General features: G+C 71.5%; 44 protein-coding genes (1 of these 44 only partly in view). 32 read left to right on the top strand and 12 right to left on the bottom strand.

Annotated elements, in window-relative coordinates:
• Window positions 1-130: 130 nt before the first annotated feature.
• On the bottom strand, window positions 131-385 hold the full coding sequence (locus ACFRAL_RS07430; RefSeq protein WP_336396921.1) for a hypothetical protein: 255 nt from the start codon (window positions 383-385) through the stop codon (window positions 131-133).
• Between the two features lie 488 nt (window positions 386-873).
• Here ACFRAL_RS07430 and smc point away from each other — a divergent pair, with 488 nt between their 5' ends.
• The 3 genes from smc to ACFRAL_RS07415 all read left to right on the top strand — a co-directional run bounded on the left by smc (window position 874) and on the right by ACFRAL_RS07415 (window position 5,915).
• Window positions 874-4,422 (top strand): chromosome segregation protein SMC, encoded by a 3,549-nt coding sequence (gene smc / locus ACFRAL_RS07425; protein ID WP_378881272.1) that lies wholly within the window; start codon window positions 874-876, stop codon window positions 4,420-4,422.
• Between the two features lie 15 nt (window positions 4,423-4,437).
• Entirely contained in the window at window positions 4,438-5,310 is an 873-nt protein-coding gene (gene ftsY / locus ACFRAL_RS07420; protein ID WP_336396923.1) for a signal recognition particle-docking protein FtsY, read from the top strand.
• Between the two features lie 104 nt (window positions 5,311-5,414).
• Entirely contained in the window at window positions 5,415-5,915 is a 501-nt protein-coding gene (locus ACFRAL_RS07415) for a DUF2004 domain-containing protein (RefSeq protein WP_336396924.1), read from the top strand.
• Between the two features lie 17 nt (window positions 5,916-5,932).
• Here ACFRAL_RS07415 and lipA read toward each other — a convergent pair whose 3' ends face one another.
• Both lipA and lipB read right to left on the bottom strand, forming a co-directional pair.
• Window positions 5,933-6,985 (bottom strand): lipoyl synthase, encoded by a 1,053-nt coding sequence (gene lipA, locus ACFRAL_RS07410; RefSeq protein ID WP_378881267.1) that lies wholly within the window; start codon window positions 6,983-6,985, stop codon window positions 5,933-5,935.
• A complete protein-coding gene (lipB, locus tag ACFRAL_RS07405) occupies window positions 6,982-7,620 on the bottom strand; it encodes a lipoyl(octanoyl) transferase LipB (protein WP_378881264.1) in 639 nt (212 codons plus the stop codon). Before lipB ends, lipA begins: the two co-directional genes overlap by 4 nt.
• A gap of 93 nt (window positions 7,621-7,713) precedes the next feature.
• Here lipB and ACFRAL_RS07400 point away from each other — a divergent pair, with 93 nt between their 5' ends.
• Both ACFRAL_RS07400 and ffh read left to right on the top strand, forming a co-directional pair.
• The gene (locus tag ACFRAL_RS07400) at window positions 7,714-8,709 is read left to right on the top strand and encodes a TetR family transcriptional regulator (RefSeq protein ID WP_378881261.1); all 996 of its coding nucleotides are present in this window, start codon (window positions 7,714-7,716) and stop codon (window positions 8,707-8,709) included.
• A gap of 70 nt (window positions 8,710-8,779) precedes the next feature.
• Complete coding sequence (ffh, locus tag ACFRAL_RS07395; protein WP_378881258.1) at window positions 8,780-10,342, top strand: signal recognition particle protein; 1,563 nt, start codon at window positions 8,780-8,782, stop codon at window positions 10,340-10,342.
• A gap of 40 nt (window positions 10,343-10,382) precedes the next feature.
• Here ffh and ACFRAL_RS07390 read toward each other — a convergent pair whose 3' ends face one another.
• The gene (locus tag ACFRAL_RS07390; protein ID WP_378881243.1) at window positions 10,383-11,546 is read right to left on the bottom strand and encodes a glutamate--cysteine ligase; all 1,164 of its coding nucleotides are present in this window, start codon (window positions 11,544-11,546) and stop codon (window positions 10,383-10,385) included.
• A 300-nt stretch (window positions 11,547-11,846) separates the two neighbouring features.
• Between ACFRAL_RS07390 and rpsP the strand changes: the two genes are divergently transcribed.
• From rpsP to ACFRAL_RS07370, 4 genes are all read left to right on the top strand, one after another.
• Window positions 11,847-12,278, top strand: a complete 432-nt coding sequence (gene rpsP, locus ACFRAL_RS07385) for a 30S ribosomal protein S16 (protein WP_336396929.1) — start codon at window positions 11,847-11,849, stop codon at window positions 12,276-12,278.
• A 4-nt stretch (window positions 12,279-12,282) separates the two neighbouring features.
• On the top strand, window positions 12,283-12,513 hold the full coding sequence (locus ACFRAL_RS07380; RefSeq protein WP_018171095.1) for an RNA-binding protein: 231 nt from the start codon (window positions 12,283-12,285) through the stop codon (window positions 12,511-12,513).
• Between the two features lie 49 nt (window positions 12,514-12,562).
• Window positions 12,563-13,189, top strand: a complete 627-nt coding sequence (gene rimM / locus ACFRAL_RS07375) for a ribosome maturation factor RimM (RefSeq protein ID WP_378881241.1) — start codon at window positions 12,563-12,565, stop codon at window positions 13,187-13,189.
• Between the two features lie 101 nt (window positions 13,190-13,290).
• Window positions 13,291-17,352, top strand: a complete 4,062-nt coding sequence (locus ACFRAL_RS07370) for a molybdopterin-dependent oxidoreductase (protein WP_378881238.1) — start codon at window positions 13,291-13,293, stop codon at window positions 17,350-17,352.
• A gap of 87 nt (window positions 17,353-17,439) precedes the next feature.
• Here ACFRAL_RS07370 and ACFRAL_RS07365 read toward each other — a convergent pair whose 3' ends face one another.
• Entirely contained in the window at window positions 17,440-18,873 is a 1,434-nt protein-coding gene (locus ACFRAL_RS07365) for an MFS transporter (protein WP_336396932.1), read from the bottom strand.
• 181 nt (window positions 18,874-19,054) lie between these two features.
• Here ACFRAL_RS07365 and trmD point away from each other — a divergent pair, with 181 nt between their 5' ends.
• The gene (gene trmD, locus ACFRAL_RS07360; RefSeq protein ID WP_336396933.1) at window positions 19,055-19,750 is read left to right on the top strand and encodes a tRNA (guanosine(37)-N1)-methyltransferase TrmD; all 696 of its coding nucleotides are present in this window, start codon (window positions 19,055-19,057) and stop codon (window positions 19,748-19,750) included.
• A 28-nt stretch (window positions 19,751-19,778) separates the two neighbouring features.
• Here the strand turns inward: trmD and ACFRAL_RS07355 are convergent, their stop codons facing one another.
• From ACFRAL_RS07355 to nirB, 4 genes are read right to left on the bottom strand one after another with little or no spacing between them, the layout of a single operon-like run.
• A complete protein-coding gene (locus tag ACFRAL_RS07355) occupies window positions 19,779-20,915 on the bottom strand; it encodes a uroporphyrinogen-III synthase (protein WP_378881236.1) in 1,137 nt (378 codons plus the stop codon).
• On the bottom strand, window positions 20,912-21,667 hold the full coding sequence (gene cobA, locus ACFRAL_RS07350) for a uroporphyrinogen-III C-methyltransferase (protein WP_194398191.1): 756 nt from the start codon (window positions 21,665-21,667) through the stop codon (window positions 20,912-20,914). Before cobA ends, ACFRAL_RS07355 begins: the two co-directional genes overlap by 4 nt.
• Window positions 21,664-22,062, bottom strand: coding sequence for a nitrite reductase small subunit NirD (nirD, locus tag ACFRAL_RS07345; RefSeq protein WP_194398192.1), 399 nt, complete (start codon window positions 22,060-22,062; stop codon window positions 21,664-21,666). Before nirD ends, cobA begins: the two co-directional genes overlap by 4 nt.
• On the bottom strand, window positions 22,059-24,638 hold the full coding sequence (nirB, locus tag ACFRAL_RS07340; RefSeq protein ID WP_336396935.1) for a nitrite reductase large subunit NirB: 2,580 nt from the start codon (window positions 24,636-24,638) through the stop codon (window positions 22,059-22,061). Before nirB ends, nirD begins: the two co-directional genes overlap by 4 nt.
• 309 nt (window positions 24,639-24,947) lie before the next feature.
• On the opposite strand from nirB, the gene glgX reads away from it, so the two are divergent.
• The 3 genes from glgX to treZ are packed head-to-tail and all read left to right on the top strand — an operon-like array spanning window position 24,948 to window position 31,245.
• On the top strand, window positions 24,948-27,161 hold the full coding sequence (gene glgX / locus ACFRAL_RS07335) for a glycogen debranching protein GlgX (protein WP_336396936.1): 2,214 nt from the start codon (window positions 24,948-24,950) through the stop codon (window positions 27,159-27,161).
• The gene (gene treY / locus ACFRAL_RS07330; protein WP_378881231.1) at window positions 27,158-29,515 is read left to right on the top strand and encodes a malto-oligosyltrehalose synthase; all 2,358 of its coding nucleotides are present in this window, start codon (window positions 27,158-27,160) and stop codon (window positions 29,513-29,515) included. The genes glgX and treY overlap by 4 nt, the downstream gene beginning before the upstream one ends.
• Window positions 29,512-31,245 carry a malto-oligosyltrehalose trehalohydrolase gene (gene treZ, locus ACFRAL_RS07325; protein WP_378881228.1) on the top strand — a complete coding sequence of 578 codons (1,734 nt, stop codon included), beginning with the start codon at window positions 29,512-29,514 and terminating at the stop codon, window positions 31,243-31,245. The genes treY and treZ overlap by 4 nt, the downstream gene beginning before the upstream one ends.
• A gap of 1 nt (window position 31,246) precedes the next feature.
• Here treZ and map read toward each other — a convergent pair whose 3' ends face one another.
• Complete coding sequence (map, locus tag ACFRAL_RS07320; protein WP_378881225.1) at window positions 31,247-32,029, bottom strand: type I methionyl aminopeptidase; 783 nt, start codon at window positions 32,027-32,029, stop codon at window positions 31,247-31,249.
• Window positions 32,030-32,148: 119 nt separating this feature from the next.
• On the opposite strand from map, the gene ACFRAL_RS07315 reads away from it, so the two are divergent.
• From ACFRAL_RS07315 to ACFRAL_RS07275, 9 genes are all read left to right on the top strand, one after another.
• Window positions 32,149-32,643, top strand: coding sequence for an MFS transporter permease (locus ACFRAL_RS07315; protein ID WP_336396939.1), 495 nt, complete (start codon window positions 32,149-32,151; stop codon window positions 32,641-32,643).
• A gap of 167 nt (window positions 32,644-32,810) precedes the next feature.
• Window positions 32,811-33,158 carry a 50S ribosomal protein L19 gene (gene rplS / locus ACFRAL_RS07310; protein WP_172989725.1) on the top strand — a complete coding sequence of 116 codons (348 nt, stop codon included), beginning with the start codon at window positions 32,811-32,813 and terminating at the stop codon, window positions 33,156-33,158.
• 134 nt (window positions 33,159-33,292) lie between these two features.
• Window positions 33,293-34,069, top strand: a complete 777-nt coding sequence (gene lepB, locus ACFRAL_RS07305) for a signal peptidase I (protein WP_378881222.1) — start codon at window positions 33,293-33,295, stop codon at window positions 34,067-34,069.
• Window positions 34,066-34,725 (top strand): ribonuclease HII, encoded by a 660-nt coding sequence (locus ACFRAL_RS07300; protein WP_336396941.1) that lies wholly within the window; start codon window positions 34,066-34,068, stop codon window positions 34,723-34,725. Before lepB ends, ACFRAL_RS07300 begins: the two co-directional genes overlap by 4 nt.
• Window positions 34,726-34,788: 63 nt before the next feature.
• Complete coding sequence (locus ACFRAL_RS07295) at window positions 34,789-35,112, top strand: DUF2469 family protein (protein ID WP_159843786.1); 324 nt, start codon at window positions 34,789-34,791, stop codon at window positions 35,110-35,112.
• Window positions 35,113-35,223: 111 nt separating this feature from the next.
• The gene (locus ACFRAL_RS07290; protein ID WP_336396942.1) at window positions 35,224-35,592 is read left to right on the top strand and encodes a YraN family protein; all 369 of its coding nucleotides are present in this window, start codon (window positions 35,224-35,226) and stop codon (window positions 35,590-35,592) included.
• Window positions 35,589-37,112, top strand: coding sequence for a YifB family Mg chelatase-like AAA ATPase (locus ACFRAL_RS07285; RefSeq protein ID WP_378881218.1), 1,524 nt, complete (start codon window positions 35,589-35,591; stop codon window positions 37,110-37,112). The genes ACFRAL_RS07290 and ACFRAL_RS07285 overlap by 4 nt, the downstream gene beginning before the upstream one ends.
• A complete protein-coding gene (gene dprA / locus ACFRAL_RS07280; RefSeq protein ID WP_378881215.1) occupies window positions 37,109-38,299 on the top strand; it encodes a DNA-processing protein DprA in 1,191 nt (396 codons plus the stop codon). Before ACFRAL_RS07285 ends, dprA begins: the two co-directional genes overlap by 4 nt.
• Before the next feature lie 117 nt (window positions 38,300-38,416).
• Window positions 38,417-39,322, top strand: coding sequence for a tyrosine recombinase XerC (locus ACFRAL_RS07275; RefSeq protein ID WP_336396945.1), 906 nt, complete (start codon window positions 38,417-38,419; stop codon window positions 39,320-39,322).
• 33 nt (window positions 39,323-39,355) lie between these two features.
• Here the strand turns inward: ACFRAL_RS07275 and ACFRAL_RS07270 are convergent, their stop codons facing one another.
• A complete protein-coding gene (locus ACFRAL_RS07270) occupies window positions 39,356-39,895 on the bottom strand; it encodes a murein hydrolase activator EnvC family protein (protein ID WP_378881212.1) in 540 nt (179 codons plus the stop codon).
• A 351-nt stretch (window positions 39,896-40,246) separates the two neighbouring features.
• On the opposite strand from ACFRAL_RS07270, the gene rpsB reads away from it, so the two are divergent.
• The 9 genes from rpsB (at window position 40,247) to ACFRAL_RS07225 (ending at window position 46,990) form a co-directional block, all read left to right on the top strand.
• A complete protein-coding gene (gene rpsB, locus ACFRAL_RS07265; RefSeq protein WP_378881210.1) occupies window positions 40,247-41,161 on the top strand; it encodes a 30S ribosomal protein S2 in 915 nt (304 codons plus the stop codon).
• A 105-nt stretch (window positions 41,162-41,266) separates the two neighbouring features.
• Window positions 41,267-42,094 (top strand): translation elongation factor Ts, encoded by an 828-nt coding sequence (gene tsf / locus ACFRAL_RS07260; RefSeq protein WP_336396948.1) that lies wholly within the window; start codon window positions 41,267-41,269, stop codon window positions 42,092-42,094.
• An 84-nt stretch (window positions 42,095-42,178) separates the two neighbouring features.
• The gene (gene pyrH / locus ACFRAL_RS07255) at window positions 42,179-42,898 is read left to right on the top strand and encodes a UMP kinase (RefSeq protein WP_336396949.1); all 720 of its coding nucleotides are present in this window, start codon (window positions 42,179-42,181) and stop codon (window positions 42,896-42,898) included.
• Between the two features lie 48 nt (window positions 42,899-42,946).
• Window positions 42,947-43,501: a ribosome recycling factor gene (frr, locus tag ACFRAL_RS07250; RefSeq protein ID WP_336396950.1), complete on the top strand. Its 555-nt coding sequence runs from the start codon at window positions 42,947-42,949 to the stop codon at window positions 43,499-43,501.
• Window positions 43,502-43,510: 9 nt separating this feature from the next.
• Window positions 43,511-44,617: a phosphatidate cytidylyltransferase gene (locus tag ACFRAL_RS07245; RefSeq protein ID WP_378881206.1), complete on the top strand. Its 1,107-nt coding sequence runs from the start codon at window positions 43,511-43,513 to the stop codon at window positions 44,615-44,617.
• The gene (locus tag ACFRAL_RS07240) at window positions 44,614-45,177 is read left to right on the top strand and encodes a DivIVA domain-containing protein (RefSeq protein ID WP_336396952.1); all 564 of its coding nucleotides are present in this window, start codon (window positions 44,614-44,616) and stop codon (window positions 45,175-45,177) included. The genes ACFRAL_RS07245 and ACFRAL_RS07240 overlap by 4 nt, the downstream gene beginning before the upstream one ends.
• A 58-nt stretch (window positions 45,178-45,235) precedes the next feature.
• Window positions 45,236-45,973, top strand: a complete 738-nt coding sequence (locus ACFRAL_RS07235) for a lytic transglycosylase domain-containing protein (protein ID WP_336396953.1) — start codon at window positions 45,236-45,238, stop codon at window positions 45,971-45,973.
• Between the two features lie 3 nt (window positions 45,974-45,976).
• Window positions 45,977-46,261, top strand: coding sequence for a hypothetical protein (locus ACFRAL_RS07230; RefSeq protein ID WP_336396954.1), 285 nt, complete (start codon window positions 45,977-45,979; stop codon window positions 46,259-46,261).
• The gene (locus tag ACFRAL_RS07225) at window positions 46,262-46,990 is read left to right on the top strand and encodes an alpha/beta hydrolase (protein ID WP_336396955.1); all 729 of its coding nucleotides are present in this window, start codon (window positions 46,262-46,264) and stop codon (window positions 46,988-46,990) included. It abuts the gene before it with no gap.
• Window positions 46,991-47,012: 22 nt separating this feature from the next.
• On the opposite strand, the gene ACFRAL_RS07220 is transcribed toward ACFRAL_RS07225, so the two are convergent.
• Window positions 47,013-48,080 (bottom strand): AI-2E family transporter, encoded by a 1,068-nt coding sequence (locus tag ACFRAL_RS07220; protein WP_378881201.1) that lies wholly within the window; start codon window positions 48,078-48,080, stop codon window positions 47,013-47,015.
• Window positions 48,081-48,254: 174 nt separating this feature from the next.
• Here ACFRAL_RS07220 and ACFRAL_RS07215 point away from each other — a divergent pair, with 174 nt between their 5' ends.
• Window positions 48,255-49,130, top strand: the 5' end (the start) of a protein-coding gene (locus ACFRAL_RS07215) for a glycosyl transferase (protein ID WP_378881199.1). Its footprint extends 1,029 nt past the window's final position; 876 of the gene's 1,905 nt are visible here — the first part of the coding sequence; it begins with the start codon at window positions 48,255-48,257; its stop codon lies off the right edge, out of view.

The following is a 49,130-nucleotide window of genomic DNA, read 5'->3' as shown; positions in this document are numbered from 1 at the left end:
GGGGTCACCACCCGCGGCCGGCGCTCCTGCCCGTTGTTGGGGCCAATTTCGTCGCGACCTTGGGTGGGGGGTGCGGTCGTCTGTGGTGTGGGGCCCGCCGCCCGGGTGCGGGCGGCGGACCCGGTGGCCGTCACGGCCGTGGCGCGAGGGAGGCCTCGCGGAAGTAGAGGCGCTCTCGGAGCGCCGCGTCCTCCTGCCGCCGGTACGCCTCGGCGTGTCGGCGGCGATCGTCGGTGAGCCGCGGTGTGCGGGTGCTCCACAGCAGGAGACGCAAGCCCGCGTGCAGGGCGAGACGGTCCAGGAGCGAGATGCGGGTGTCGCGGCTCGGGAGCCGCAGCGTATCGGGCCGGCCCGAGGGGCGCTGCGGCGCGAGAAGGGTGTTCATGATGGTTCTCTTTCCGATCTGGAAGGGATGCCTCCGGCGGGCGCCGGAGGCGGAGATGCCGTGCCGCAGCACGACGGGACGATGCAGGGGGAGCGCGCTAAGCACCGCGTTGCGGATGCGGCGCAGCAGACGGGTGTCGCCCGGAAGCGGGCAGACTCGTCCCCTGCGGGGATCAGATGGCGGCGGGGAAGCGGCCGCTCAGCACCGCGCCGAAGGAGAGGGTCCCCGACGCGCGCAGACGAATCGCACCGCCGAATCCGGCGGTGATTCCTGTGGTGTTCATGTGCATCATCGGTGACCTCCTTTCTCGACTTCAGACGCGGTGAGTGACGTTACAGGGTGCGGGAGACCCGCGTCAAGCGTTTTCGCAGATTCGGTGATCCCATGGCGTGTCGCGGCATCCGCCCGGCGCTCCGCTCGCCTGCCGGGCTCACGCGGCCGGCTCGGGTAGCGTAGGCGGGTAATCGAGGCGGGGTGGAGGGCGATCCATGCACCTGAAGAGCGTGACGCTCAAAGGGTTCAAGTCGTTCGCCCAGCCGACGACCTTCGCCCTCGAGCCGGGCGTCACCTGCATCGTGGGACCGAACGGATCCGGCAAGTCGAACGTCGTCGACGCCCTCGCCTGGGTCATGGGTGAGCAGGGGGCGAAGACCCTCCGCGGCGGCAAGATGGAGGACGTCATCTTCGCCGGCACCGCGACCCGTGGGCCGCTGGGCCGCGCCGAGGTGCAGCTCACGATCGACAACAGCGACGGGGCGCTGCCGATCGACTACTCCGAGGTGACGATCAGCCGCACGCTGTTCCGCAACGGCACGAGCGAGTACGCGATCAACGGCGAGTCCTGCCGGCTCCTGGACGTCCAGGAGCTGCTGAGCGACTCCGGGCTCGGCCGCGAGATGCACGTGATCGTCGGCCAGGGCCGGCTCGACAGCGTCCTGCAGGCCACGCCCGAGGACCGCCGCGGATTCATCGAGGAGGCGGCGGGCATCCTCAAGCACCGCCGGCGCAAGGAGAAGACCCTGCGCAAGCTCGACGCGATGGAGGCCAACCTCACGAGACTGAGCGACCTGGCCGGTGAGCTGCGGCGCCAGCTCAAGCCGCTGGGCCGCCAGGCGGAGATCGCCCGCGAGGCCGCGACGATCGCTGCGGTGGTGCGGGACGCCAAGGCGCGGCTGTTCGCAGACGAGATCGCGGGCCTGCGGGGCGAGCTGGCCTCGCACGCCCGGAGCGAGCAGGAGCGTCATGGAGAGCGCATGGTGCTGCAGGAGCGCCTCGACAACGCCCGGGTGCGCATCGAGCAGCTCGAGAACGATCAGCGCTCGGAGAGCGTCGACCGCGCCCGCCACGTCGCGCACGGCCTCGAGCGCGTCCAGGAGCGGCTGCGGAGCCTGTACGCCCTGGCCGGCCAGCGGCTCGCCCTGCTGGGTGACGCCGAGGACGAGGAGCGCATCGAGCTGACGACCGTGTCGCAGGCGATGATCGACGAGGCGCGCGCCGAGATCGACGACGTGTCCGACGGGCTGGGAGCGGCCCAGGATGCCGCCGCCGAGGCGGCACGCGAGGTCGTGCGCGCCCGCGCCGAGCTGGACGCGCTCGACGTCGACATCGCGGAGCAGAGCGCCCTCGTGTCGGAGCACGACATGCGCATCACGGCGCTCCGCGGCACCGCCGAGGCCGCGGCATCCGCTCTCGCGGCCGTCCGCGGCGCCGTCGAGCGTCAGCAGCGGGCGCTGGATGCGGCACTGACACGCCGCGCGGAGGCCGAGGAGATCCTCGACGGCGTCGACCCCGATCTCGTGCCGGAATCCTCGTCCGCCGACCAGGCCGCCGCCTACGAGCGCGCGCAGCGGGAGGCGGCCGACGCGGAGGCGGCGGTCGCGGCCCTCCGCGACCGTCTGCACGCCGCCGAACGCGAGCGAGACGCCCTGACGGCTCAGACCATGGCGCTCAGCCGCGCCCTCGACGTCAAGAACGGCGCGTCCGCGCTGATCGCCCAGGGGCGCGAAGGCGTCCGTGGGCTCGTCGGAGACGCGGTGCAGGTCAAGCCGGGGTTCGAGGCGGCCATCGCGGCCGTCTTGGGTCCCGTCGCGGAGGGCGTGCTCGTCGACGACCGCGACAGCGCGTTCGCCGTCGCGGACGACGCGCGCGACTCCGAGGCCGGGATGGTCGACATCGTGATCGCCTCGGCCGGGACGACGCGTCCGGCGTTCCCGCCGCAGGACGGCGTGGTGCCGGCGCGCGAGGTGGTCACGGCGCCCGACGGCGTGCTCGGGCTGCTCGCGTACGTCGTGGTCGCCGACGACCTTCCGACCGCGCGTGCGGCCGGTCCGGCGCTGGCCGCCGCAGAGCTCGGCGGGCCGATCACGCTCGTCACCCGTCGTGGCGAGGTGTACACCGAGCACTCGCTGCGCGCGGGCGCGGGCGCGTCGCGTTCGCGCCTGGAGCTTGCTGCCGAGCGGGATGCCGCAGCCGACCGCCGCGACGAGATCGCCGTCGTCGCCGACTCGCTGCGGGAGGCGCTGGCGGACGCGACGCGCGAGCTGGAGTCGGCGCGGCAGCGCACCAAGACGGCGCTGGCGACACTGCGCGAGCACGACGCGGCCCTCGCCGCCCACGCCGAGCAGGTCAACCGGGCCACGGTGCGTCATGAAGCCGCCGTCGCCGAATGCGAGCGCCTGGCCGCCGGACTCGCGCAGGCTGCAGCAGCCGTAGACGAGGCCGAGGGCGCCGCGCGCTCGGCGGAGGAGCAGCTGACCGCGGCACTGGAGGCCCCGCGCCCGATCCTCGACGCCTCGGCGCGCGAGGGCATGCTCGCGGCGCTCGAAGAGGCGCGGGACGGCGAGATGCGCGCGCGGCTCGACGTCGAGACGCTGCGGGAGCGCATCCGGGCCGGCGAGGCGCGCGTGATCGCGCTCGAGCGTCAGCGCGAGCGGGAGCGCGAGGCGGCGGCCGAGGCCGCACGCCGCGCGGTCGTCCGCCGCGCGCAGCGCGAGATCGCCGCAGGCGTGGCGGGGCAGCTTCCGGCCGTCATCGACTCGGTCGACCGGTCGCTCGCGCAGGCGCGCGCGGAGCTCTCGGCGGCCGAAGCCGAACGCACCGCCGTCACGACGGAGCTCGCGACGCTGCGCGGCCAGGAGGCGTCGGTGCGCGAGCGCCTCGCGGGGCTCACCGAGAGCGTGCACAGCCTGGAGCTGCAGATCCACGAGAAGAGGCTGCACGTCACCGGCATCCTCGAGCGGGTGCAGTCCGAGCTCGGCCTCGACGAGGACATTCTGATTTCGGAATATGGCCCGGATCAGCCGGTTCCGCTGGATCCCGTGGCGGATGCGACCGAGACGCTGCGCGACGACGACGGTGCGGCATCCACCCCGTTCGACCGTGCGCAGCAGCGACGACGCCTGCAGGACGCTGAGCGGAAGCTCAGCCAGCTGGGCCGGGTGAACCCGCTGGCGCTGGAGGAGTTCGAGGCGCTCGAGCAGCGCCACAAGTTCATGACCGAGCAGCTGGCCGACCTGACGCAGACGCGCAAGGACCTGCTGACGATCATCGAGGAGCTCGACGAGCGGATGCAGACCATCTTCCTCGCCGCGTTCGAAGACACGAGGACCGCGTTCGGCGAGGTGTTCCCCATCCTGTTCCCCGGTGGCACGGGATCGATCAGCCTCACCGACCCCGACTCGCCGCTCACCACCGGCATCGAGGTCGCGGTGAGGCCAGTGGGCAAGAAGATCGAACGCCTCTCGCTGCTGTCGGGCGGCGAGAGGTCGCTCGCCGCCGTCGCGCTGCTGACGGCGATCTTCAAGGCGCGCCCGAGTCCGTTCTACATCCTCGACGAGGTTGAGGCGGCGCTCGACGACGCGAATCTGGGTCGCCTCCTGGGCGTCTTCGAGCAGCTGCGGGAGTCCAGCCAGCTCATCGTGATCACGCATCAGAAGCGCACGATGGAGATCGCCGACGCCCTCTACGGGGTGTCGATGCGGCAGGACGGCGTGTCCGCCGTGGTGGGGCAGCGCATCGCCGAGCGCGTCGCGTCCTGACCCTAGGCTGGGGGTATGGCAGAGAGCTCCTGGTCGCTCGGTCGCGCGCTGCGCGGCATGTTCGTCAAGCCCACCATCGACGACAGCACGTGGGAAGACCTCGAGACGGCGCTGCTGACCGCGGACTTCGGCCCCGACATCACCGAGCGGATCGTGGACGAGCTGCGCGAGAAGGTCGAGCGCTATCGGACGACCGACCCGCGGGACCTGCAGCGGATGCTGAAGGAGACGCTCGAGGAGCACTTCGCGAAGTTCGACACGACACTCCGGCTCACCGAGCGCCCGGCCGTCGTGCTCGTGGTCGGGGTCAACGGCGTGGGCAAGACGACGACGATCGGCAAGTTCGCGAAGTTCCTGCAGCGCTACGGCCGCTCGGTGGTCGTCGGCGCCGCCGACACCTTCCGCGCCGCCGCGGTCGACCAGCTCGCGACGTGGGCCGAGCGCGGCGGGGCGGCGATCGTCCGGCCGCAGCAGGAGGGTCAGGATCCGGCATCCGTCGCCTTCCAGACCATCGCGTACGCGAAGCAGACCGGCACCGAGATCGTGCTGGTCGACACCGCGGGTCGGCTTCACACCAAGGGCGGGCTGATGGACGAGCTCGGCAAGATCCGCCGCGTCGTCGAGAAGCAGGCGCCGATCAGCGAGGTCCTGCTCGTGCTCGATGCGACCACCGGCCAGAACGGCGTCATGCAGGCGCAGGCGTTCCTCGAGCACGCCGGCGTGACCGGGCTGGTGATCACGAAGCTCGACGGCTCCGCGAAGGGCGGATTCGTCCTCGCCGTCCAGGAGCGCACCGGGATCCCGGTCAAGCTCCTCGGCCAGGGCGAGGGCATCGGCGACCTCACCGGCTTCACGCCGCACGTGTTCGCGGCCTCGCTCGTGGACTGATCCGGGGCCCCGAGCCCGGCCGCGCGACGCGGGTGCGGCGGCCGATTCCGCTCCATGCCGGGTTCGGGGTATCGCCTGGGCGCGGGTTGCGGTTTCATGGGGACATGGCGATCGAGCACGACTATTTCGGACTCCTCGAATCCGGGCCGGACGGATCGATCTTCTGGTCCGAGAACGTCGAGCTCGGCGACCAGTCCGTGACCGTCGATCTGACCGCGCCCGATCAGGACGACGTCTCCGAGGCGGCCCTCGACGTCGCGGCGGCGCTGATCTCCGCGCTCGAGGACATCGACCGCAGCGCCCGCAACGCGATGGTCAACGAGCTCAGCGATCGCACCAGCGAGGTGACCGAGTACATCCTGCAGCAGCAGGAGACGCTGGGGGAGTCGCTGGAGGACACCCTCGTCGACATCTCCGGCGATGTCCACATCGACGTCATCCGCTCGCTGCAGCTGATGAGCATGACGATCCTCGCGGACGAGCACGGCGGAGCCGACCCGTTCGCCGTCCTCGAGTACGCGCTGGACCCGGATGCCACCGACGACGTGCTGCTGGTCAACCTCGGCTCCGACGGCGCGGTGCTGTCGGTGACGAGCGCCGACTGACCCCGCCCAGAGGCGGGTCACACCGCCTGGGCGAATCCCCGCTCGACGTGGACGTCCTCGGCGATGTGCGCGAGGTGCGCGGGGATCGGGCGGCCCTTCGACAGCATCGACTGCGCCCACAGCCGCCCCGCCCGGTACGAGGAGCGCACGAGGGGGCCGGCGAGCACCCCGAGGAAGCCGATGCGCTCGGCCTGCTCCTTGAACTCCACGAACTCCTGGGGCTTCACCCATCGGGCGACCGGCAGGTGGCGGGGCGACGGCCTGAGGTACTGCGTGATCGTGATGATGTCGGTGCCCGCGGCGTGCAGATCCTCGAGGGCCTGAACCACCTCGTCGGGCTCCTCGCCCATCCCGAGGATCAGGTTGGACTTGGTGATGAGCCCCGCATCCCGGGCCCGCGTCAGCACGTCGAGCGAGCGCACGTACCGGAACGCAGGGCGGATGCGCTTGAAGATGCGCGGGACCGTCTCGACGTTGTGCGCGAACACCTCCGGGCGACTGTCGAACACCTCGGCGAGCAGCGCGGGATCGCCGTTGAAGTCCGTCGCGAGGATCTCGACTCCCGTGTTCGGGTTCATCTCGTGGATCTGCCGGACGGTCTCGGCGTGGAGCCACGCGCCGCCGTCGGGCAGGTCGTCGCGCGCGACGCCGGTGACGGTGGCGTACCGCAGGTTCATGCGCACGACGCTCTCGGCGACGCGGCGCGGCTCGTCGGTGTCGTAGTCGGCGGGCTTGCCGGTGTCGATCTGGCAGAAGTCGCACCGGCGCGTGCACTGCGAGCCGCCGATGAGGAACGTCGCCTCGCGGTCCTCCCAGCACTCGTAGATGTTGGGGCAGCCGGCCTCCTGGCACACGGTGTGCAGCTCCTCGGTCTTCACGAGGGAGTGCAGCGCCTGGTACTCGGGGCCCATCTTCGCGCGGGTCTTGATCCACTCCGGCTTGCGCTCGATCGGCGTCTGCGCATTGCGGACCTCGAGGCGCAGCAGCTTGCGCCCCTCGGGGGCGGACGGCGCGGATGCCGCACCCGGGACGGCCGCGGTCGCCCCGTGGGAGCCGCCGCACGCGCTCATGCCGGCACCCCCGCGAAGTCCGCGGCGAACACGCGGCTCACCGTGTCGATGACGTCGGCCGGGCCGATGTCGGCGCCGGCGATCTCGCTGAGGGTCGTGACCCCGGCATCCGTGATCCCGCACGGGATGATCCCGCGGAAGCCCGCCAGCGTGTTGTCGCAGTTGAGCGCGAAGCCGTGCATCGTCACGCCGCGCTGCACGCGGACGCCGATGGCCGCGACCTTGTCCTCGCCGAGCGGGCGGCGCACCCACACGCCGCTGCGCCCCTCGACCCGGTAGCCCTCGACGTCGAACTCGCGGAGCACGTCGATCAGCAGCTGCTCGAGGCGCCGCACATGCGCGACCACGTCGACCGGCTCGGCGAGCCGGACGATCGGGTAGCCGACGAGCTGGCCGGGCCCGTGCCAGGTGATCTTGCCGCCGCGGTCGACGTCGACGACCGGCGTGCCGTCGGCCGGGCGCTCATGGCGTGCGGTGCGGGCACCGGCGGTGTACACCGGCTCGTGCTCGAGGAGCAGCAGCGTGTCGGGACGCACCTGCGCCACGACGTCGGCGTGGACGCTGCGCTGCAGTGCCCAGCCCTCCAGGTACGGCACGTAGTCGGGGGAGAGGCCGACCGTCCTGATGTCGAGCATCGTGCTCCTTCGCGCTGAGTCTGCAGCCATTCATGGATCGCGTCCAACAATACATCGGGGCGCGCGGGATGGAGCCCGCCGTAGGGTGGCTTCATGTGCAGCGAGCACCGGGCGGGCCGGCCGAAGGCGTCGTCGCGCGAGACGATCGCCGAGGCGGCCTGCGAACTGTTCCTCGAGCAGGGGTACGAGCAGACCTCGATCGTCGACATCTCCCGGCGGGCGGGCGTCAGCCGCTCCAGCTTCTTCAACTACTTCTCCTCGAAGTCCGACGTGCTGTGGGCAGGCCTGGACGAGAGGCTCGCGGAGTTCGAGCGGCGCATCGCGACGGACGGGAGCACGGATGCCGCGGCCGCCGTGCGCGCAGCGACGCTCGCCATCGCCGACGGCTTCGCGCCCGACAGCCTGGCGCTCGGCATCGTCAACGCCGCGGCGATGGGTCTCGAGGTCGAGTACGAGCGCGACGCCGCGCTCCGACGAGCCCGCGTCGCACGCGCGGTGTCGGCCCGCCTCGCCCACGGCGGCGCCGATCGGGTGCGTGCCGAGGTCGCGGGCGCGGCATGGGGCGGCGCGGTGATCGCCGCGATCGAGGCCTGGGCGCACGACGGCGCCGGCCGCACGTCGCTGGCGCGGTTCCTCGCCCGGGCGAGCGACGCGGCAGGGTCGACCTCGTGGACGGATCCGGTGGGCGAGGTCGCGCAGCTGCGGGTGGTGGTGCAGGCCGCCGCCTTCGAGCAGACCCTCGCGTTCTATCGCGACGTCGTGGGGATGCCGCAGGCCGAGGCGTACGAGGCCGACGGAGGTGCGCGCGTGGCGATCCTCGCGGCGGGGCGCGCCACTCTCGAGATCGCCAATCCTGCGCAGGTCGAGTTCATCGACCGCGTCGAGACCGACGGCGACGCCCCGAGCGACCGCATCCGTCTGGCCCTGGAGGTCGCCGACACCGACGCCGCGGTCGCCCGGCTCGACGAGGGCGGCGCCGTGATCGAGGCATCCGCCCGCGTCACGCCGTGGCGATCCCGCAACGCGCGCCTGCGCGGGCCGGCGGGACTGCAGCTCACCCTCTTCCAGGAGCTCGGGCCCGAGAGCTGAGTCGCCGCCCGGGCCCGGCAGGGGGCGAGCGCGAGGCGATGGCATCCGTCGCCGTTAGAATCGGGGGATCATGGCGACTTTCGGCACTCTCTCCGACCGGCTCACCGAGACCTTCCGCAACCTCCGCACCAAGGGCAAGCTCACGCCCGCGGACGTCGACGGCACGGTCCGCGAGATCCGTCGCGCGCTCCTCGACGCCGACGTGGCGCTTCCCGTCGTCAAGGACTTCACCGCCAAGGTGCGCGAGCGCGCCCTCGGCGACGAGGTCAACCGGGCGCTCAACCCGGCGCAGCAGGTCGTGCAGATCGTCAACGAGGAGCTCGTCGCCATCCTCGGCGGCGAGCAGCGGCGGCTGCAGTTCGCCAAGAACCCGCCGACGGTGATCATGCTCGCCGGCCTCCAGGGCTCCGGCAAGACGACGTTCGCCGGCAAGCTCGCGCGTCAGCTCGAGAAGGACGGGCACACCCCGCTCCTCATCGCCGCCGACCTCCAGCGCCCGAACGCCGTCAACCAGCTGCAGGTCGTCGCGGAGCGTGCCGGCGCCGCCATCTACGCACCGGAGCCCGGCAACGGCGTCGGCGACCCGGTGAAGGTCGCGCGCGACGGCGTGGAGGTCGCGCGCCGTCAGCAGCACGACGTCGTCATCATCGACACCGCCGGTCGCCTCGGCGTCGACGCCGAGCTCATGAAGCAGGCCGCCGACATCCGCAAGGCCACCGATCCCGACGAGGTGCTGTTCGTCATCGACGCGATGATCGGTCAGGACGCCGTCAACACGGCCAAGGCCTTCCAGGAGGGCGTCGACTTCACCGGCGTCGTCCTGTCCAAGCTCGACGGCGACGCGCGCGGTGGCGCCGCGTTGTCGGTGGCCTCCGTCACCGGCCGCCCGATCATCTTCGCGTCCACCGGCGAGGGCCTCGAGGACCTCGAGGCCTTCCACCCCGACCGCATGGCGTCGCGCATCCTCGACCTCGGCGACATCCTCACCCTCATCGAGCAGGCCCAGCAGGCCTTCGACGAGGAGGAGGCGCTCAAGGTCGCCGCGAAGCTTGCGACCGAGCAGTTCACGCTCGAGGACTTCCTCGAGCAGATGCAGCAGATGCGCAAGATGGGCTCGATGAAGAAGATGCTCGGGATGCTCCCGGGCATGGGCTCGATGAAGCAGCAGCTCGAGGACTTCGACGAGCGCGAGATCGACCGCACCGAGGCGATCATCCGCTCGATGACGCCGGCCGAGCGGCGCAACACCAAGCTCCTCAACGGCTCCCGCCGCCTGCGCATCGCGCGGGGCTCGGGCATGACGGTCACCGACGTCAATCAGCTCGTGCAGCGCTTCGAGCAGGCGGCCAAGATGATGAAGACGGTCGCGCGTGGCGGCGTGCCCAACATCCCGGGCATGGGCCCGGTTCCGGGGGCGGGTCGTCCCGGCGCCTCGTCCAAGCGCGGCAAGCAGCAGAAGGCGAAGGGCTCGCGGTCGGGCAACCCGGCCAAGCGCGCCGCCGAGAACGCGGGCATCGCCGCACAGGCCTCCGAGGCGCCGACGGGGTCGGGCTTCGGCCTGGGCGCGGGCGCCAAGGGCGTGCCGAGCGAGGCCGAGCTGGCCGAGCTGCAGAAGATGCTCGGACGCGGCTGACGACGGCGGGATCAGGCGCGGTCGGCGCGCATCGGCCGTGTCAGTGGCCGAGCGTGGCCAGATGCTCGCGCAGCGTCGGGCCGGAGCGGAACTCGCCGACGAGGTGGCGCACGACCTCGCGCAGATCGCCGTCCGCGGCATCGGCGACCGCGAGCTGCCGCGCGTAGCTCGCGCCCTGCGTGAGGATCGTGTCGATGCCCGCGAGCTCGCGCGCGCACTTCAGATCGACCGCGATGTCGCGGACCTGCTCGAGGGTCTCGCGCAGGTGGTCGACGACCGGGCGCTGCGTGCCCGCGCGATCGACGATCACCCGGGCGTCCAGGCCGTAGCGGGCGGCGCGCCACTTGTTCTCGCGGACGAACCAGGGCTGGATGGTCTCGAGTTCGAGCCCCTCGTCCAGCCGGCGGGAGAAATGCTCGACGAGTACCTGCACGAGGGCGGCGACCGCCGCGAGCTCGGGCAGCGTCGACATCCCGTCGCACGCGCGCACCTCGATCGTTCCCCAGCGCGGTGCCGGGCGGATGTCCCAGCGCACCTCGGTGGCGTCCTCCATCACGCCCGTGCCCACCATGTCGTCGAGGTAGCCCTCGAACTCACGCCAGTCCTGCAGGGGCCACGGGAGCCCCGCGGTCGGCAGCTGCTGGAAGACCAGCGCCCGGTTCGAGGCGTAGCCCGTGCGCTCGCCCGCCCAGTACGGGCTCGACGCCGAGAGCGCCTGCAGGTGCGGCAGGTACACGGCCAGGGCGTTGATGATGGGGAACACCTTGTTGACGTCCTCGACGCCGACATGGATGTGGATGCCCCAGATCATCATGTTGCGTCCCCACCACTGGGTGCGCTCGATGAGCTTGTGGTACCGCGTCTTGTCGGTGACCGCCTGGTGGTACCACTGCGCGAACGGATGACTGCCGGCGCACAGCAGGTCGATGCCGTGGGGATCGGTGAACGTGCGCACCGCCGCGATCGCGTCGCCGATGTCGTCGACGGCGGCCGCGACCGTGTCGCCGATGCCGCTGGTGAGCTCGATGGTGTTCGTGAGCAGCTCGCCGGTGACGGTGTAGCGCTCCAGCGCGGAGTCGTCTTCGAGCGCGTCGAGCACGTCCGGAGCGCGGGGGATGAGGTCTCCGGTCGCGGTGTCGGCGAGCATCAGCTCCCATTCGAGGCCCACCGAGGAACGGGCTGATGTCGCGAAGGGCACCGTCATGCGCACAGTCTGGCACGGTGTTCCGCCGGTCCCGTCCGCTTGACGGCACGGTGCGTCACGTGGTGGGCGGGGTGTTCGCGGGGGCTCCTGCGGTCTGGTGGGCGGGGTGTTCGCGGGGGCTCCTGCGGTCTGGTGGGCGGGGTGTTCGCGGGGGCTCCTGCGGTCTGGCAGAATAGAGGGCTGGATCACCCGCTCGACCCTCTATCCAGCGCGGAGATCCTCCCTTCAGAGCTTCCGCCGGGTGTGCACCCCACGCTCCAGGCGATCGGTTCGATCACTTTCCACACATTCAGGAGAATCGTGGCTGTCAAGATCCGTCTCAAGCGTCTCGGCAAGATCCGTGCGCCGTACTACCGCATCGTCGTGGCCGACTCGCGCACCAAGCGCGACGGTCGTGTCATCGAGGAGATCGGCAAGTACCACCCCACCGAGGAGCCCTCGTTCATCGAGGTCGACTCCGACCGCGCGCAGTACTGGCTGTCGGTCGGCGCGCAGCCGACCGAGCAGGTGCTCGCCATCCTCAAGCTGACCGGCGACTGGGGTCGTTTCAAGGGCGACAAGGACGCCGTCTCGACCGTGAAGACGCGCGACGAGAAGGCCGCGTTCGAGGTCGACTCCTCCAAGAAGTCGGTCGTCAAGCCCAAGGCCGAGAAGAAGGCCGAGGAGCCCGCCGAGGCTCCCGCCGCCGAGGCGACCGACGCGGCCGACGAGGCCGCCGACTCCGCCGAGTAATCCGTTGCTCGCCGCCGCGCTCGAACACGTCGTCAAGGGGATCGTCGATCACCCGGACGACGTCCGCATCGACTCGTCCACGTCGCCTCGCGGCGACGTGCTCGAGGTGCACGTCCACCCCGATGACCGGGGTCGCGTGATCGGGCGCGGCGGCCGCACGGCCAAAGCCCTGCGCACCCTCATCACCGCCCTCGCCGACGGACGCCGCGTGCGCGTCGACGTGGCGGACGACTGAGGTGGCAGGCGAAGACACCACGGGAGCGGGTCCTGAGGCCCGCCGCCCCGTGAACGCGGTTCCCCCCGCCGGCAGGACGCAGCTCCGGGTCGGACGCCTGGTGAAGGCCCACGGCCTCAAGGGCGCCATCAAGATCGAGCTGTACACCGACGATCCCGACGGACGCTTCGTCCCGGGCGCGACGTTCACGCTCCAGGTGCCGGAGTCGTCGCCGTGGCACGGCAAGCCGCTGACGGTGCGCGAGTTCCGGTGGATGAACAGCCACCCCGTCGCGTTCTTCGAGGGCGTCGACGACCGGTCCGCCGCAGAGGAGCTCATCCGCGCGATCCTCTGGGTCGACGAGGACTCCCAGTCCTCGCCCGCCGAGGACGACGCGTGGTTCGACCACCAGCTCGTCGGCCTCGACGTGGTGCGCGACGGTGAGACCGTCGGCCGTGTCGTGCGTGTGGACCACCTCCCGGCGCAGGACCTCCTCATCGTGAAGGTCCGCGAGGACGAGGTGCTCGTGCCGTTCGTCAAGGCGATCGTCCCGGAGGTCGATGTCGCCGGCGGCCGCGTGATCGTCACGCCGCCGGACGGCCTCTTCGAGGAGCTCCCCGACGACGAGGGCGATGAGACGCCGTCGCGGTCGGACGGCGACGACGCCGAGGACGCGGAGGACGGCACCGCCGGCTGACGCCGCCCTCACGCCGCTCTCCCGGCGGGGGTGCGGCAGATGTGATCTGCGGGAAACACGGCGGGAAAGGTCCCGGAACCTCTCTGCCCGACCATGGTCACATGGCCGAAGTCCGCTCCCCGGTGCGCACCGTGTGCTCCTACTGCGGCGTCGGCTGCGGCATCTCGGTGACCACCGCGGACGGCGGAGCGGGGCATCCGCTCACCATCGCGAAAGTCGTGGGCGACCGCGAGCATCCGACGAACGCCGGACGCCTCTGCACCAAGGGAGCCACGCACGCCGAGCTCATGCAGGCCCCCGGCCGCATGACGTCGGCGCATATCCGACCGGCCCGGGGCGAGCCCGCCGAGCCCGTCCTGCTGACCGATGCGGTCACGGATGCCGCCGCCCGCCTGCGGGCCATCCTCGACGAGCACGGCCCCGATGCCATCGGGCTGTATGTCTCGGGCCAGATGAGCATGGAGGCGCAGTACCTCTCCAACAAGCTCGTGAAGGGGTACCTGCGCGGCATCCACATCGAGTCGAACTCACGACTGTGCATGGCATCGGCCGGCACCGGCTACAAGCAGTCGCTCGGCGCCGACGGCCCGCCCGGGTCGTACGAGGACTTCGACAGGGCGGACCTCTTCTTCGTCATCGGGTCCAACACCGCGGACTGCCATCCGATCCTCTTCCTGCGGATGTCGGATCGGCTGAAGCAGGGCGCGCGGCTCATCGTGGTCGACCCGCGCCGGACTGCGACGGCGGACCGGGCCGACCTCTTCCTGCAGATCCGCTCGGGGACGGATCTCGCGCTCCTGAACGGGCTGCTGCATCTGCTCGTGGCCGCCGGCGACATCGACGAGGAGTTCATCGAGGCGCACACCGAGGGCTGGGAGCACATGCCCGCGCTCCTGGCCGACTACCCGCCCGATCGCGTCGCCGACATCACCGGCCTCGCCGAGGAGGACATCCGCACCGCCGCGCGCTGGATCGGCGAGGCCGGCGAGTGGATGACCCTGTGGACCATGGGACTCAACCAGTCCACGCACGGCACCTGGTCGACCAACGCCATCTGCAACCTGCACCTGGCGACCGGGGCGATCTGCCGCCCGGGCAGCGGCCCGTTCTCGCTCACCGGTCAGCCCAACGCGATGGGCGGCAGGGAGATGGGGTACATGGGGCCCGGCCTGCCCGGCCAGCGCGCGGTGTTCAGCGCGACGGACCGCGCCTTCGTCGAGGATGTGTGGGGCCTGGAGCCGGGGACGATCCGCGCGGACTCGGGCTCCGGGACCATCGACATGTTCCGTCGCGCCGCCGAGGGCGAGATCAAGGCGCTGTGGATCGTCTGCAGCAACCCGGTCGCTTCCGTCGCCAACCGCAGGACCGTGATCGAGGCGCTCGAGAGCGCGGAGCTCGTCATCGCGCAGGACGTCTACACCGAGACGGCCACCACGGCATACGCCGACATCCTGCTCCCCGCGACCCTCTGGGTGGAGGCGGACGGCGTCACGGTCAACAGCGACCGCACCCTCACCCTGGTGCGGGACGTCGTGCCCGCTCCGGGCGACGCGCAGCCGGACTGGCTGCTGATCTGCCGCATCGCGCAGGCGATGGGATTCGACGGCTTCGACTTCGCCTCCAGCGCCGAGGTCTTCGACGAGATCCGCCGGTTCTGGAACCCGCAGACCGGCTGGGACCTGCGCGGGGTCACCTACGAGCGCCTCCGCGAGACGCCGGTGCAGTGGCCCGCCCCGCCCGGCGACCCCGCGACGCGTCATCCGATCCGGTATGTGAACGACGGCGTCAGCCAGTCCCTCCACGTCGAGGACGACGGCACGGTGCCGCGGCTGGCCTTCGCGACGCCGTCGCGGCGCGCGCAGTTCCTCGCCCGTCCGCACCTCGATCCGGCGGAGCTGCCCGACGACGACTACCCGTGGGTGCTCAACACCGGACGCCTGCCGCATCACTGGCACACCCTGACCAAGACGGGCCGGGTGGCCAAGCTCGCCAAGCTGCACCCTGGACCGTTCGTCGAGGTGCACCCGTTCGACGCCGAGCGTCACGGCATCTCGGACGGCGACCAGGTCGAGGTCGCATCGCGCCGCGGCCGGTTCGTCGTGCCGGCGGTGCTCACCGATCGCGTCCAGCCCGGCAGTCTGTTCGCCCCGTTCCACTGGAACGACGAGCACGGCGAGTACGTCACCGTGAACGCCGTGACCAACGACGCGGTGGACCCGATGTCGGCGCAGCCGGAGCTCAAGGTCGCCGCTGTGTCGCTGCGCCGCGTCGGGCCCGGTGCCGGCGCCGCCGAGCCGTCGACGGCCTCCGCCGACGAGGCGCTAGCCCAGGCGGGCGTGCCCCTTGCGCCACCCCCGCTGAGCGACACCGAGGGCGCCTATCTGGCGGGCTTCCTGTCGACGGTGCGGTCGGTGGCGCTCGCGCCCGGTGAGGTGCCGGTGCTGCCGGCCGAGGCGCCGCTGGGGGCGCTCGCGCGCGCCTGGTTCGACGGCGTGCTCGCCGGCGCGTTCTCGCGCGCCTCCGTCGGCGGCGCGACGCCGCAGTCCGGCGATGCCGATGAGGTCGTCGTGCTGTGGGGCTCGCAGACCGGGAACGCCGAGGAGTTCGCCACGGCCGCGACCGCCGCCCTCGGGGCGCGCGGCATCCCGGCGCGGTCGCGGAGCATGGCGGAGCTGCGCGCGACCGATCTCACCGCCGTGCGCCGACTGCTCGTCGTCACGTCCACGTTCGGCGACGGCGGCCCGCCCGACAACGGCGCGGCACTGTGGCACGACCTGAACGCCGACGGCGCGCCGGAGCTCTCGGACCTCCGCTACGCCGTGCTGGCGCTCGGCGACTCCAGCTACGACGACTTCTGCGGTCACGGCCGGCGTCTGGACGCGCGGCTCGGCGAGCTGGGGGCGACGGCCCTGCTCGAGCGCGTCGACGTCGAGCCCGATGCCGACGAGCCGCGCGAGGCGTGGCTGGCGCAGATCCTCGAGACGCTGGCGGGGGAGGGGACGGTGGCTGCGGCATCCGTCGTCGCACCTCCGGCCCCCATGAAGCGCCTGTTCACCCGCGCCAACCCGGTGCACGCGCCCCTGGTGCGCAATGAGCTCCTCAGCCGGCCCGGGTCGCAGAAGGAGGTGCGGCGGATCGGCTTCGACCTGTCGGAGTCCGGCGCGACGTACGAGGCGGGCGACTCGCTCGGCGTCGTCTGTGCCAACGCGCCGGGTGTGGTGACGGAGTGGCTCCAGGCCACCGGGATCGCCCCGAACACGATCGTCGAGCTCGACGGCGAGGAGCGCACGTTCGCCGACGCGCTGCGGACGCGGCTGGACATCACCAGGACGCCGCTGGACCTCGTCCGCTTCATCGCCGAGCGCAGCGGCGACAGCGCGCTGAACGCACTGCTCCGGCGCGAGAACAAGGGCCGGCTCGAACAGTTCCTGTGGAGCCAGCAGGCCGTGGACCTCGTCCGCGACTTCCGCGTCGCCGCGTCGGCCGACGAGTGGGTCGGCGTGCTCAAGCGGCTCCAGCCGCGCCAGTACTCGATCTCGTCGAGCCCGAAGACCGATCCGGGCACCGTCGAGCTCACCGTGTCGGTGGTGCGGTTCCAGACCGAGTCGGGTCGTGCGCGGGGCGGCGTCTGCTCGACGTTCCTCGCGGACGGCGAGGCGACGGCGGTGCCCGTGTACCTGCAGCGCTCGCCCGCCTTCCGTCCGCCGGCCGCATCCGATGCGCCCATGATCATGATCGGGCCGGGCACGGGCATCGCCCCGTTCCGCGGATTCCTCCACGACCGTCGCGCCGACGGGCACACCGGCCGCAACTGGCTGTTCTTCGGGGAGCAGCACGCCCAGACGGACTTCTACTACCGCGAGGAGCTGCAGCAGATGCACGCGGACGGCTTCCTCACCCGCCTGGACCTGGCCTTCTCGCGCGACCAGCGGCAGAAGATCTACGTCCAGGACCGCATGGTCGAGCACGGTGCGCGTCTCTGGCGCTGGCTCGAGGACGGAGCCCACGTCTACGTGTGCGGCGATGCGACGCGCATGGCCAAGGACGTCGAGGCGACGCTCGTCGGCATCGCCCAGCAGCACGGCAAGCTGTCCGAGGACGCGGCGACGGAGTACGTCCGCGCCCTGGCGGCCGACGGCCGCTACGCCCGCGACGTGTACTGAGGACCGCCTCGTCCCCACGGGCGCGGGGGCAGCACGAAGATGAGCGGATGCCTCGGCCGAGGCATCCGCTCATCTTGTGGTGTCGCGTCAGATGCGCTGCTTCGCCAGCGAGGCTCGGGGGACGACGTAGACGAGCACCGTCACGAGCAGCAGCGCGACGTACGCGGCGACGAACCCGGCGAACGCCGCGGTGTAGCCGCCCGTCGCCAGCTGCGAGGCGTTGAGCACCTGCGGCACGAGGAACCCGCCGTAGGCGCCGATCGCCGAGATCAGGCCGAGGGCGGCCGCGGCCTTGCGCATCATCCTGGTCGCCTCCGGCGAGCCCGGCTCGTCGCCTCGCGCGAGGGAGCGGGCCGCGAAGATGCTCGGGATCATGCGGTAGGTCGAGCCGTTGCCCATTCCGGTCGCGGCGAACAGCACGAGGAAGCACGCCAGGAACACGGCGAAGTTGCGCAGCGGCATCGTCAGGATGAGCGCCAGCGCGCCCAGAGCCATCACCGCGAAGGCGCCGACGGTCACGCGCGCGCCGCCGAAACGGTCGGCGAGCCTGCCCCCGTACGGACGGGCCAGCGAGCCGACGAGGGCGCCGAGGAAGGCCAGCGAGATCGCCGCCTGGCCGACCTGGATGGTCGACAGCGCCGGGAACTGGTCGGCGATGAGCTTCGGGAAGACGCTCGCGAAACCGATGAACGATCCGAACGTCCCGATGTACAGGACCGCCATGACCCACAGGTGCGGCTCGCGGAGGGCCGCCGCGGACCCCGCGAAGTCGGCCTTCGCGGACGAGAGGTTGTCCATGTAGCGCCACGCGCCGAACATCGCCAGCAGGATCAGCGGGATCCACATCCAGCCGGCGAGCGAGATGTTCAGCGTCGCCCCGGCGCCGATGGTCACAGCGATCGGCACGGCGAACTGGGCGACCGACGTGCCGAGGTTGCCGCCGGCGGCGTTCAGGCCGAGGGCCCAGCCCTTCTCCTTCTGCGGGAAGAAGTACGTGATGTTGGCCATCGAGCTGGCGAAGTTGCCGCCGCCGACGCCGCCGAGGGCGGCGACGAGCAGGAGGACGCCGAACGGCGTCTCGGGGTTGGACACGACGATGCCCAGGAGCACGGCCGGGATGAGCAGGAGCGCGGCCGAGACGATCGTCCAGTTGCGGCCGCCGAAGATCGCGACCATGAACGTGTACGGGAAGCGGAGCGTGGCGCCCACGAGGCTCGGGAGGGAGATGAGCCAGAACGACTCCGAGCTGGTCAGCTGGAAGCCCGCGGCCGGGAGCATCACGACGACGATGCTCCACAGCTGCCAGATGATGAAGCCCAGGAACTCGGCGAAGATCGACCAGCCGAGGTTGCGGCGTGCGATCGCACGCCCCTCGGCCTTCCAGAACGCCGGGTTCTCGGCGTTCCAGCCGTCGATCCAGCGTCCGGGTCGATGAGTGAGGGCGACCGGCGCGTCGGCCGGGGCGATGGACCGGGGCGGTGCGTCGGTCTGGGTCGTGGACGGGGTCACGGTGGTTGTCATGGCGCCTCCCTGAGGTGAGCTGACACTGGGGGTGAGTGTGCTTCCACGCTAGGAACGGGGTGTTTCGGCCCGTCTGCCCGCGCGGTTACTTCCCGGTCACTTCTCGATCACCGTCCGGCGCCTCCCGCGGTGGGTGCCGCGACACACGTCCGAAACACGCGCGCCTCCTAGACTCGGAGGCATGCGCGTCGACATCGTCACGATCTTCCCGACGTTCTTCGACGTGCTGGGCGTCTCGCTGATCGGCAAGGCCCGTGACCGCGGCATCCTGGAGATGCACGTCCACGACCTGCGGGACTGGACGCACGACCGTCATCGCACGGTCGACGACACGCCGTACGGCGGCGGGGCCGGCATGGTGATGAAGCCGGAGCCGTGGGGCGAGGCGCTGGACGCGGTGCTCACCGACGACGCCGTGCTGCTGGTGCCGTCCCCGGCGGGGGAGCTGTTCTCGCAGCCGATGGCGCGCGAGCTCGCCCAGGAGGAGCACCTCGTGTTCGCCTGCGGGAGGTACGAGGGCATCGACCAGCGCGTCGTGGACCACTACGCCGAGCGCGGACGCGTGCGGCTGGTGAGTCTCGGCGACTACGTCCTCAACGGCGGGGAGGTCGCCGCCATGGCAGTGATCGAGGCGGTCTCGCGGCTGATCCCCGGCGTCGTGGGCAATCCCGAGAGCCTCGTCGAGGAGTCGCACGAGCTGGGACTGCTGGAGTACCCCAGCTACACCAAGCCCGCGCAGTGGCGCGGGCTGGAGGTGCCGCCCGTGCTGCTCAGCGGAAATCACGGGGCCATCGCGGCCTGGCGGCGCGAGCAGAGCCTCGCGCGCACGCGTGCGCACCGGCCCGACCTGCTGCCGGAGCCCGACGCCGCGTCGTAGCGGCGGCGCGTCCCTGCGACCGGTCCGCTCACGCCGGATCGATGACGTTGAGCCGGTAGCCGCGCTTGACGACCGTCTTGACGAGGTCCGGCACGCCCAGCGACTCGCGGAGGCGTGCGACGGCCATCTCGACCGCGTGGGTGTTCTCCCCCGAGCGCGGCAGCGCCGTCTGCAGGCGATGGCGCGACACGACGCCGCCGTGCGCGTCGAAGAGCACGCCGACGATGTCGGTCGCGCTGCGCGACAGCGCGATGTGGCGGCCGTCGAGCACGATGCCCGTGCTGCGGAGCTCGAGGCGGCCGGCGGAGGTGGGGAGCGATGCCGCGCCGCCGCCGCCGAAGTGCGTGACGACCGCCCGCACCAGCGAGCCGAGCCGGCCGCGCTCGGCGATGAGGGGCTCGAGGCCGGCGTCGAGCAGCGGGCCGGCCGTGATCGGCCCGACCGCTGCCGTCAGCAGGCGGCCCTCGGCGTCGCGCTCGAGGATCGCCTCGAGCATCCCCTCCTGCCGTGCCGCCGCGAGCCACTCGGCGGCGCCCGGTGCCGAGGTGAACAGGACGGCGTCGACCTCGCCGTGCGCCGCCGCGACGACGGACCGCGACACCGCCGCCGGGTCCGGCGGTGGCCCCCAGCGGTAGACGGTGAGGCTCACCACGTCGGCGCCGGCGCGCTGGAACAGCTCATCCAGCCCGTCGGCACCCGAGCCGTGATGCTGCACCGCGACGCGGCGGCCCCCGATGCCCTCGGCCAGGAGGTACTCGCCGAGCTCGGCGGACGTCTCGGACTCGGCCACCCAGTCCGCCGTGAGCCCGGCCTGCTGGATCGCACCTCGGGCCTTGGGGCCGCGGGCGACGATCTGCGCCCCGGCGAGCGCGTCGTGCAGCTCGTCGAGGAGCCCGGCCTCGTCGGCCGCCTCCATCCAGCCGCGGAAGCCCACGCCGGTGGTGGCGACGACGATGTCGGGGGGACGCGCGATGAGCTCCTGCGTGGCGGCGATGAGCGCGTCGTCGTCGATGTGGGGGACGATCGTCAGCGCGGGCGCGTGGCGCACCTGCGCGCCGTGTCGCTCGAGTGCGGCTGCCAGCTCGAGCGAGCGGCGGTCGACGGCGATGACGATCGTGCAGCCGTCGAGCGCGGCCGAGAGGGTGGGGCGGGTGGTGGAGCTCAACGGACGGTGTCACCTGCCAGCTGGCGGTCGGGAAGCAGCAGCCCGGCGCGGGCGACCTCGCCCACGACGATGACGGCGGGGTTGCGGACGCCGGCGACGCCCGCGTCGAGCACGACCGCGCCCAGCGTGCTGCGTGTCGTCCGCTGATCGCGGTGGTGGCCGCGTTCGACGATGGCCACGGGCCGGTCCGCCGGGACGCCCGCGTGCAGCGCGTCCGAGACGATGCGGGGGAGGGCTCCGACGCCCATGAGGATCACGGTCGTCACGGCGTCGTCGCGCATCGCCGCGAGAGTGGCCGCGGTGACCTCGGCGGGGCCGTTGACGATGTGCACCGCGCCGGCCACGCCGCGATGGGTGACGGGGATGCCGGCGGCCTGGGGCACGGCGATGGCGCTCGAGATGCCCGGCACGACGTCGACCGGGATGCCGGCGGCCAGGCACGCGGCGACCTCCTCGCCGCCCCGCCCGTACACGAAGGGGTCGCCGCCCTTCAGACGGACGACGTGCTTGCCCGCCTTCGCGCGGGCGACCAGCAGCTCGTTGATCTCCTCCTGCGGCACCGGGTGGTGGCCGGGATGCTTGCCGACGTCGATGATCTCGACCTCCGGCCCGACATGCTCGCGGATGTCGGTGGGCCCCAGCCGGTCCATGACGATGACATCCGCACGCGTGAGCAGCCGCCAGGCGCGCACGGTGAGCAGGTCCAGGGGCCCCGGTCCGCCGCCGATCAGGTCGACGCGGCCGACGCTCATGCCTCGTCCTCCCAGCGCACGAGCACGTGCCCGCCGTCGACGGACACCGGCCACACGTGCAGGCTCATCGGCTCCTTGCCCTGCGTGTCGAGGCAGGCGCCGGTGCGAAGGTCGAACACCTGCTTGTACATCGGCGACGCGACCGTCGGGATGTCCTGGCGCGTTCCGACGATCCCGCGCGAGATGACGTGCGCGCGACTGTACGGGTCGAGGTTCGACACCGCGTGGACGCGGCCGCCCGTGCCGTCCGGGCCGCGGAGCAGGAAGAGGGCGATCTGGGTCCCGCCCAGGAGCGCGGCGCGCCCGCGCTCGATCTCGAGGTCGGCCAGTTCGCACACGCGCACCCATCCGGGAGGTGCGGTGTACTCGGTCGTCTGCGGGTCGACGAGGGTCATCGGCGCACCTCCAGTGTCGTGCCGGCGATGAGCACGCGCGAGTCGGCCCGCTCGTCCTCGGTGGCAGGTCGGGGCTGTCCGCGCTCGGCGGTGTAGGCCAGTGACGGGTCGGGGGTCTTCGGGGCGTTCACGAACGAGGCGAAGCGGCGCAGCTTCTCGGGGTCCTCGAGCGTCGCCTTCCATTCGTCCTCGTACGATTCCAGGTGCGCGGCCATCGCGGCATCCAGATCCGCGCAGATGCCGAGGCTGTCGTCGAAGATCACGGCGCGAAGGCCGTCGATGCCACCGTCCAGATCCTCGAACCACGGCGCCGTGCGCTGGAGGCGGTCCGCGGTGAAGATGTAGTACATCAGGAACCGGTCGATCGCGGTGAGCAGTTCCTCGTCGCTGAGCCCCTCGGCCAGCAGCACCGCGTGGCGCGGCGTGAAGCCGCCGTTGCCGCCGACGTACATGTTCCAGCCGGCCTCGGTCGCGATGACGCCGACATCCTTGCCTCGCGCCTCGGCGCACTCCCGGGCGCAGCCCGAGACGCCCAGCTTGATCTTGTGGGGCGAGCGGAGGCCGCGATAGCGCAGCTCCAGCTGGACCGCCATGCCCACGGAGTCCTGCACGCCGTAGCGGCACCACGTGGATCCGACGCACGACTTCACCGTGCGCAGCGACTTGCCGTAGGCGTGCCCGGACTCGAACCCCGCCTCGACGAGGCGCTGCCAGATGTCGGGCAGCTGCTCCAGGCGGGCGCCGAACATGTCGATGCGCTGTCCGCCGGTGATCTTGGTGTACAGCCCGAAGTCCTTCGCGACCTGCCCGATGACCAGGAGCCCCTCCGGCGTGATCTCGCCGCCCGGGATGCGCGGCACCACCGAATAGCTGCCGTCCTTCTGCAGGTTCGCCATCACGTGGTCGTTGGTGTCCTGCAGCGTCGCGTTCTCGCCGTCGAGCACGTGGCCGCGCACGAGCGTGGACAGGATGCTGGCGAGCGCCGGCTTGCAGATGTCGCAGCCGCGACCGGTGCCGAAGCGCTCGATGACGGCGCTGAACGTCGTGAGACCGGAGACGCGCACCGCGTCGAACAGCTGGCGGCGCGACATGTCGAAGTGCTCGCACAGCGCGTTGCTCAGTGCCGCACCGGTCTTCGCGAGCTCGGTGCCGACGATCTTCTTGACCATCATCACGCACGAGCCGCAGGCGGCTCCCGCCTTCGTGCACGCCTTGACACCTGCGACGTCGGTGCAGCCCTCCTCGTGGACCGCGTGACGGATGGCGCCGGCGGTCACGCTGTTGCAGGAGCAGACCAGCGCCTCATCGGGGAGGTCGCCGGTGGGCGCGGCCACGCCGCCTTCGGGCATGAGATACGCGGCGGGATCGCCGCCGAGCGCGCCGCCCACGAGCGGCCGCAGCGATCCGTACGCGGAGGCGTCGCCGACGAGGATCCCCCCGAGCAGCGTCTTCGCGTCGTCGGACAGCACGAGCTTCTTGTAGACCCCGGCCACGGGATCGGCGTAGGTGACGTCCAGTGCACCGGGCGTCTCGGCGAAGGCGTCGCCGAAGCTCGCCACATCCACGCCGGAGAGCTTGAGCTTGGTCGACAGATCGTAGCCGGGGAAGGATGCCTCGCCGCCGAGCAGCCGCGTCGCCGCGACCTCGGCCATCGCGTAGCCCGGGGCGACCAGGCCGACGCACAGGCCGTCGTAGTTGGCGACCTCGCCGATCGCGAGGACGCGGGGATCCGACGTCTGGCAGCCGGCGTCGATGAGGATGCCGCCGCGCTGGTGCACGTCCAGGCCTGCGGTCCGCGCGAGCTCGTCGCGCGGGCGGACCCCCACCGTGAAGACGACCACGTCCGTCCGGTCGTACGAGCCGTCCTGGAACTCCAGTCCCGCGACCTGGCCGGTGCGGTCGGGATCGAGCCGTGTGGTGACCGTCCGGGTCTTCACCGCGATGCCCCGGGACTCGATGAGTCGCCGGAGGGCGTCGCCCGCGGGGAGGTCGAGCTGCGCCGACATCAGCCGATCGGAGGACTGGACGACCGTGCAGTCCACGTCCAGCCCCTGCAGCGCCCCGGCCGCCTCGAGGCCCAGCAGTCCTCCGCCGATGACGGTGCCGACGAGCGGGCGGCCGAGCTCCGCGGAGCGGCGCTGGACGAACGCCTCGAGCTTCTCGACGTCGTCGAGAGTGCGGTACACAAAGCAGCCCTCGAGCCCGAAGCCGTCCACGGCCAGGCGGGCGGCGTACGATCCCGTCGCGAGCACGAGCCGGTCGTACGCGACGCTGGTGCCGCTGCGGGTGGTCACGCGCCGGGCCTGGCGGTCGATGCGGGTGACCGCGTCGCCGCGCAGGAAGCGGACGCGCGGGTCCTCGAGCACGGTGCGCTCGAGTTCGAGGTCGGCCGCCGAGGCGCCGCTGAAGAAGCCGGTCAGCCCCACGCGGTCGTACGGCGGGCGGTCCTCCTCGCCGATGAGCGTCACCCGCCACTCGTCGCCGGCTCGGGTGAGCAGGCTCTCGACGAAGCGGTGGGCGACCATGCCCGCGCCGACGACCACCACGTGGGTGCCGAGCGCGGGGCTGTGCATCATGAGGTCACCGTACGCGGGTGATGTTGCAGCGGCGTCAGCGTCATGTTTCCGGTTGTTGACATGGTCGCGGTGGGCCATGGCTCCTCCTCGTCGGCCGGATGTTCGGTGAACACGAAGCTACGAGCGCGGTGTTTCACCGCCCTGCGGGCGGGGGTTACCTCGAGCGAACGTTTCTCTCACACGGCATGCGACGCCCTTGTGAGGTCGCGGTCGTGGCGGGGGGCCTACCCTGTTCGCGCACGGTGCGCCAGTCCCGGCGCCCGGTCATCGCCGACCGATATCGTGAAGGCCCCGCAAGATGGAGGTCGTATGCAGATCTGGCCAGGTTCCCCGTACCCGCTCGGTGCGACCTTCGATGGGAGCGGGACGAACTTCGCGCTCTACAGCGAAGGTGCCGAACGCGTCGAGCTGTGCCTGTTCGACGACGACGGCAACGAGACACGGGTCGACCTCGTGGACGTGGACGCGTACGTGCATCACGGCTATCTGCCCTCCGTGCAGCCGGGCCAGCGCTACGGCTACCGTGTGCACGGGGAGTTCGATCCCGAGTCGGGCAAGCGGTTCAACGCCCACAAGCTCGTGCTCGATCCGTACGCCAAGGCCGTCGAGGGGCAGGTCGACTGGGGCCAGCAGGTCTTCGGCTACGACTTCGGCGAGCCGGACTCCCGCAACGACGAGGACTCCGCCGCGCACCAGATGATGGGCGTCGTCGTGAACCCGTACTTCGACTGGGCCGGCGATCGCCTTCCCAAGACCCCCTACTCGGAGACGTTCATCTACGAGGCCCACGTGCGCGGCCTGACGCAGCTGCACCCCGCGATCCCGGAGGAGATCCGCGGGACGTACAGCGCGATCGCCCACCCTGCGATCATCGAGCACCTGCAGAAGCTCGGAGTCACCGCGATCGAGCTGATGCCCGTCCACCAGTTCGTCAACGACTCGGTGCTCGAGGAGAAGGGGCTGTCGAACTACTGGGGCTACAACACCATCGCGTTCCTCGCCCCGCAGAACACCTACGCCTCGAACGGCCAGCGCGGGCAGCAGGTGCAGGAGTTCAAGGCGATGGTGAAGTCGCTGCACGCGGCGGGGATCGAGGTCATCCTCGACGTGGTCTACAACCACACGGCCGAGGGCAACCACCTTGGCCCCACCCTGTCGATGCGGGGGATCGACAACGAGGCCTACTACCGACTCGAAGCGGACGACAAGCGCTACTACACCGATTACACCGGCACGGGCAACAGCCTCAACGTCGGCAATCCGCACACGCTGCAGCTGATCATGGACTCGCTGCGGTATTGGGTGCTGGAGATGCACGTCGACGGGTTCCGCTTCGACCTGGCGTCGACCCTCGCGCGCGAGTTCTACGAGGTCGATCGGCTCGCGACGTTCTTCGAGCTGGTCCAGCAGGATCCCGTGGTCTCGCAGGTGAAGCTCATCGCCGAGCCGTGGGACGTCGGTCCCGGCGGCTACCAGGTCGGCAACTTCCCGCCCCAGTGGACGGAGTGGAACGGCCAGTACCGCGACACCGTCCGCGACTTCTGGCGCGGCGAGCCCGCGACCCTCGGCGAGTTCGCCTCCCGGCTCACCGGGTCGGCCGACCTCTACGAGCACTCCGGGCGCCGGCCCGTGGCATCCATCAACTTCGTCACCGCGCACGACGGCTTCACCATGCGCGATCTCGTCTCGTACAACGACAAGCACAACGAAGCCAACGGCGAGGACAACCGAGACGGGGCGGACGACAACCGCTCGTGGAACTGCGGCGCGGAGGGCCCGACCGAGGACGTCGAGGTGCTGTCGCTGCGTGCACGTCAGCAGCGCAACTTCATCGCGACACTGCTGCTGTCGCAGGGCGTGCCCATGCTGCTGCACGGCGACGAGCTGGGGCGCACGCAGCGCGGCAACAACAACGGCTACGCGCAGGACAACGAGATCACGTGGGTGGACTGGTCGGCCGTGGACCAGCCGCTGCTGGAGTTCACCGCGGCGCTGGCGCGGTTGCGCCGTGAGCACCCGACCTTCCGCCGTCGCCGTTTCTTCGACGGCCGGCCGGTGCGGCGGGAGGAGGGCGCCCCCGTTCCCGACATCGTGTGGGCGCGTCCGGACGGCTCGCAGATGCAGCCGGAGGACTGGGACTCGGGCTTCGGCCGTGCCGTCGCGGTCTTCCTCAACGGCGGCGGCATCCGCGAGCGCGACCGCCGTGGCGAGCCGATCACCGACCGCCACTTCATCATCCTGTTCAACGCCGGAGACGACGACGTGGACTTCCTCATCCCCGCGGTGGAGTTCAGTCCCGAGTGGGACGTCATCGTCGACACCGCAGGTCAGCACGCCGACACCGACCCCGTCGAACCCGGCACCACGCTGACGGTGCGCGGTCGCTCGCTCATGGTGCTGCGCGAGCACCAGATGGAGGAGCCGGAGGTGGACCACTCCGTCGCCGCATCCCTCGCAGTCACAGGGGTGGCCGGGCCGGACGAGGTGCCCGGTGCGGCGCCGCGGGCGGAGCTGTCCCGGTGACCCGAACGCCAGCGCGGGGGGCGCGGCCGCGCTCGACGTACCGGCTGCAGATCCGGCCGTCGTTCACGCTGGACGACGCCGCCCGGCTGCGCGATTACCTCGGCGCGCTCGGTGCCGACTGGGTGTACTTCTCGCCGATCCTCGCGGCGTCCGAGGGATCCGATCACGGGTACGACGTCGTCGATCCGAGCACCGTCGACCCCGCGCGCGGCGGCCGCGATGCGCTGGAGCGCGCCGCCCGCGCCTTCCACGAGGCGGGTCACGGCGTCCTGGTCGACATCGTGCCCAATCATGTGGGCGTCGCGCGCCCCGCCGAGAACCCGTGGTGGTGGGACGTGCTGGCGAAGGGGCGCGGGTCGCGGTACGCGCGCGCGTTCGACATCGACTGGGACTTCGGCGGCGGCAAGGTGCGCCTGCCGGTGCTGGGCGAGACGGTCGAGGAGGCCGCAGCGTCGGGCGCTCTGCGCGTCGAGGACGGCGAGCTCCGCTACCACGACCACCGCTTCCCCCTGGCTGGAGGGTCTGCACCCGGCGATGAGGACGTCCTCGCCGTGCACGCCCGGCAGCACTACGAGCTGATGCACTGGCGGCGCGAGGCGTCCGACCTCAACTACCGCCGGTTCTTCGGGGTCTCCAGTCTCGCCGCCGTGCGGGTGGAGGACCCGGACGTCTTCGACGAAGCGCACGCCCAGGTCCGCAGCTGGTTCGACGACGGCCTCGTCGACGGTCTGCGCGTCGACCACCCGGACGGGCTGCGCGCCCCGGTGGAGTATCTCGAACGGCTCGCAGAGCTCACCGGCGGGGCGTACGTCCTCGTGGAGAAGATCCTGGAGCACGGCGAGGCGCTGCCCCCGTTCTTCGCCGCAGAGGGCACGACCGGATACGACGCGCTGGCCGAGATCGACCGCGTGCTGGTCGACCCCCGGGGCGAGGACGCCCTCGACGCCCTCGACGCCCGCCTCCGCGAGCGCTCCGGGCTTCCCGCTCCTCAGCCGTGGGCCCACGTGATCGCGGGGACCAAGCGCGTCATCGGCGAGGGGATCCTGCGATCGGAAGTGTGCCGTCTCGCGCGTGAGCTCGGCGCGCCCGACGACGCAGCGGTGGAGGACGCCGTGGTCGAGCTTCTCGCCCGGTTCCCGGTGTACCGCTCCTATCTGCCTGCGGGGCGGGAGCATCTCGACGCCGCCGCGGACGACGCGCGCGCGCATCGCGCGGACCTCGCCGCGGCGATCGACGCCGTCGTCGCGGCGCTCCGGGACCCCCGGCATCCCGCCGCCCTGCGCTTCCAGCAGACGAGCGGGATGGTGATGGCCAAGGGCGTGGAGGACACCGCGTTCTACCGTGCGACCCGCCTCGGCACCCTCACCGAGGTGGGCGCCGACCCCTCGCAGTTCGCGCTGCCGGTCGACAGGTTCCATGCGGCGCAGGCGGCCCGGCTCGCGGCGTGGCCGCACGCCATGACGACGCTGTCGACGCACGACACGAAGCGCGGCGAGGACGTCCGCGCACGCCTGTCGGTGCTGGCGGAGATCCCCGAGCGGTGGGCGGAGGTGCTCGAGGAGCTGACGGATGCCGCCTCCAGCGGTCACGGCCCCTTCGACGCGCTGCTGTGGCAGGCCGTCATCGGCGCATGGCCGGCGTCACGCGACCGTCTCCACGCGTACGCCGAGAAGGCGGCGCGGGAGGCCGGTGAGGCGACGAACTGGCTGGATCCGGATGCCGCGTTCGAGCGCCGCATGCACGCGATGGTCGACGCGGCCTTCGACGACCCCGCGGTGGCCGCCCGCGTCGAGTCGTTCGTGTCCGAGATCGAAGGCGCGGGGTGGTCGAACGCGCTGTCGGCCAAGCTCCTGCAGCTGGCAGGACCGGGCGTGCCGGATGTGTACCAGGGCAGCGAGCTGTGGGAGCACAGTCTCGTCGACCCCGACAACCGCCGTGCCGTCGACTTCGACGTCCGCCGCGGACTCCTCGCGGCGATCGATCGGGGCGAGCAGCCGCTGATCGACCGCACGGGCGCGGCGAAGCTCCTCGTCACGGCGCGCACCCTCCGCCTGCGGCGGGACCGTCCCGAGCTGTTCACGCGCTACACGCCGGCGGCCGTCGTCGGCGCCGCCGCGCATCACGCGATCGCCGTCGACCGCGGCGGCGCGCTGGCCGTCGCGACCCGCCTTCCGGTGGCCCTGGCGGCACGCGGCACGCGATCGGGCTCGCCCTGGGAGGACACGATGCTGCTGAGACACGCCGGCACCACGACCGACGTGTTCACCGGGCGGGTCTACCGCGGCCACGTCGCGCTCGCCGAGCTCCTCGAGCTGTACCCGGTCGCCCTCCTCGTCCCGGAGGAGCCGGCGTGATCCCCGAAGTGTGGGCTCCCCGGGCAGCTGCCGTGTCGCTGCGCGCTCCCGCACGCGGCGCGGACTCTCCGATGACGGCGCGCGGCGGGGGCTGGTGGCGGGCTCAGGTGGCGCTCCGGGACGGTGAAGAGTACGGGTTCGTGCTCGACGGCGCGGACCATGCCCGGCCCGATCCCCGGTCGCGCCGGCAGCCGCGCGGCGTCCACGACCTCAGCGCCGTGTTCGATCCCGCAGCGCACCTCTGGGGCGACAGCGCGTGGACAGGGCGCCAGCTCGCCGGGGGCGTCGTCTACGAGATGCACATCGGCACGTTCACCCCGGAGGGGACCCTGGATGCCGCGGCCGAGCGCCTCGATCACCTCGTGGACCTCGGGGTCGACTTCGTCGAGCTGCTGCCGGTCAACGCCTTCAACGGCGTGCACAACTGGGGCTACGACGGCGTCCTCTGGTACGCGGTCCACGAGGCCTACGGCGGTCCGGCCGCGTATCAGCGCTTCGTCGACGCCTGTCACGCCGCGGGCCTCGGCGTGATCCAGGACGTCGTGCACAACCATCTCGGGCCGAGCGGCAACTACCTGCCGGAGTTCGGGCCGTACCTGCGCGACGCGGAGTCGAACACGTGGGGATCGTCGGTGGACCTCGATGAGGACGAGGTCCGCCGCTACATCGTCGAGAACGCCCTGATGTGGCTGCGCGACCACCACGTCGACGGCCTCCGCCTGGACGCCGTCCACGCGCTGAAGGACCGCCGCGAGGTCCACATCCTGCAGGAGCTCGCCGAGGCCGTCGACGCGCTCAGCGCGCACCTCGGCAGGCCGCTGACCCTCATCGCCGAGTCGGACATGAACGACGCCCGTCTGATCGCCGCGAGGGAGGCGGGCGGCTACGGGCTCACCGCGCAGTGGAGCGACGACTACCACCACGCGGCGCATGTCGCCCTGACGGGCGAGACGGCGGGCTACTACGCCGACTTCGCTCCGCTCAGCGCGCTGGTCAAGGCGTCCACTCGCGGGTTCTTCCACGACGGGACGTGGTCGTCGTTCCGCGGACGTGCCCACGGACACCCCATCGATCCGCGCATTCCGACCTGGCGCCTGGTCGCCTTCTCGCAGGATCACGACCAGATCGGCAATCGCGCGGCCGGCGACCGGCTGTCGCAGTCGCTCGACGAGGGGGGACTCGCGATCGCGGCCGTCCTCACCGTGCTCGCCCCGTTCACCCCCATGCTGTTCATGGGGGAGGAGTGGGCGGCCTCCACGCCGTGGCAGTTCTTCACCTCGCACCCCGAGCCCGAGCTGGGGGAGGCGACCGCGCGCGGGCGCAAGGCGGAGTTCGCGCGGATGGGGTGGGACGAATCCGTGGTGCCCGACCCGCAGGATCCCGAGACGTTCTCGCGATCGAAGCTGCGCTGGGACGAGAAGGATGCCGGAGCGCACGGCAGGATCCTCGCGCTGTACCGCGCGCTGCTGGCACTGCGCCGGGAGCGGCCCGAGCTCACGGATCCGGACTTCCGTCACCTCGAGGCGTCGGCCGACGAGGATCAGCGGTGGTACCGCCTCTCCCGGGGCGCGGTGGAGATCATCGTGAACTTCTCGCCGACCGAGGTGGAGCTCGCCGCGACGGAGGCCGCCGACCTCCTGCTGGCGACGGACGAACGTGCGCGTCTGGAGCGGTCTCGTCTCACCCTGCCACCGCGCTCGGCCGTCGTGACGGCTCGCGCGACGTCCTGACTCAGGCGACGCCGAGCCAGGAGCGGTCGGTGAGGACGATCGGCCCGTCCTCGGTGATCGCCACCGTGTGCTCGGAGTGCGCGCCGCGCGAACCGTCGACCGAGCGCAGCGTCCATCCGTCGGGGTCGGTCACGAGCTCGTCGGTCGTCTGCAGGAACCACGGCTCGAGCGCGACGACGAGACCAGGGCGCAGCGGGTAGCCGCGGCCGGCCTTGCCGTCGTTGGCGACGTGCGGGTCGCCGTGCATGACGCGGCCGACGCCGTGGCCGCCGAAGTCGGTGTTGATCGAGTAGCCCTGGCCGTGGGCGACCTCGGCGATCGCCGCGGAGATGTCGCCGATGCGGTTGCCGACCGTCGCCGAGGCGATCGCCGCGTCCAGCGCGCGCTCGGTCGTGTCGATGAGCACGAGGTCCTCGTCGCGCGGCGTTCCGACGACGAACGAGACGGCCGAGTCGGCCACCCAGCCGTCGACCGACACCGCGAAGTCCAGCGACACCAGGTCCCCGTCGCGCAGGGCGTAGTCGAAGGGGAGCCCGTGCAGCACGGCGTCGTTCACGGACGTGCAGATGACCTTGCCGAACGGCCGGGCGCCGAACGAGGGGTGGTAGTCGATGTAGCAGGACTCCGCTCCGGCGCGACGGATCAGATCGTGGGCGCGCCGGTCGATCGCGAGGAGGTTCGTCCCCACCTTCGTCTCGTCGCGCAGGGTCGCCAGGGTCTCGGCGACGAATCGCCCTGCGGGCTTCATCGCCTCGATCTCGGCAGGCGTGCGCAGCTCGATCATGTGGAGGTTCCTCTCGTCCGGATCCATTCTGGCCGACCGGTGACCCCGAGGCTGTGAGGATGCCGCGCGGCGCGCGGAAGGGCACCACGGCGCGGTGGGGCGGGCGTACCATCGGGGGCATGTGGCTGCGTCGTGCGTTCTTCGGCTGGCTCCTTCCCGCCGCCTTCCTCCTGCCGCTGTGGCTGCTCGTCGGCTGGGCCGTGTTCAACGCCGGCGGCTGGGCGTTCCTCTGGGTGCTGTTCCTGGCGATCCCCGGCGTCTTCCTGTGGCAGCTGCTGCTCACCCTTCTGGTGCGTGCCCGAGGAACCGTCCGTGCGCACCGCGCGGTGTCGTGGTGGGACGTCCTCGGGTTCACGGTGTGGCACGCTCTGGTGATCTCGCTGGGGTTCTTCGCCGAGGACTGGTGGGCGCCGATCATGGTCGTGGCGATCCTCGCCGGCGTCGGCCTGTTCTGGCTGGAGCTGTGGCAGCTGTGGAGCGAGGCCCGACCCACCCGCTTCGTGCTGCGCACGTCGGAGGGGATGGCCTACCTCCCCGCCGAGGGCGCGGCTCCGGAGCAGCAGGACCGGGAGGTCTTCGTGATCACCGAGAAGCAGGCGCCGCCCGCCGGCTGACGCGTTTTGGCCGGTCGCGGCATCCGTGGCAGAATGGATGTTTGTGCCCTGACCGGTTCTGCCTCAGGGGAACCAGCTGTACGGCGTCACGCCGGAGGCCTGCGGCACACCCAGTCCTTACTATCCTTCCCGCGGTCGACCTGTGGCGGCCGCAGAGAGAGACGATCATGCAGATCCTCGACGCCGTCGATGCGGCTTCGCTCCGCTCCGACATCCCCGCCTTCAACGCCGGCGACACCGTGAAGGTGCACGTCAACATCACCGAGGGCAACCGCTCGCGCATCCAGGTCTTCCAGGGGGTCGTCATCGGCCGCTCGGGCGACGGCGTTCGCGAGACCTTCACGGTCCGCAAGATCAGCTTCCAGGTCGGCGTCGAGCGCACCTTCCCGGTGCACTCCCCGGTCATCGACCACATCGAGGTCGTGACCCGCGGTGACGTCCGCCGCGCCAAGCTCTACTACCTCCGCAACCTCCGTGGCAAGAAGGCCAAGATCAAGGAGAAGCGCGAGAACTGACACCCGCTCTCGCATCGCGGTCACGAAGCCCCGGACGCCACGCGTCCGGGGCTTCGTCGTTCTCCGCGGCGGCGCGGAATGTGCGACCCTTGAACACGGGCCGCCGCGACCGACGGCGCCTGCGAAGGAACTCCATGACGACCGAGAAGTCGGCTCCTGCCGAACCGGCGCCCGGGCCCGAGAACGCGGCAGCCCTGCAGCCGCGGCGTCGCGGCTGGCTGACCTTCCTGCGCGACGTGATCGTGATCGTCCTGATCGCTGTGCTCGTCTCGCTCGTCGTGAAGACCTTCCTGGTGCGGTCGTTCTACATCCCCTCCGGATCGATGGAGGACACCCTCCACGTCAAGGACCGCATCCTCGTCGACGAGATCACCCCGCGATTCGGCGAGTACGAGCGCGGCGACATCGTCGTCTTCCGCGACCCGGGCGGCTGGCTGCCGCCGAGCACCGAGCCCGCGCGCCCGCCCGTGGTCGAGGGGCTCGAGTGGGTGCTGTCGCTGGTGGGGCTCGCAGCGCCCGACAGCGACGACCACCTGGTGAAGCGGATCATCGGCGTCCCCGGCGACCACGTGGTCTGCTGCAACGCCGCCGGTCAGATCACGATCAACGACGTCGCGATCGACGAGACCGACTATCTGAAGCTGCCGACGGGGGAGGCCGCGGCGTCCGGCGACGCCTTCGATGTCGTCGTCCCCGAGGGGAGCCTCTGGGTGCTGGGCGACAACCGCTATCGCTCGAAGGACTCGCGGTACAACACCGAGCAGCCGGGCAAGGGATTCGTGCCGATCGACAACCTCGTCGGCCGCGCGTTCCTCGTGACGTGGCCGTTCGACCGGTTCGGCCCGCTGGACTTCCACCACGAGGTCTTCGCGAGCGTGCCGAGCCCGGCCGCGGAGGGCAGCGGGCGGTGACCGTCGCGGAGCCTCGGCTCACGCTCGAGCGCCGCCTCCTGCGGGAGCACGCACTCGTCATCGCGTTCGACGAGGTCGGGCGGGGCGCGCTGGCCGGACCGGTGGCCGTCGGCGCCGCCGTGATCGACCCCGCGCGCTCCCGCAAGCGGATCCCGCAGGGCCTGCGGGACTCCAAGCTCGTCCCGGAGCCCAAGCGCGCCGACGTCGCGGCCCGCGCGGCGGCGTGGGTCGCCTGCAGCGCGGTGGGCTGGGCGAGCTCCGAGGAGGTCGACGAGATCGGCATCATCCGGGCGCTCGGACTCGCTTCCGTCCGTGCTCTGGCCGATCTCCGGGCGCACGGCGTGGTGCCGGAGGAGAGCATCGTGATCCTCGACGGGAACTACGACTACATCACCCCCGCCGGCGCGTGGGGTCTGACCGTCCGGCCCGTCGTCAAGGCCGACCGCGACTGCGCCTCGGCGGCTGCGGCATCCGTCATCGCCAAGGTGGCACGCGACCGGCTGATGACCGATCTCCACGACGAGCTGCCCGCGTACAACTGGGCGCGCAACAAAGGCTATGCCAGTCCGGATCACCGCGAGGCGATCCGTCTGCACGGCATCAGCAGGCATCATCGCGCCTCGTGGTCGATCGCGGACGCGCCGACCCTCTTCTGAGGGTGTTCGCCTCGCGCGGACCGGACATCGAGCCCGCCCCGGCGCCCATAGGATGGAGGCACCATGGATGACGAGGTCTTCGAAGACTATGACCGCGAGCTCGAACTGGCGCTCTACCGCGAGTATCGCGACGTGGTCTCGCAGTTCCAGTATGTGATCGAGACGGAACGGCGCTTCTACCTCGCGAACGAGGTCAACGTCGTCCGGCGAGACACCGAGCACGACTTCTACTTCGAGATCTCGATGTCCGACGTCTGGGTGTGGGACATCTACCGCGCAGACCGGTTCGTCAAGGCCGTGCGGGTGCTCACCTTCAAGGACGTCAACGTCGAAGAGCTCTCGCGCCGCGACTTCCACCTTCCGGAAGAGCTCTCGCTCGACAGCTGAGCCCCGCGGCGGCTCCTCCCCAGCCCGGCGATTCCCGCCGACAGCCGGCGTTCTGAACGGATGCCTCCCTCCGCCGCCCGCGCACGCGGGACCGTGCGCGAGCATGCCGTCATGGCAGACAAGGACGTGCTCGGGCGCGCCGGCGAGGATCGCGCAGCCCGCTACTTCGAGGAGCTGGGCTATACGGTCCTCGCCCGCAACTGGCGTTCGCGAGAGGGTGAGCTCGACCTCGTCGTCGCGGACGCGCGCGCCGTGGTCGCCGTCGAGGTCAAGACGAGGCGCGGGGAGGACTTCGGGCACCCCTTCGAGGCGATCGACGCGCGCAAGCGGGCGCGGCTGTGGCGGCTCGCCGTCGCCTTCGTGGCGGCGAATCGGGATGCCGTCCAGGGGCGCCGTCTCCGCATCGATGCGATCGGACTGACCGGCGCCGTCCCCGAGCACGCCCGGCTCGAGCATCTCGTCGACGTGGAGGTGCCGTGAGCGTCGCGCGCACCTGGGCGGTCGCCCTCGTGGGCGCTGAGGGCGAGTGCGTCGAGGTGGAGGCCGACCTGTCGAAGCAGACGCCGGAGTTCCGCATCATCGGCCTTCCCGACAAGGCGCTGGGCGAGGCGGTGCAGCGCGTGCACAACGCCTGCGCGAACAGCCGCACGCCGCTGCCGCGACGCCGGCTCACGGTGAACCTCTCACCGGCCAGCCTTCCCAAGCAGGGATCCGGATTCGACGTGGCCATCGCCATCGCGTGCCTGGCGACCGAATCGTCGATGGACGCCGCGTCGGTCGCCGGCACGGTGCACATCGGTGAGCTCGGGCTGGACGGTCGGCTGCGTCCCGTCGTGGGCGTGCTGCCCGCCGTCGTCGCGGCACGTCGCGCCGGGCATCGCCGCGTCGTGGTGCCTCACGCGAACGGTGCCGAGGCGGCCCTCGTCGACGGCATGGAGGTGCTCGCCGCGGTGAATCTGGCTCAGGTCGTGGCGTGGCACGGCGGCGACGTCGAGGTCCCCGACGACGAGCCGGTCGCCGTCACCGACGACGACCCGCCCGCCGAACCCGCTCCCGAGCTCGCGGAGGTCATCGGCCAGCGCGACGCGGTCGAGGCCCTGATCGTCGCCGCCGCCGGGGGTCACCACCTGCTGATGTGCGGCCCGCCCGGCGCCGGCAAGACCATGCTCGCGCGGCGGCTGCCGGGGATCCTCCCCGAGCTCGACGACGAGGCTGCCCTCGCCAGCGCGTCGATCCGCAGTCTCGCCGGAGCCCGGGTGGTCGAGTTGTCGCGCACGCCGCCGTTCGAGGCGCCCCACCACAGCGCGAGCATCGCGGCGCTGGTCGGCGGCGGCACCCGGTTGATCCGGCCCGGTGCGATCGCCCGCGCGAGCGAGGGCGTGCTCTTCCTCGACGAGGCGGGCGAGTTCGCCGCCAGTGCACTGGACGCGCTGCGTCAGCCGCTGGAGTCGGGCGCGATCACCATCCACCGCGCGGGGGCCTCCGCGAGCTACCCGGCGCGCTTCCAGCTCGTGCTGGCGACCAACCCGTGCCCGTGCGGCGACTACGGCATCCGCGGCGGGACCTGCACGTGCCCGCCGGCGGCCATCCGCCGGTACCTCGGCAAGCTGTCCGGTCCGCTGCGCGATCGCATGGACATCGAGCTGACCCTCACCCGTGTGTCCGTCGCGCAGCGTGACCTCGGCCCGGCGATGTCCAGCGCGGCGGCCCGGGAACGCGTGAAGGACGCCCGGGCCCGGGCGCGACGACGGCTGGAGGGCACGCCATGGCGTGTCAACGCCGACGTTCCGGGAACCTGGCTCCGCGAAGGACCCTCGGCGCCGCCGCCGGCCGTGCGTCGACCGCTGGACGCGGCGCTGCACCGCGGCGCACTCACCCTCCGGGGGTACGACCGGGTGCTCCGCGTGGCATGGTCGCTCGCCGACATCGACGGACGCCCCCAGCTGGGCGGCGAGCACGTCGGTCGCGCCCTCTATCTGAAGAAGGGATTGACCCCGTGAACGGAATCGACCTCAGCCCGCGTGCCTCCCGCCGGGCACTCGCGCCGCTGGGACGCGAGACATGCGACGACGAGGAAGCCCGCGAACGCCACGCCACCGTCGTCTGGTGCCTGCTCACCGAGCCGGGTGACTCCGTGGCGCGCAGGGTCATCGCGGCGTGCGGCGCCGCGGACGGCCTCGAGGCGGTCCTCGCCGGCGACCCCGTCCCGGCCCTCACGCCGCGGGAGCTGGCCGACGGCCGCAGACGCTGGCTTCCCCGTCTCTCGTCCGAGGCGGTCGGTGACGCGGTGCGCACCGCGGCGGCACGCGGCGTCCAGCTCGTCACGAGAGGCGATCCCGACTGGCCCGATCCGATCGACGACCTCGGCGACCACGCTCCGCTGTGCCTGTGGGTCCGCGGCGACGCCACGGCGCTGCGCCGGCTCACCCCCTCGGTGGCGATCGTCGGGGCCCGGGCGGCCACGGGGTACGGCGACCATGTCGCGATGGAGCTGGCCTCCGAGCTCGCAGCGCGCGGTGTCGCGGTGGTCTCCGGGGGTGCCTACGGCATCGACGGCGCGGCCCATCGCGCCGCTCTCACGGCCGGCGGACTGACCGTGGCCCTCCTCGCCGGTGGCGCCGATCGTGCGTACCCCGCCGGGCACACGCAGCTGATCGACGACATCGCCCGACGCGGTGGCGTCGTGATGAGCGAGGTGCCGTGCGGCTCGGCGCCGACGAAGTGGCGATTCCTGCAGCGCAATCGCCTGATCGCCGCTCTCGCGGGGGCGACCGTCGTCGTCGAGGCCGGGTGGCGCAGCGGATCCCTGAACACGGCGGGCCACGCCGCCGCGCTGTCACGGCCGCTCGGCGCCGTCCCCGGCCCGATCACCTCGGCGGCGTCGGCCGGCGCGCTGCGCCTCATCCGCGAGTACGGAGCCGAGTGCATCACCGGTGCCGACGACGTCTGCGAGATGCTGGGGCTCAGCGCGCACGCGAACGGCGCGGCGTCCGCGGACGGCTACACCGACGACACCACGCGCGTGCAGGACGCCCTGAGCAGCCGGGTGTGGCGCGGCGTCGATGAGATCGCGCGGCGCGCAGGGATGGCGCCCGACGCCGTCGAACCGTGCCTGGGCATGCTGGCGCTGGCCGGGGAGGCCGAAGCGGGCGCGAGCGGATGGCGGCGTCCGCCCGGCGGCCGATGACGACCGGGTGCGCGCGAGGGCACCAGACCCGCCGCCGTCCAGCGATCGGGGCCGCCGCGCGCCGCGAGAGGTGCGTCGTACTGCGACGCCGAGTCGTTCCGGGCGCAAGCTGGGGGAGTGGAGATCTCGGAGGCGGCCGACGCGTACCTGCACCACCTGGCCGCCGTGCGCCGCCTCGCACCGGCCACCGTGCGGGCCTACCGATCCGACCTTGCGGGACTCGCCGAGGCCTGCGGCGACGCGGAACTCGCCACGGTCGACCTCGAGCAGCTCCGGGAGTGGCTGTGGCGGGCCGTCCAGCGCGGCGACAGCCGCGCGACCATCGCGCGGCGCACGGCCGCCGTGCGCGGCTTCTTCGCGTGGGCGGCGGAGGAGGGCGCGATCGCCGCGGACCCGAGCCTGCGGCTGGTCGCCCCGAAGCGGGGGCGCACGCTGCCGAAGGTGGCGACCGTCGACGCGCTGAACGGCGTGCTGCTGCGCCTGCAGACGGCCGCCGCGGAGGGCGACCCGGTCGCCCTGCGCGACCACGCCGTCCTGGAACTGCTGTACGGGGCGGCGGTGCGGGTGTCGGAGCTGTGCGGGCTCGATGTCGACGACCTCGATCGGGAGCGCCGGACGCTGCGCGTCCTGGGCAAGGGGTCGAAGGAGCGGGTCGTGCCGTTCGGCCTGCCGGCGCTGCGGGCGGTAGAGGCGTACCTGGTGCGCGGTCGGCCGGCGCTCCTCGCCCGCGGCGCGACGGACGCGGCGGCATCCGCCCTCTTCCTCGGTGTGCGGGGTGCGCGCCTCGGATCACGCGCGGTCTACGACCTCGTGTCGCGAGAGTTGGGCCCCGAGATCGGAGCCGGTGCAGGTCCGCACGCACTGCGGCACTCGGCGGCCACGCATCTGCTCGACGGGGGCGCGGACCTCCGCGCGGTGCAGGAGATGCTGGGCCACGCGAGCCTCGGCACGACGCAGATCTACACGCACGTGTCGAGCGAGCGCCTCGCGGCCTCGTACCGCCTCGCGCACCCCCGCGCATGAGCGGCGGCCACCCGGCCGGCTGAGCGCCGCCGCTCAGCAGCACGGGAGCAGCACGGCGCGCGGCACACCGCCGAGCAGCACGAGCGGGTTGACGTACTCGCCGCCCAGTCGCACGCCGAAGTGCAGGACGCCCGGCTCGATGTGTCCGCCGGTGGCCAGCACGCCGACAGGAGCGGATGCCGCCACGGGCGTCCCCGCGACGAGCTCGGAGGCGACGGGCTCGAGCGTGGTGACGAGGCCGTCGCCGTGGTCGATCGTCACCACCGGTCGCCCCGCCACCTGACCCGAGAACGCGACGACCCCCGGGGCGGGAGCGATGACGGGGTCGTCGTCGAGCGGACGCAGATCGACCCCGCGATGGCCAGGCCCGTACCGGTGGGGCGGGGCGACGAACAGCCTCTCCAGCCGGAACGGGTCGACCGGCCATTGCCATCCCCGTGACACCGCCACCGAACCGCCGTCCCCGGCGGGGAGCGGGTCGGCGCGGCGGGCGCCTGCGGCGGGCGTCGGCCCCCCCGCGACGAGGAGGAGGGCCGCGGCGACGCCGACCGCGCGGGTGCCGGCTGCTCTCATGCCCTCGACTCTGCGCTGCTCCGGGAGCCGATCACGCGGGAGGGACGAGAGACGTGGAGAACCGCGGTGAGGGCGACATGGGGGAGGAGGGGCGGTGGGGTCGCCTGCTGATACACTGGAGGCCGCACTCCGCCTGTCGGAGTGACTCCGCGTGCCCAGAGCGCTGCGATCCGGTCTCCGGTCCCCGAGGTCTCCGAGGGGCAGCAGCGCGGCATCCCATCCCATCGGTCCCCGTGAACGCCTGAGTGCGAGCGCGGGGCGGGAGAGAGCCGGGCGCCAGGCCCGCCGGCACCACACCGGCGAGAGAACAACCGCAAGCAGGCGCAACAGCGCCGGAACAGGAGAACGGCCATGGCCGTCGTCACCATTCGCCAGCTGCTCGACAGCGGCGTCCACTTCGGACACCAGACCCGCCGGTGGAACCCGAAGGTCAAGCGCTTCATCCTCACGGAGCGCAGCGGCATCCACATCATCGACCTCCAGCAGTCGCTGACGTACATCGACAAAGCGTACGAGTTCGTCAAGGAGACGGTCGCGCACGGCGGCACCATCCTCTTCGTCGGCACCAAGAAGCAGGCGCAGGAGGTCATCGCCGAGCAGGCGACCCGCGTCGGCCAGCCCTACGTCAACCAGCGCTGGCTGGGCGGTCTGCTCACGAACTTCTCGACCGTGTCCAAGCGCCTCGCGCGCATGAAGGAGCTCGAGGAGCTCGACTTCGAGGACCCGGCGGCGAGCGGCTTCACCAAGAAGGAGCTCCTCCTCAAGAAGCGCGAGCTCGACAAGCTCCACAAGTCGCTCGGCGGCATCCGCAACCTGCAGAAGACCCCCTCGGCCATCTGGGTCGTCGACGCCAAGCGCGAGCACCTCGCGATCGACGAGGCGTCCAAGCTCGGCATCCCGGTGATCGGCATCCTCGACACCAACGCCGACCCCGACGAGTTCCAGTACCCGATCCCCGGCAACGACGACGCGATCCGCTCGGTGGGCCTGCTCACCCGCATCATCGCCGACGCCGCCGCGGAGGGCCTCATCCAGCGCCACCAGCCCAGCGACGAGGCCGCCGACGCCGAGCCGCTGGCCGACTGGGAGCGCGAACTGCTCGAGCAGGGCGCTCCGGCCGAGACCGAGGCCGCCGCCGTTGAGACCGCCGCGACCGAGTCGGCCTCGGACGAGGCCGGTGCGGAGGCCGCCGAGGCTCCCGAGGCCGCTGAGGCTCCCGAGACCGCTGAGGCTCCCGAGACCGCCGAGGCGACCGCCGCCGAGTAAGGCTCGCACACGCACTCCGCCTCGGCGGGATCGCCCTGGCTGGACGGCCGGACGGTCCCGCCGAGGCATCCACGAGAAGTCACACACATCAAGGAGCCGCCACCCATGGCAAACTTCACGATCGCCGACATCAAGGCGCTGCGCGAGCAGCTCGGCACAGGCATGGTCGACACCAAGAAGGCGCTCGAGGAGGCCGACGGCGACCTCGAGAAGGCCGTCGAGATCCTCCGCCTCAAGGGCGCGAAGGGCAACGCCAAGCGCGCCGACCGCTCCACCAGCGAGGGCCTCGTCGCCGCGAAGGAGGTCGACGGTCAGGTCACGATCATCGAGCTCAACACCGAGACCGACTTCGTCGCGAAGAACGACCGCTTCATCGCGCTGGCCGAGAAGGTCCTCGACGCCGCCGCCGCCGCGCACGCCGACTCGGCCGAGGCCGCCCTCGCCGCGTCCGCGGGCAGCCAGACGGTCGCCGAGCTCATCTCGGACGAGGCCGCCATCATCGGCGAGAAGGTCGAGCTGCGTCGCGTGGACACGCTGTCCGGCGACAAGTTCGAGATCTACCTCCACCGCACCAGCAAGGACCTGCCGCCGCAGGTCGGCGTCGTCCTCGCCTACTCGGGCGACGACGCCGAGACGGCGCGCAGCCTCGCGCAGCACATCTCGTTCGCGAACCCGACGTACCTGTCGCGCGACGAGGTGCCCGAGGCCGAGGTCGAGAAGGAGCGCGAGATCGTCACCGAGATCTCGCGCAACGAGGGCAAGCCCGAGGCCGCCCTCCCGAAGATCGTCGAGGGACGCGTCAACGCGTTCTTCAAGCAGGTCTCGCTGCTGGACCAGGACTACGCGAAGGACAACAAGCTGTCTGTCGCGCAGGTCGCCAAGGACGCAGGGCTCACCCTGACGGGCTTCGCCCGCTACAAGGTCGGCGCCTGATCATCTGAGAAGGCCCGCATCGGCAATCCGATGCGGGCCTTTTCTCATGCCCTTCGGTAGTTTGTCGTAGACGAGAGGACCACAGTGATCAACGAGAACACCGGGCGCCGGCGCGTCCTTCTGAAACTGTCCGGTGAGGCGTTCGGCGGGGGGCAGCTCGGAGTCAACCCCGATGTGGTCAGCCAGATGGCGCGGGAGATCGCCGCCGCGGTCGACCGCGTCGAGATCGCGGTCGTCGTCGGCGGCGGCAACTTCTTCCGCGGGGCCGAGCTCAGCCAGCGCGGGATGGACCGGGGCCGCGCGGACTACATGGGGATGCTCGGAACGGTCATGAACGCGCTGGCGCTGCAGGACTTCCTCGAGCAGGCGGGGGCCGCGACACGGGTTCAGTCGGCGATCTCCATGACGCAGGTCGCCGAGCCGTACATCCCGCGGCGGGCCGAGCGCCACATGGAGAAGGGCCGCGTCGTGATCTTCGGCGCCGGCGCCGGCCTGCCGTACTTCTCCACCGACACCGTCGCCGCGCAGCGTGCGCTCGAGATCGACGCGCAGGAGGTCCTCGTCGCCAAGAACGGCGTCGACGGGGTGTACACGGCTGATCCGAAGAAGGATGCCACGGCGACGCGCATCGACCGCATCACCTACCTCGACGCGCTGCAGCGGGGTCTGAAGGTCGTGGACTCGACGGCGTTCAGTCTGTGCATGGACAACCGGATGGATATGCGGGTGTTCGGGATGGAGCCGGCCGGCAACGTCACGCGGGCGCTGCTCGGCGAGTCCATCGGCACGCTCGTCACGGCGTGACGGCCCGCCGATACACTTGACGAGCCCCATCAACGCGAAGGAGACACTGTGATCGCGGACGTCTTGGCCGATGCCCGAGCGCGCATGGACCGCGCCGTCGAGGCTGCGAAGGAGGACTTCGCGACGGTGCGCACCGGCCGCGCGAACCCGCAGCTGTTCCAGAAGGTGCTCGTGGACTACTACGGCACCCCCACGCCCCTCGCGCAGCTCGCCTCGATCAACAACCCCGAGGCGCGCACGCTCATCGTCACCCCGTACGACAAGTCGGCGCTGAAGGCCATCGAGCAGGCCATCCGCGACATCCCGAACCTCGGCGTGAACCCGACGAACGACGGCAACCTCGTGCGGGTCACGATGCCGGAGCTCACCGAGGAGCGCCGCAAGGAGTACGTCAAGCTCGTGCGCAGCAAGGGCGAGGACGCGCGGGTGCACGTGCGCGGCATCCGCCGCAAGACGAAGGACGACATCGACTCGCTCAAGGGCGAGGTCGGCGACGACGAGCTCGCCCGGGGCGAGAAGGAGCTCGACGCACTCACGCGCTCGCACGTCGATGAGATCGACGAGGCGCTCAAGCGCAAAGAGGCAGAGCTGCTCGAGGTCTGAGCCCCGCGCATGACCGACCCCTCCGATCCGCTCGCCGGTGAGCCGGCCGCGCCGCTGACCCGGCGCGAGGCCGAGGAGCTCCGGCGCGCCGCCGACGCGCAGCGTCCGCACGACGCGCAGCGTGCGCACGACGCGCAGCCGGCGCACTACGCGCAACGCGCGCACGACCCGCACGAGCCCGCCCTCCAGGCGCACCTGCGCGCCGCGCGAAGCGAGCTGGAGAGCCAGGTCGAGCGGGCGAGAGCGGACTTCGAGGTGGCGAACGAGCGCATCAAGGAGCGCACGGGCCGTGACCTCATCGTGGCGACCCTGATCGGCCTGGCGATCGGCGCCGTGCTGATCGCATCGCTCCTGTTCGTCAAGTGGGCCTTCATCGGCTTCGCGCTCGGCGCGGCGCTGCTGGCGGTGTTCGAGTTCTCGCGCGCGCTCATCGTCAGCGGCCGCCGCGTCGACGTCGTCCCGCAGCTGATCGCGACGACGGTCGTGGTCGTCTCGGCGTACTTCGTGGATCCGTGGTCGCTGTGGTTGCTGCTCTTCGTGGCACTGGCCTTCGTCGTCGTGTGGCGTCTCGTGGCGCAGATGGCCGCGCACGACGGCCGCGCCTACGACGCCGTCCTCGGCGACGTCCTGATCGCGTCGCTCCTGCAGCTGTACGTCGCGTTCCTCGGCAGCCTGTGCGTCGTGCTGCTGAGCCAGGACCGCGGCGAGTACTGGGTGCTGTCGTTCATCATCGTCGCCGTCGCCGCCGACACCGGGGCGTACGTGGCGGGCATCACGATGGGCAAGCACCCCATGGCGCCGCGCATCAGCCCGAAGAAGACCTGGGAGGGCTTCGCCGGCGCGGCAGCCGCGGCGATCCTCGCGGGCGTCATCGCCGGCATCTTCCTCCTCGGGATCACCTGGTGGATGGGCGTCGTGTTCGGCATCCTGATCCTCGTCACCGCGACCATCGGCGATCTCGGGGAATCGATGATCAAGCGCGACCTCGGCATCAAGGACATGAGCTCGTGGCTTCCCGGCCACGGCGGCGTCCTGGACCGGCTCGATTCGATCCTCCTGTCGGTCGTCGCGGCTCTGGGCCTGTACTACCTCTTCACCCCGCTGGTGGCTTCATGACGACGTCCGACACGAGTGCCCGCACCGCCTTCCCCGAGGCGCACGGACGCGAGAAGGGCTACGACAAGCAGCCGGTCGACGAGTTCCTCGCCCGCGCCCGCACCTCCTTCGAGCAGGGCACGGACGACCTGAGCTCGGCCGACATCCGCCAGGCCGCCTTCCCGCTCGTGCGGCACGGCTACGCGATCGCGTCGGTGGATGCCGCGCTCGGCCGCATCGAGGACGCCTTCGCGGCTCGCGAGCGTTCGACGGCGGTGGCCGAAGCGGGTGTGCAGGCGTGGGTGGGTCACACGCGCGAACTCGCGCAGGAGGTGCTGGACCGGCTGTCGCGCCCGCCCCAGCAGCGTTTCGACCGCGTGTCGGCGCTGCGATACGGCTACCGCGTCTCCGAGGTGGACCTCGTGACCGACAAGCTCGCCCGCTACCTCGAGACGGGTGAGTCCGTCACCGTCGAACAGGTGCGCTCGGTCGCCTTCCGTATGCAGCGCGGCGGCTACCGCGAGACCCAGGTGGATGCCGTCCTCGACGCGGTCGTCGAGGTGATGCTCGCCGTCAAATGACGGACGGCGGCCGGGCTGATGGCACGGCACGGCGGGCGTGTGCGAGAATCGGGGCACTGTGACTTCTGGAAACGAGCTGCACCCGACCCGGCGCGCCCGTCGTCAGGAGGTGTCGCCCCGGACCAGGACGCCTGCCGCGCCGACGCGCAGGGCCCCGACGCCCGACCCCCGCTGGTCGCGACGACGCGGGGTCCTCGGCGCGTTCGCGGCTTTCGCGGTCCTCGGGTTCGTGGTGGCGTACATCGGGCCCACCGGACTAGCCCTCGCACAGGCGAGCGTCGATGACGACACCACGGTGTCGCTGTACGCGAGCGGCCTGGGAGACGTGCAGCGCATCGAAGGCGACGACGAGGCGGCGCCTGTCGAGCCGGCGGTCCTCGATCGCGGCAACTACACCGTCTATGTGAAACCGAAGCCGACACCCACGCCGACGGTCCGGGCGGCCTCGTCGAACGCAGGCACGGGGTGGCGGCCTCCGTTCGCGACCCCCGATCCCGGCACCGCCCAGGCGATCGCGTACGACATGGTCCTGGCGCGAGGCTGGGGCGACGACCAGTTCGCGTGCCTCGTGGCGCTGTGGAACAAGGAGTCCGGGTGGCGGGTCAACGCCTACAACGCCAGCAGCGGCGCGTACGGCATCCCGCAGGCGCTGCCCGGGACCAAGATGGCCACGGCGGGCGCGGACTGGGAGACCAACCCCGCCACGCAGATCACCTGGGGCCTGGGCTACATCGGCGGCCGCTACGGCACGCCGTGCGGCGCGTGGGACCACTCGCAGCGCACAGGCTGGTACTGAGCCGTGCCGCGGTCCCATCGCCGTCGGCACCCTGCGAGCGGCGACGCCTCCTTCGAGCGCCTGCTCGCGGGCTGGAAGCGCACCGAGGTGCGTCGCGGGGTCGAGTGGACGGTGCAGCCGGTGTCGGCAGCACAGGCGCAGAAGCCGTACACCTGCCCGGGCTGCGGCGGACAGATCGACATCGGGGTGGCGCACCTCGTGACCTGGCGCGCGGACGGGGTGCTCGGCGACGCAGCCGACCTGGCGGCCCGCCGGCACTGGCATCAGCACTGCTGGAAGGTGGCTTGAGTGGAGATCCGCGGACCGATGCTGCTGCCCGCCCGGCGCGAGGACATCGAACTCGAGACGCTCGACGGCCTGACGCTGGTGGGCGAACTCGCACTGCCCGAGACGCGCGATCCGGTGGCGACGCTGGTGACGTTGCATCCGCTTCCCACCGCCGGTGGCTTCATGGACTCGCACATCCTGCGCAAGGCCGCGGGGCGCCTTCCCGCCCTCGCCGACCTCGCGGTGCTGCGGTTCAACACGCGCGGCACGACCTCGCCGCGGGGCACGAGCGAGGGAGCCTTCGACGGCGGCCGCGCAGAGGCCTTCGACGTCGCGGCGGCCATGGACTTCGTCCACGCCCGGGGGCTGCCGCGGCCCTGGCTCGTCGGCTGGTCGTTCGGCACCGAGCTCGCCCTCAAGTACGGCCGTGACCATGCGGTCGAGGGTGCGGTGCTGCTCTCGCCGCCGCTGCATCGGGCTACCGACGCCGAGGTCGCGGCGTGGTCGGGTGACGAGCGGCGGCTGATCGTGCTGGTGCCGGAGTTCGACGACTACCTGCGACCGGATGCCGCGGCCCAGCGCTTCTCCAGCGTCCCCGACGCCGTCCTCATTCCGGTCGAGGGTGGAAAGCACCTCTGGGTGGGGGAGAACCAGACGCGGCGTGTGCTCACCGAGATCGTCGCGGCGATCAACCCCGACGCGCTTCCGCTGCCTGGCCAGTGGAACGGCCCGATCGTCGCCGACGGCTGACCCGATCGGGTCGCGCGCGGCGTCATCTCTCGTTCTGACGCGGGATCACGACCTGGCGGTAGATGATGAGGATGCTCGCCGCGACCGGGATGGCCACGAGCGCGCCCAGCAGGCCCAGCAGGGAGCCGCCGGCGAGTGCCGCGATCACCACGACGGCGCCCGGCACCGACACCGCACGGCCCATGATGCGCGGCGCAATGACGTAGGCCTCGATCTGCATGTAGATCAGGTAGTAGATCGCCGCGATGAGCGCTGTCGTGGGGGAGCCGACGACGAGGCATGTCAGCACGATGATCGTCGAACCGGTGAGCGTGCCGACGAGAGGGATGAGCGAGAAGAAGAAGGCGATCACGGCGAGCACCGCAGGGAAGGGCGCGTCGATGATCGACAGGAAGATCGCGCTCAGGACGCCGTTGATGACGCCGAGCGCCGCCTGGCCGATGACGAAGTACCCGACCGAGTCGGTGATCTGCTCGCCGAGGTCCATGAAGCGCGCGCGCTTGGATGCCGGGACCAGCTGGTAGACCGCACGCTTCAGGTTCGGCGTGGAGGCGGTGAAGTAGATGGTGAGGATGAGCACGATGAACGCGCCCGCGAATCCGGCGAGGAGGGCGCCCACGATGGCGATGATGCTCCCGCCCACCTCAGAGCCGATCGCGCCGACGTCCAGCGAGGCGTACCAGTCCTCGATGTAGGTCCAGACCTCGTCGACGTTCAGCGCCGGGAACACGGTGTGCAGCCAGTCCTGGATCGCACCGACGGGGTCGTCGAACATGCCGTCCTCGGCGAGCTCTTGGATGGCCACCACGAGCTGCCCGATCTGCTGCACGATGACCGGCACGATCATCACCACGATGCCGGCGAAGGCGGCGAGGACCCCGAGGATCGTGATGAGCACCGCCGCCCACCGCGGCAGCCTGCGTCGTTCGAGCCACTCCACGATCGGGTCGAGGCCCAGCGAGAGGAACAGGGCCGTGCCGACGTACAGCAGGATCGTCTGGAGGTTCTGGATGCTCCCGATGAGAAGCAGCCCGAGACCGACGCCGAGGGTGGCGAGCAGCGCGGTGCGGAACGGGTTGTGCAGCTTCATCGAGATCCCCTCCCATCGACGACCGCCGATGCACCAGTCCGCTAAGGATACGCATTCGCGGGCCCTGGGCCCGGGAACGGCACCTCCCACGCGCCTCACAGGTCGTGTTCGCTAGTCTGAAATGTCGAATCGAAGGGTGCGGAGTGTCCGCGCACCCCGGAAAGGTGTTTCTTCGTGCGTTTCGTGTGGGCCGTGGCGGCCTTCGTGCTCGCCACCGTGATGATCGGGGCGGGCATCGCCCAGCGGACGATCTTCCAGGGACCCCGGACCGAGACGGCGGCGATCTCGGTCGAGGACGAGGCTCCCTACCTCCTCATCGACGGCGCCGTGCTCAATCAGCTGCCCGGCACCCAGACGCTGCGCGCGCAGGGGGAGGGCGAGCTCTTCGCCTCCTACGGCCGCACCGCCGACATGCAGGCCTGGCTCTCGGATGCCGAGTACACGCACGTCACGCTGGGCGATGAGGGAGTGCTCGACTCGACGCTGGTCGAGCCGGCTCCCGATGCCGTCGCCCCCGACGACGAGGCCGCCGCCGAAGACGCGGCCACCGACGAGGCCGCCGCCGACGAGGCGGCCGCCGCGGACGCGGCGGACGATGCCGCGGCGGATGACGCGGCTGCCGAGGAAGCGGCGACCCCGGGGCGCAGCCCCATCGGTTCGGACCTCTGGCTCGACGAGTACCAGCAGACCGACCTCCTCATCGCCCCGCTGCAGCTCCCGGAGGGCATGAGCGTGCTCGTCGCGGCGGACGGCACGGCACCGGCACCCGACCGGGTGACGGTGACCTGGCCGCTGCAGACGTCCACCCCCTGGGCGGGCCCGCTCATCGTGTTCGGCGGCCTCCTCATGGCCGTCGGCGTCTTCCTCTACATCCTCGGCATCCGCCACGCCCGGCGGAAGCGCGGGCCGCGCCGCAAGGGGCTTCCGCTCCCGGTGACCGAGCCGATCAACATCGCCATCACCGATCCCGACGGCAAGGGCGTCATCAGCAACGGCCAGGCCACGACGCGCCGGGCCGTCTCCAGCGGTCGCCGCGCGTTCGCCGTCGTG

Origin of the sequence: Microbacterium sp. NPDC056736 (assembly GCF_042790415.1) — a bacterium.
Lineage (GTDB): Bacteria > Actinomycetota > Actinomycetes > Actinomycetales > Microbacteriaceae > Microbacterium.
The sequence above is the reverse complement of the archived record's forward strand: the minus strand, read 5'-3'. Positions and strand labels throughout refer to the sequence as shown.

What these genes read in the sequence shown, in the direction of transcription:
- glgX (WP_336396936.1), top strand. Translation starts at nt 24,948, where the DNA reads ATGCAGATCTGGCCAGGTTCCCCGTACCCGCTCGGTGCGACCTTCGAT.
- ACFRAL_RS07220 (WP_378881201.1), bottom strand. Translation starts at nt 48,080, where the DNA reads ATGAAGCTGCACAACCCGTTCCGCACCGCGCTGCTCGCCACCCTCGGC.
- ACFRAL_RS07415 (WP_336396924.1), top strand. Translation starts at nt 5,415, where the DNA reads ATGGCGATCGAGCACGACTATTTCGGACTCCTCGAATCCGGGCCGGAC.
- lepB (WP_378881222.1), top strand. Translation starts at nt 33,293, where the DNA reads ATGACGACCGAGAAGTCGGCTCCTGCCGAACCGGCGCCCGGGCCCGAG.
- nirD (WP_194398192.1), bottom strand. Translation starts at nt 22,062, where the DNA reads ATGACCCTCGTCGACCCGCAGACGACCGAGTACACCGCACCTCCCGGA.
- tsf (WP_336396948.1), top strand. Translation starts at nt 41,267, where the DNA reads ATGGCAAACTTCACGATCGCCGACATCAAGGCGCTGCGCGAGCAGCTC.
- rplS (WP_172989725.1), top strand. Translation starts at nt 32,811, where the DNA reads ATGCAGATCCTCGACGCCGTCGATGCGGCTTCGCTCCGCTCCGACATC.
- ACFRAL_RS07365 (WP_336396932.1), bottom strand. Translation starts at nt 18,873, where the DNA reads ATGACAACCACCGTGACCCCGTCCACGACCCAGACCGACGCACCGCCC.
- rpsB (WP_378881210.1), top strand. Translation starts at nt 40,247, where the DNA reads ATGGCCGTCGTCACCATTCGCCAGCTGCTCGACAGCGGCGTCCACTTC.
- cobA (WP_194398191.1), bottom strand. Translation starts at nt 21,667, where the DNA reads ATGAGCGTCGGCCGCGTCGACCTGATCGGCGGCGGACCGGGGCCCCTG.
- smc (WP_378881272.1), top strand. Translation starts at nt 874, where the DNA reads ATGCACCTGAAGAGCGTGACGCTCAAAGGGTTCAAGTCGTTCGCCCAG.
- ACFRAL_RS07390 (WP_378881243.1), bottom strand. Translation starts at nt 11,546, where the DNA reads ATGACGGTGCCCTTCGCGACATCAGCCCGTTCCTCGGTGGGCCTCGAA.
- ACFRAL_RS07400 (WP_378881261.1), top strand. Translation starts at nt 7,714, where the DNA reads ATGTGCAGCGAGCACCGGGCGGGCCGGCCGAAGGCGTCGTCGCGCGAG.
- ACFRAL_RS07270 (WP_378881212.1), bottom strand. Translation starts at nt 39,895, where the DNA reads ATGAGAGCAGCCGGCACCCGCGCGGTCGGCGTCGCCGCGGCCCTCCTC.
- ACFRAL_RS07240 (WP_336396952.1), top strand. Translation starts at nt 44,614, where the DNA reads ATGACGACGTCCGACACGAGTGCCCGCACCGCCTTCCCCGAGGCGCAC.
- trmD (WP_336396933.1), top strand. Translation starts at nt 19,055, where the DNA reads ATGCGCGTCGACATCGTCACGATCTTCCCGACGTTCTTCGACGTGCTG.
- ACFRAL_RS07370 (WP_378881238.1), top strand. Translation starts at nt 13,291, where the DNA reads ATGGCCGAAGTCCGCTCCCCGGTGCGCACCGTGTGCTCCTACTGCGGC.
- ACFRAL_RS07290 (WP_336396942.1), top strand. Translation starts at nt 35,224, where the DNA reads ATGGCAGACAAGGACGTGCTCGGGCGCGCCGGCGAGGATCGCGCAGCC.
- lipB (WP_378881264.1), bottom strand. Translation starts at nt 7,620, where the DNA reads ATGCTCGACATCAGGACGGTCGGCCTCTCCCCCGACTACGTGCCGTAC.
- lipA (WP_378881267.1), bottom strand. Translation starts at nt 6,985, where the DNA reads ATGAGCGCGTGCGGCGGCTCCCACGGGGCGACCGCGGCCGTCCCGGGT.
- nirB (WP_336396935.1), bottom strand. Translation starts at nt 24,638, where the DNA reads ATGATGCACAGCCCCGCGCTCGGCACCCACGTGGTGGTCGTCGGCGCG.
- ACFRAL_RS07430 (WP_336396921.1), bottom strand. Translation starts at nt 385, where the DNA reads ATGAACACCCTTCTCGCGCCGCAGCGCCCCTCGGGCCGGCCCGATACG.
- ftsY (WP_336396923.1), top strand. Translation starts at nt 4,438, where the DNA reads ATGGCAGAGAGCTCCTGGTCGCTCGGTCGCGCGCTGCGCGGCATGTTC.
- ffh (WP_378881258.1), top strand. Translation starts at nt 8,780, where the DNA reads ATGGCGACTTTCGGCACTCTCTCCGACCGGCTCACCGAGACCTTCCGC.
- map (WP_378881225.1), bottom strand. Translation starts at nt 32,029, where the DNA reads ATGATCGAGCTGCGCACGCCTGCCGAGATCGAGGCGATGAAGCCCGCA.
- ACFRAL_RS07315 (WP_336396939.1), top strand. Translation starts at nt 32,149, where the DNA reads ATGTGGCTGCGTCGTGCGTTCTTCGGCTGGCTCCTTCCCGCCGCCTTC.
- ACFRAL_RS07245 (WP_378881206.1), top strand. Translation starts at nt 43,511, where the DNA reads ATGACCGACCCCTCCGATCCGCTCGCCGGTGAGCCGGCCGCGCCGCTG.
- ACFRAL_RS07295 (WP_159843786.1), top strand. Translation starts at nt 34,789, where the DNA reads ATGGATGACGAGGTCTTCGAAGACTATGACCGCGAGCTCGAACTGGCG.